This window comes from Virgibacillus proomii (assembly GCF_018916875.1).
In the GTDB taxonomy this organism is placed as follows: Bacteria; Bacillota; Bacilli; order Bacillales; family Amphibacillaceae; genus Virgibacillus; species Virgibacillus proomii_B.
Map to the genome: position 1 here is coordinate 1 of NZ_JAHLNO010000004.1, position 57671 is coordinate 57671.

Consider the following 57671-nt stretch of genomic DNA (forward strand, 5'->3'; position numbering starts at 1 on the left):
GGTTCGAGGTAGAAGCGTGGTGACACGTGAAGCTGACGAATACTAATCGATCGAGGACTTAACTAAATCAAAATGGGAAGATAGTCGTTGAATGATCTCTTATTTAGTTTTTAAGGTATAAAATCTTTTTTATTACGAATAATAAAATCACAATGTCTGGTAGTAATAGCGGAGAGGTCACACCTGTTTCCATACCGAACACAGAAGTTAAGCTCTCCAGCGCTGATGGTAGTTGGGGCTTTGCCCCTGCAAGAGTAAGACGCCGCCAGGCATACTAAGGAAAACTGACCTTTTTAAATGGTCAGTTTTTTTTGTGATAGAAGTGACTTATGCTGAATGTTATGCCCCCTGTCAAGTAATTAAACAAAATTATCCAGCCTGTGTCCTGAACTGATAGGACTTCAGGTTGTTTAATTTCTTTTAGAAACGTTGGTGATTATAGAATCGTATATATTTACTTACAGCGTCTTTTACTTCTTCAGCTGTTCGAAATGAATAAAGATGAAAACATTCTGATTTGAAGTAACTAAAAAAGTTTTCCCAACAGTTACCCTTTCTTGACATACTTATTTTCATCTGATATTTTTTTAGTAACTTATTATATTGGCGGGATGTATACTGGATACCCTGATCGCTATGCAGGAGGATTCCTTTTACATTCCGTTTTTTCTTTGTCTTTTTTAGGGTATCCATGACCAGTTATACGTCATTCCTTCGACTTACTTGGTAAGCTACATTTCGTTATTGTATAAGGCTTTTATGGCGGATAAATAAAGTCTTTGACCATTAAAAATTAAATAAGTAATATCCGTTACCCATTTTTGATTTGGCTTTTCAGCATTAAAGTTCCGATCTAAAATATTTGGTGGAATATTGCCAACCTTTCCTTTGTAAGAGCGATATTTCTTCATTCGAACTAGGCTTTTTAAACCTAATTCTTTCATGATGCGTTGGACTTTTTTATGGTTACCTTATGCCCTCGATTCCATAGCTCGTCCCGAATACGGCGGTATCCATAACGTCCTTGATGCTTATCATAGATAGCTTGAATTAGTTTTTTTAACTCCGCATCTTTATCTGGGCGGTCGAAATTACTTACTATATAGTAGTACGTGCTGCGCGGAATCTCTGCCAGCTGTAGAAGTGTCTTTACAGGGAATTCATGCCTTAGTTCATAGACTACTTGTGCTTTGTCCTGTTTGGTGATTTTTCCTTGTTTTGAACTAAGGCATTCAACTTTTTTAAATAGGCATTCTCCATGCGTAAACGATCTATTTCTGCTTGTAACGCTTCCGGAGTTCCTTCAGCCTGTTTTTGCGTTTTGAGTGTATGATCGGAACTTTCTTTCATCGATGGATGCCCCTTTTTCTTTGGTTTAAGGGCATCTATCCCTTCATCCTCCAGTTGCTTTTTCCATTTTGAAAGCGTGGAATGTGTAGAAATATTAAAGATCGCAGCTGTTTCTCGGATAGATATCCCTTGTTCGTCCATATAATTAAGTACATCTAGTTTATACTGCAATGTGTAAGATGTATAGCTTTTTACAAAAGCTTTTTCCCCGTGATATTCATATTGTCTAATCCAATTTAAGAGAACTGAATGGTCAACCCCTATGGATTTAGCTATAGACTTTACGCTTTCTACACCACTTTGAAAACGAATGACTGCTTGTATTTTTTCAACACTGGTGAATTTAGCCATAAAAAACTGCACCTCCAATTATTAGATTTGTGTCTAACAATTGGGTTGCATTTCAATCCAGGTGGTTTTTCAGGTAATTTCTTTGGAGACACGGAGAATAAGGTTATGGATTTTGAAAGTGATGTTGGGATTGAAACAACTGGGTTTGTTGATGCAAAACTTATGAAAGCAATACTAAATACAGATGGATTTGTATTAAGTCGTAGATCCGGAAGACACATATTAGAGAAATACAACAATCACTCAATAGAGAATATAGTAATTATTTTGATTATATTCGAACGAATGGGGTATATGAAAGAAAGACAAACAAAGCTTTAATATACGCTTTGCAGCATGAAGAAGGCATTGGTCATATAGCAAATGGTAATTTTGGACCTTCAACTATCGAAAATTGTCCTACACTAAGAAATGGGGATGCACCAGCCAATTTTACAAGGATTTTACAGTGGTCGCTTGCATGTAACAGTCCTTTATACGATCCGTACCCTTATGATGGCGATTTTGATTATCAAGTAGAAACGGCTGTAAATTTGTTTAAGGAGTTTATGATCCTACCTCAGTATGGGGGAGAGGATCAAAGAGAGAATAAATCCGAACATTATTGATAAATCAGCAATTAATATAAAAGGTATATCACTATTAGCATTATTCTAGATTTCCTATGGGATTTAGTGGTCTTTATAGCATTTTTTTGCTGAGCAATTAAAACTTTATCGGTTATACTGAATTTTGCAATCAAATACGCACCCCCTCCCTTTTTTCTTTGAAATTGTAGATAAACCTTCATATTTATAATTTTAACATAATATTTTTCACATGAAATGAAAAAATAAATTTTATATAAAAAATTATACATCCTCTAAAACAGAACTCACGTTCTATGGTAAGGCCTCACCTAGAGAATGTCCTGTAAAAACGATGTTGTTCGCTCCATATTTTTTTACAAAGGGTTCAGCTTCTGTGAATTGGTTTTTGTTGGTATACGTGAGGGTTTTATCTTTGGAGTTGAGCTTCACCTTCCCCGTTGTTAAAGCTGCGTCTTGAGATGGAGTTCCTAAATAAGGTGTTTTTCCATATTCTTTTTTGGTATAATCGGAATCACTAAGAATAATTCCGTAATGTCTTCTTTCTTTTTTGTCTCTGAAACACGTTGGGAGACAAGGGCTAGGAATTATGAAATTTACTCAGTTAAGAGAATATTTTTTGAAGTGTTCGGTATTGCAGTGATGACCGTTAGTGGAGTTGTCTCATACTTTTTACCAAAACCCATGTTTGAATTTAACATTTTCATAGTTTCCCTTTAAACCCGGCAATATCGTTTGCACTTACCAAAAGAGAGGAACGATGGAAACGTATATCAAAGAAGCGAAGGGTGGATTTCACCTGACCGCATAAGCAGCCATTACTTTCAGGCAAATGAAGCAAGAATGATGTTGAGTCTGCTCGCCTATAATCAGAAAAACTGGATGTGTACGCTTTGTTTTCCGTGGGAGAAACCATGCAAATTCAAACCATACGGACTAGAGTGATTAAAGTTGTTAACATTCTCGATTCCTGATTGCAATATTCTAAAATTCTACATTGCAAAATACATTCACTTTATTTTAAGTTGTCATCCAGTTTTGTCAATCAAGCTTTTTTCTGGAAAGCGCTTCAAAGAATACAAGCGTTAAAACTGGAATGAGGCATGTACAATTCACTAATCTAAATTTTTCAAGTCTCTTTTAAACTAAGGGAGAAGTATGTCCAAATCAAACTGGATTTAGAAGAAAATGTGGATTTTACAAAGTTGCACTTAGAGCATAGTTACGCCGTTTGGTCACTCCAAAAAACATCAGAACATTTTAAGCAAAATCAATCAACATATCCTCGCTCAAGTAGTTCTTGATACGATGCGTCTTAAGAGTTTTGCCGATGTTATCTGCTGGGTCGCCGACATAGTATACGGAGCCAACGGATTGGTTATAAAAAGTTCCAACGATTTTCGTCAGGATAAGTGTAAGAAATAATATTATCTTTAAATTCGCCATTTAAAGCACGTTCTTGATCTTCTTTGGACAAAAGATCAAATACATCAGCTGCAGCAAAAGTAACAGCGTTTCTTGAGTTCATTCAAGCGAGACTCGTCCAAATTGTTATCATAAGCGCCTTATTTTTGTATTGAAACCAAAAAAATGTTTCAAATGCTTCGGTTTGATATCAGTTTAAGCCTTAACTTGGAGGTACGAATAATTCAGGTTAAATATTGGCTAAAACTAGTAAAAGGAATAAAAGCTGTAAAAGTGTGGCTTTAGAATAAAGTCGTACCGTTTATAAAAAAGTTAAACCGTTTTCAGAATCCTATGTTATAATTAATTACTATTAAAATACCAAATTTTTAATTTAGGAGGTGACTTGTGATGAGAAAGAAAAGATTGGTAAGTCACTGAGTTATTAAGATATTTAACTTTTGTTGGTGCAGTTGCAGCTAGAAGTGATATTAGATTATCATTTGGTTCAACTAATGGTTCAACTAATGGTTCAACTAAATTGCCCTCATTGTCATATATAGTTACAGCTGGTTGAATTTCCTCCATATTTGAATTAGTTTCTTCAGCAGAAATACACTTGGGTCTCGAGTCCTGTAGACGTATCTGAATTTTATAATCTTCCATTGAGTGGCTCATCATATACACTTATTACAAAAAAGTATTTCTATTTTCTTGTAGATAATCCAAAGGCGGGACAAACATATAAGGTAACGGCAATCAAATAATTCCCAAGAAGTGTTAGAAAGGGGGTCCTTATGAAAAAACGTATTTTTATTATGCTAATTATGATAGCTAGTATAATTGGAACTTTTGCTTATTATTCAAATTCGAAAGAACCGATTGAGAAAACTATCGTAATTGACAAAAATGGGAAGGTAATAGAACCACTTAGTGGCGATAACGATAACTTTGGTCATTGATACAGGTTTAATTTTGGAATTAATAATAATTAGTAACCGTTGTGGGATAAGAGGTTTAGTTTGATATTTTAGGGCTGCCACTAAGGCAGTCCTTTTAATACAACAATTGTTATGCGTAGGTGCAAGACAAAAGGGATGAAAAAACTACTACTATCCCGGTTATAGGTAATAACAGTTTAAGAAGATCGGAAATGTGAAAGGCTAACTCTCAACAGTGTTAAATTCTTTCGGCTACAACCCTGTCTCAAATTCTGCCACAGCTTGCTTTACAACACTCACTAACCTCTTTCGTCTGTCTTGATCGCCGATCTCTCTTAAATGGAGTAAATCAGGCTCTATACTGAATGTGGTGGTGTCTTTTATTCCGACAAGGTTTATAAGCAAACAAAAAAATACACGCCTTCCCCTTTCTTTTGTTAACCTTAAGTTGCCGACAAAAGGTAAGGAGAGGGAAAGCGTGCAACATCATTTTATCATAGAGTTATTAGGGATTAAAGACAAACATGTGGACTTATGGAATATAGAAAAGGATTCTAATAAATGGTTGATTGAACTTCATACCAAAGTTAAAAAACAAAAATGCCCACTCTGTAAGGAACGAACCAAGCGGATTCATAGCTATCGAAAGCAGTCTATACAGGGGCCAATCTTAGCCAATACACCTGTAAAAATAATAGTAAAGAAAAGGCGATACTTGTGTACACATTGTCGTCATACCAACGATTACAAATGGTGGATCCCTACCAAAGATGTACGAATTCCGTAAAGACATCCGCTTTAAGTTATTCTGCAGTGGGTTCGTTTACGCTAGCAGCACGACTATCAGGAATCAGCACGAACCGATTAACCCGTCTATTTGACCGACATGCATTAGCAACAAATAGGATTCTACCACGCGCCATAGCTATTGATGAGTTTAAGGGGGATGTAGGTGGAGAAAAGTTTCAAACAATTATCGCAGATGTTGAAAATAAAAAAATTATCGACATATTGCCACATCGAAAAGTGGATACGATTAAGAACTATTAATAGTCCTGCGATACTGGACGTGTAGGGATGGTTGTGATGGATTTATCCAAATTCTTTAAACATACCGTACAACAAGCGTTGGGAAATCCATTGATCATAGCCGATCGATTTCACCATATCAGACAAGTATATGGGGTGCTAGACGAAGTGCGACGTGAAGTACAAAGGGACTTATATAAGTCAGCTCGTATAAAGATGAAAAGAAGTAAAAAGTTATGATGGAAATCCATCTATAAGTTAGATGAAGACGAGAAAGAAAAGGTGGGCAAGCCGCTCCCTATAGATCCTCGCTAGAAGAAGCCTACCAATTAAAGAATAAGCTAGATACATGGTTTAAAGAAAGTAACAAACATACCGTAAAAGCAGGTTTAGAAGGTTGTGTGGAAGCCATGTTGGAAGCTTTTCATGTGTAAGAAATTACATTTAGGCGCTGGAAAACAGAATATTACACTCCTTTAATTTAATAATGGCTTTATAGAAGGAGTAAATAACACCATAAAAGTGTTAAAGCGTATTCATTTGGAATGAAGAGTTTTGAGCGAATAAAAATATAAAAAAATCATCTAAAGGTCAAAAGAGATGGTAGAGTCGATTTTCCACCACCACATTTGACAGAGAACCCTTTTATCTCGACATTATCTGTGTACCGATATCACCAGACTCAGGTTGAATAAATAGTGGGACCGACCCTAAAACCACTTGTTAGCAGTCTCTAGGGTCAGCCCCTTGAATTCATTACAAAATACTTACTTCTTCTTTTGCAGTTCTTTTCCTTAACGTATCAGTAATTGAAGTAATAGCACCGTCTCCAGTTACATTACAAGCTGTACCAAGACTATCTTGTGCCAGATATAATGCAATCATAAGCGATACCATGGTAGCATCAAAGCCAAGCATGCTTTCCAATAGACCCACAGCAGCCATCACTGCTCCTCCCGGTACACCAGGTGCGGCAACCATAGTGAATCCTAATATTATAATAAAAGGGAGTATGGTACTAAATGATACAGCACCCCCTTGTAAGAAGATTACAGCTAGTGCACAACTAACAATTGTGATAGTACTTCCAGAAAGATGGATATTCGCTAATAGTGGTATTGTAAAGTCAGCAATGCTGTTTCGCACTTTTAGTTTTTTTGCATGTTTCAAGGTTACAGGGATAGTTGCAGCTGAAGACTGTGTCCCAAGCGCTGTGAAATATGCTGGTGCCATTGTTTGAATCATTTTGACAGGGTTTTGTTTGCTTATCATACCAGCAAAACTATATTGTAAAAATAAGTAGAGTAAATGCAGAACAATGATCATGACAAACACTTTAGCAAAAACCGATAAAATCGTGCTAACTTGACCAGCAGCAGTCATATTAGCAAAAATCCCGAAAATATGAAAAGGTAGTAATGGGATAATTACTTTTTCAATAACTAAATGAATGATATCACGAAAATCAAGTGATAATTTATAAAGTACATCTCCTTTAATCGCTGCGATTCCCAATCCAATTACAAACGAGAGTAATAATGCAGTCATCACTTCCATAGGGGGTGGCATTTCTATTTCAATAAACCCACTCCTTAATGCTTTGGAAGGATCGGAAAATGATTGTAGAGATTGCTGAGTTAACAAGCTTGGGTAAAGCAATTTCGCCGATATAAATGCTATGATACCAGCAATAATAGTCGATGTATAAGCGATTATTGCAGTTAAGCCCAATAGTTTACCTGCACCTTTACCTAATGATCCAATACCCGGAACAATGAAACCAATAATAATTAAAGGAATAATAAACCCTAAAAAGCTGCCAAAAATGTCATTAAAAGTAGCAAAAAAGCGAATGAACCAATTATTAACGAAAGAACCAATAGCAATACCTAGTATAATTGCTAAAAGTATTCGAAATAGTAAACCAAAGCTTTTCATATGGTATCCTCCCTTCAGATATAATAACATCTATTTTACACAAATTTAATAAATTCGTCTAATCTAATTAAAGATTTTTTGTAACAAAGAAATGATAAAAGAATTACAAATTTAAAAAGCGCACCATAATCGGTGCGCTTTATCTATTTAGCTCATACCATAAGGGCCTAATTGCTGGGACCCACCAGTATTAGCAGTATTAGAATTTACCATTTGCGATACAAATGGAATCATTTTTTGCATGGTTTGTCCAAATTTTTGATTGTTCTTTGTCATCGTGTAAAACGTTGCTGCACCAACACCTACAGAAGCAATAAGCGGTAACCAAATTCCGTTTCTTTGCACAATAACCAACCCTTTCTCTACCCTTATAGTGATAAATAGACATTATTTAGGTTAAGCATCTTTTCAAAAAACATTCAAGGTATCAACTACCAGCAGAGGATTCAATAACTATATAGTCGGGTGTATAAAAAAGATGTACAATAAATGAATGGGTATGGTGGTTAAAAACACTCTGGAATAACAAAGGAAATGGTCACCTTTGAAAAATTTTTTATGCAAAGGATGGTTTATAAATTTTTAACCATCCTTACTTTTATCACATTGAGTTACTGTCTGATTGTTGTCCGTTATTTGTTCCACCCTGTATGTTAGATGTCAATTGTTGCATACCTTGGTTATTTGTCATGTTATTTAAAGGTTGTATTAATTGTTGGACTTGTGGATTGTTTATTGCATTAGAAATGGTTTGTTGCCACCGTTGAAAAGTTCCGTTTTGTATACCTCTTGTAACACCATATATAACCGCACCAATTGCACCTACAGTAAATAAAGAAGTCATCATACCTCTATTGTTATTCATCAGAACTCACCACCTTTTTTTTATTATTTTGTTTTTTTAGTCCCAAAAATATTTACAAACAGTAATAGTTTTAATAAATTCATCAAAAAATATACTGAAACAGTCTTCCACTTTTTAACTTGTTGAGTAAAGTTAAAAAATTGGTTAGCCTAATTTATGATAAATTTGATAGCAAAATTTATGTGAGGAATAAAAAATATGGACTTGGACTTTTTTCAGCTATTGTGTCTATAGCTTTTTTATTTGGAGGTGATGGTCTAGACGAAAATGAGCCAGATCCAACAGAAAAGTCATCTGAACAACAACAAGAGAGGAAAAATGATGAAGATAATCTATTAGGGTACTTTTGAAATGGCGATTCATTATTTTACATGTTCCATTGTTAGCGTTTATAAAATTCACAAGAATAAGCCCCTCTTAGCTGAGGGGCTTCCAAGGTGGAAATCGGAAGTTATAAGCTTCCTGTCTTTTTAGTTTGTCCAGGATTTTATAAACTAAACCTCCTTTTAAAATTTTTTATATAATAAAATAAATGTTCTTGCTACTTGACGAACAACAGTAAGAAGAAATCAACCATAAAATTGTGGCTCACTCTAAAAAACGACTAAATGATTGAATTAAACTATTTATTGATGTTTGGATAGATTAAAAAGTCCCCTCTTATTCATAAATATTCTCTAACCTTGAATAGTTTTGCTAAATAAAAGCACACTAAATATTGATTCAATTTAAAATCAATTATTTAAGGAGTGAAGTTATGGGAATTTTAAGTGGGAATCCTACAGAAGAACCAATGCATTATGGAGAAGTTTATTTAACATGGTCGTATCTTTTAGCTAATAACGGGGTGCTTGATCTTTATCAAGGCTTCTACAATCATGCTGGGGATGAAGATTTAAAGGAACTTATCGAAGAGGCAATTCAAGGTATTAAAGGTGAAAATCAAGAGATTGAAAATTTATTAAAAGCTAACGGAATAGCTCTTCCTCCTACACCACCAGAACGACCAGGAGCTAATTTAGAAGAAATACCAGTTGGTGCACGTTTTAATGATTTAGAAATTGCAGCGGTTTTATCAACAGATGTAGGCAAAGGGCTTGTCGCTTGCAGTACCATTATGGGACAATCAATTCGTGAAGATATAGGAATGATGTTTGGACAATTCCACTTAAAAAAGGCTCAATTTGGAGTGAAAGTATTACATCTCAACAAGGAGAAAGGTTGGTTAGTACCTCCTCCATTACATTTAAAAGCGCAAGAAGAAAATTAATAAAGCCGGGTTTTATACCCGGTTTTTCATTTGGGAGTACTACTATTTCAGAGTCTTTTGCATCAAGTTTTCCATTCTAAATCCAAAAAATAGCCTTCGCATTATTTTTTTCCACGATAAAAACCACCATCCTATAACCATAATTGAAATTAGTTACGAGGAGGTGGCATAATTTTTTTAAAAAAACTAATGGTTCTATAGAAGGACTATTCATCAGATGGTCGGTATTTTTTCTAAGCTCTTCTCATTCTTTCTTCTTATCCAAGACAATACTTTTTAAAAATATTTTAGGTTGGTCTTTTATAGGTTGTAATGGTACAATTAAATTTGCAAATAAAAGTAAGCTAAGAAGGTTAAGGACCTGGATAATGCTTTTTGTAAACAGAAACTATAATTTATAATAGAGGTGCAGCTTAGTTCATTCTCTAACAAGACAAAATGGAATTGGTAAACCTCATATTTCAAATGCAGGGAATTTAGTACCAGCTAGTAAGAATGGTCTATATAAAGTTAGATAATTCACTGTTACAGAGCATATACTCGGAGGTTATAGAAAAAGGCCAAGTCTGACAATCCTTATACTAGTTTTACCAATACAAAAATATAATTGGTAATTATGGAGAACACGTTGTTGAATTAGATCTGCTTTAAGAAAAAATATAAGATTAGGAAAGGTAAAGGATGTTCTGTACTTTCTCCGAAACAAATAGAAAAGTTAATAGAAGGAGATAATTTTTGGAAGAAAAGACCCATAAATTGGACGAAAAGGAATAAAGAATATTTAATTAAAGGGGAAATTCCTGATCAATACTTTAAGTTTTTTTCGAAAATTGAAAATTCTGAAACTATATTTTCAAACGAATGTTGAGGAGAAGTTAAAAATATAAATGTTAAGGGTATGTGGGTAAATAGAAAGATAATACCTAATAAGAATATGGGAAAATTCAGGGATTTTTTGCTTCGATTGTTAACGAAGAAAATGAGTTAGTAGGAGAGAATTTTAATAAGAGTGGTTAGACGATTATAATTATACATCTCATTGTAGATGGCGTAAGCAGAGAAAAGGAATATTTATACCAGTAGTTTATCCTGAAGGGGATATTTACTGGAGATGATAGACGTAAGTATTATCGTAGATGTAGAATGAAGATTGGCCCATCATTTAAATGATGGGCTTTATAAATGGGTAAGAAACTATATATTAAATTAGTAGAGACTTGAACATACTAGCCTGCTATGTTAACGGGAGAACCTGTATAAGGAAGAGCCTTACCATCAACTGCAACAATAACAGATTTCGCTTGAATTTTATCACCATTTTGGAAGATAATTAAATGGTTAGGCTTTGAAATGAATTGTCTTTACGGGACCATTTAAACAAAATACTTATATGAAGTTCTTCCAAGTGGTTTAATAGGGCTTGTATTTCTGTTTTAGACTAATTTGATACAGGAAACATTCTACCGTGATCTTCCTCCTTAAGAGGGACATTTAGCTTTGTAGTGAACTCGATAATATCATAAATTATTAAATATAAAAAAGTACTGTACAGGAACTTGCTATTTCCAGGAATGTGTTTCATCACCTCATCTTGAGGTAGGCGATTCGTTACATTGCATCTACCTCCTCCTGAAATGGCTAGTTTTTCTCTGGTTCTTTCCTTTTTCGATTAATAATGTATTAGCTCCGGATTCAGCTGCAGTGATCGCAGCCATTATCCCAGAGGGACCGCCGCCGATAATAACAACATTACAATTTCCTTCAATTCCTTTCCGTATGGTATCGTTTATGGTCTTGATGATGTGACAATCCACTGGAATTTAGCTTTATAGACTTAGATTATGAAATTGTACAGATATTTTAAGCCCTTCTTGTATGAAAAAACATAGCAAGAGAAATTCTCTTTTACGTTTTTTGTAAAAGATGTCCCCATAAATTGATTAGCTTGAACGAAAAGTGTGATAAAATAGGTCATAAGCTAATTTAATGTCTACTAAAAATATATAGAAGCTTTTTAATTAAATGTTGGTAAATGCAGGTGAAATAATGTCAAATATTGTACGTGGAACTATGTTATTAACTGGAGCATCTTTTCTCTCCAAATTTCTCGGAATGATTTATGTCATTCCATTTAATTCGTTAGTTGGTGCAACTGGTGGTACCCTGTTTGCATATGCTTATACACCCTATAATATTTTTATTAGTTTGTCTACTGTAGGTGTACCGCTAGCTGTATCTAAATTTGTGGCAAAGTATAATGCTGTCGGAGATTATAAAACAGGGATGCGAATGTTCCGTACTGGCATGACGCTAATGATCGTAACAGGAGTATTAGCGTTCTTTGCGATGTTTTTAAGTGCGGATTGGTTGGCAGCACAAATGATTACAAGTCAAGATGCGAGAAGCATTACTTCTGCTGATGTGGCATTTGTAATTAAAATGGTTAGTTTTGCCCTTATTTTAATACCGGCGATGAGCATTGTAAGGGGATTTTTTCAAGGACATCATTCCATGGGCCCTACAGCAATATCGCAAATTATGGAACAAATTGTCCGTATTGCATTTATATTAGGTGGATCATTTGTTATTGTTTCGGTATTAAATGGTTCTGTTATAGCTGCAGTTGGATTTTCTACCTTTTCTGCGTTTTTAGGGGCGGTTGCTTCCTGTTTTGTTTTATGGGTATACTGGCATAAACGCCAGCCGTACATACATAAACAAATGCAACAGCAAATTTATACACATGATATTCGCACGCGCGACATGCTTGCTGAGTTGTTTCGTTATGCCGGTCCATTTATTTTAGTAGGTCTAGCTACACCCGTCTATCAATTGATTGATCAATTTACTTTTGAAAGAGCAATGGTAGCGAGTAATCAAGGAGATATTTGGGCATTTGCTTATTCAGCTATGAATTTTTATGGTCATAAGCTTGTAATTATTCCTGTTACACTTGCTACAGGTTTGTCGCTTGCGATTTTACCGGAGATGACAAAATCATTTACGCAGAAAAATAGAGTATTTTTAGAAAAACAGATTAACCAAGCGCTTCAAATAATTATGTTTCTTATCTTACCTGCTGCTGTAGGACTATCTATTTTGTCGAAAGAAGCATATGGTACATTATTTGGGATAGACAATATCCAGATATCTGGTCAGTTACTTGCATGGTATGCACCGGTAGCGCTAGTCTTTGGCTTGTTTACGGTGTCGTCATCTATTTTGCAAAGCATTAATCAACAGCGCTTTGCTGTTATTAGTTTGTCTGCTGGAGTCTTAGTAAAATTATTGTTCAATATTCAACTTATTTATGTGTTTGGTGCTAAAGGAGCGATTATTGGCACAGCTTTAGCAGCTGGAATAGCTATGATATTAAACCTTTGGCGAATAAGCACAACAATCCAATTTTCGTATAAGCAATTAATGAAACGAACGATCTTAATCGGTATATTTATTGCGATTATGTCTTTGTTTATCATTTTACTTCGATTTTTGTTGAATATGGTCGTACCAGAAGGCAGATTCGGCATGAGTATAGTTTTAACCGTATGTATCGTTGTGGGTGGAATGGTTTATTTAGGATTAGCCTACTATTCCACATTAATGGAAAGAGTATTAGGAAGGCGAATTGGCTTTTTAGATAAATTATTCCGACGATAGGAGCGAAGTAAATGCGGCTTGATAAATTATTAGCCAATGCTGGATTAGGTAGTCGCAAAGATGTAAAAGCATTACTCAAGAAAGGCTGTGTCACGGTGAATGGCGAAATAATAAAGAATGGAACAATGCATGTTGATGAGAATGCAGATATTATAAAAGTTAATGAAACAGCTATTCACTATCAAAAATATGTGTATATTATGATGCATAAACCTCCTGGAGTTATTTCAGCAACGGAGGATAAGCGGGAAAAAACAGTTATTGATCTTCTGCCATCTGATATAAAGAGATTTCGACCATTTCCGGTTGGACGGCTTGATAAAGATACAGAAGGACTATTACTTATCACAAATAATGGCGAGTTAGCTCATCAATTATTATCGCCAAAAAAGCAAGTGGATAAAACCTATTATGCAAAGGTAAAGGGACTAGTAACAGAAGAAGATTGTAATTATTTTGCAAGAGGGGTCCGTTTGAATGACGGGTATATTACAAAGCCAGCTTTATTAAGAATCATACAGCAAGGAGATGTGTCCGAGGTTGAGATTGTTATTTCAGAAGGGAAGTTTCATCAAGTGAAACGTATGTTTCTAGCAGTAGATAAAAAAGTAATTTATTTGAAACGTACGAAAATGGGAAAATTAAGCCTTGATAGCCAGCTGAATCTTGGAGAATACCGCGAACTTTCAAAGGATGAGCTTGAATTATTAACCAAGTCGTAAAGAGAACGAAGACTGGAGGTTAAACGATGTCAAATTTTCCACATTATTTTATTGCTATTTCTTTACCAAAACGATTACAACAATTTTTTGCCGACTGGCAATCTGAGTTGAAAACTATTTTACCCTATAAACAGTGGACGAACTTTCAAGATTTGCATATAACTTTAAAGTATTTAGGTCCGGTATCCGATATTAAATTAAAGGATTTAATAAAAAGGTTGCATGCTATTTCCTTTACCCCATTTCACATACAAGTGGGCAGTATTGGCATGTTTGGCGCTTCAGCAAAACCTAGAGTCCTTTATGTTGCCGTTGAATTATCAGAAGCGTTAGCTGATTTGAAGCAACAAGTTGAATCCGTTACAAGTCATGAAGGATTTGTGCCTGAAGAACGTCCATATACTCCTCACATTACATTGGCAAAAAAATGGAACGGATTGAATTCGCTGCCTGATAAAATAGAACATATTAAAAGAAACTTTACCGAGCAAATACGTTTATATGTAGATCAATTTTTAATATATCGGATTTTTCCAAAGGAGTCTCCAACATATCGAATGGAAGCTATTTTTACAGCAAAGGGAGGTGGAGGCACTGGCGCAATTAATTAAATTGCAGGATTATGTTTCGAGATATGAATGGAATGTATATCGGTATCCAAGTCAATTCATCCGCTTAAAAAATGAGAATTGGAACAAATTGATAGCTCTTTGGGAAGAACGTGAAGATTTATCTGAAGTCAAAATAAACGTGGAAACAACAGAAGAGCATCATCCACGCTGGAAGATTTGGAAACGAAAATCGAAATCAGTACATGATGAAGAAGACATAGAAGCTGATTTTTATGATCTTCCGGATACGAAAGAAGAATTAAAACAATATTTTCTTGATAAGCTATTGCAAATTCAACTTAAATGGGCAACTTCCACTGTTACAGATATATCATTTGTAGATAAACAATGGGTGGAAGACCCTGAAATCAGGTATTTTTTACAACGTTTCCCTGATACGTATCTTTTTATGTATTATCCTGTTTTTAATATTAAAAAAGCTCCCGTAGATGGTGAAATAGTTTTAATTACTCCAGTAGGTATTGAAATAATTAGCCAAATTAGAGCTGAAAAGGATGCAACTATTATAGCTCAGGATCAGCGAACATGGATAGTGAAAGAAAATGATGAAGAACGCAAGATGCTAAGCCCGCAAATTGCATTGAAGCGAACAGAACAAATTATTAAGAGCATATTAAAACACCATGAAGTACAGCTTCCGATTCAAAAAACAGTGCTTGCAAAAGAAAATCCAATTCATTTTCTAGAAGAACCCTACCAAATCAAACTCATTGGAATGCATCAATATGAATCTTGGTTTAGGCAAAGAAGAAATATTTCGTCACCACTTAAAAGTCATCAACTTAAGACGGCTGAAATACTATTAAAACATTGTCAAACAACTTCCGTTAAAAGGCCAGAGTGGGAAGAAGAACGGGACGAATTTGAATTTGTTTCTGATGAATTTTAATGGTTCTAACATTGATATTTGTATTTTTGACTGGATATCGATAAAATATATTATTGAACGCTAAATTTTGAAAGATGTGAGGAATATATGTTGAACTGGCTGAAGCGAGTTCTAGGCAGTGATTGGGAAGTAGTTCCAGCAGGTGGATTAACTGGAGATGCTTACTTAGCAACAAAGGATAATCAGCGGCTATTTTTAAAAAGAAATTCTTCACCATTTTTAGCCGTTCTGTCGGCTGAAAGGATCGTGCCAAAATTAATTTGGACAAAGCGAATGGAAAACGGCGATGTAATTACAGCACAGGAATGGCTTGAAGGTAGGGAATTAAAACCGGCAGAAATGCGGCATTTACGTGTTGCAGACTTGTTACGTAAAATTCATCAGTCGTCTGAATTACTATACATGCTAATGAGGTTAGGAAAAAAACCAATTACCTCGGATGATAGTTTTAGGATGATTAAGGAGCGCTTAACGCAAACGGACTTACTTCAATCACATGAACAGGTCAAAATTTCGTTAGACTATTTGGAAAAGCTGCTCCCTATTACAAGAAAACAAAAATTAGTTGTGTGTCACGGTGATTTAAATCATAATAATTTACTTTTAACGGATGAAGGCCATTTATATCTTATTGATTGGGATAATGCGTTAATAGCTGATCCGGTTATTGATTATGGAATGATCTTAAATTGGTACATTCCAAAAGAAAACTGGAAGGAATGGCTAAATAGTTATGGTATTGCTGAAGATGATCATTTAATAGGCCGGATGTATTGGTATTTATTGATCGATACACTATATTATTTGTGCTGGCATAAAGAACGTGATGAAAATAGTAAATTTGTCGAACGTTTAACTAATCTTCATGATTTAAATAACCAAATCAAGGTCTTAATTTAGATTAGTCTGATGAATTGCTTCCACCCATGTTGCCAATTGTTGGTTATTAGCTGTAATATGCGCTTCAATGTTTGATGAAGACTCACCATCTTTACCATATGCATATATTTCAGGGAGCAATTGTTGTAATTGCTGGTCGGTTAAGTCATTATTTTGCATTAATGACTTAACTAGTCTTGTAATTTGCTCGTACTCGGCTACATTGCCGCAACAATCGTTCCGCTGTTCATCTAATAAATCCATAAGTAAGGTTAGTTGATGGTTTATGTTTAATGTCATTAGAATCACCTCTAATCTTAGTATCGTTCATCATTTAAATTCTATACCTTCGTAACAGAAAGAGAGGATTCTAAATTGCGTCAACGTAATAAACCGTGGGCGGATGAATTTTTACGTCACCATACAGATATAGTTATTCCTAATCCTGAAAAAAATCGTAATTGCTGGCATACGCTTTTTGGCAATGATGCACCAATCCACTTGGAAATTGGTACGGGAAAAGGTCAATTTATTGTAGAAATGGCTAAGCAATACCCACATATCAATTTTATTGGACTCGAAGTAGCTAAAAGCATTATTGTGACTGCAGCACAAAAAGTCATTGATTCAGGATTACCTAATATTCGATTGTTGAATGAAGATGCTGCTTGCTTACCAGAATTTTTTTCGAGAAATGAATTATCTGTTATTTATTTGAATTTTTCAGATCCCTGGCCAAAAAACCGTCATGAAAAGCGAAGATTAACATATTTTACATTTTTAGAAAAATATAAAAATGTGTTACATCCAAACGGTGAAATCATTGTTAAAACAGATAATATGGGATTATTTGAGTATTCATTAGTAAGTTTTTCTAAAAATGGATGGGAGTTGGAGGAAGTTAACTTAGACCTTCACAGTCTGGATGACCCGACTAATTGTATGACAGAATATGAGGAGAAGTTCGCTGCCAAGGGTCAGCCTATATATCGCTGTCGTGTAAAATTAAAAAAAGGCAGTGAATGAAAATAGCCGAGCGAAATGGGAGAACATCGCTCGGCTATTTTCATTCAGCCAATTATAAAACTTGTTCATGGTCGATAATTTTTTATATTACATTTATCCATATCTGTTTCCGACGTGTAGCACTTCGAAAGCAGCTTTACTCACCTCAGTGTTAGCAAGTTTCACTGCTTGTCGCGGCTAACCAAGGAGCCGCGCATGTTTATGTCTAAATTTGCTATACGTTCAAGCTGTAGTAGGTTTTGATTCTTTTCCCTTTAATCGGTTAAATTTATCCCGCATGTAAGGTGCCGTAAGTTTCTCCCAATAAGAGTTGAAGGAACATGGAGAAGTGTAAGAAAACGGCACCTAAATGCCCGATTCGTTCAAGGGCCTTTAGGTTATATCCTTGCGGTACTAACATTTAGTAGGAGATGGAAGAAAACTCCTACTGAGTGAAGTTTCAATTTATACAAATATTTTGTTGCTGTGCCTGCCTTTAAAATGGTCGATTTGGATTATACCCATATCTATGTTTATTTGAGACCTTAGAACAGTTTTGATAAACTAAAAATATTAAAGTTAATCAAAAATGAAAACGTTTTTAAAACAGATGGGGGAAAATGATGGAACATCTTAACGTAGGGAGAGCAAAGTTAACTTGGTTAAGGGGTGGCGTTACTTTTTTAGATGGTGGTGCTATGTTTGGAGTAGTACCAAAGGTATTATGGGAGAAGAAATATCCAGTAAATGAAAAAAACCAAATAGAATTAAGAACAGATCCAATTTTAATGCAACTAGATGGGAAGAATTATTTAATTGATAGTGGTATAGGAAAAGGGAAGCTAACGCAAAAGCAGTTACGAAATTTTGGTGTTTTAGAAGAGACACAAATAGAAGAATCTCTTGCTCTGCTTGGATTATCGACAAACGATATTGATATAATTTTAATGACTCATCTTCATTTCGATCATGCTTGCGGTTTAACAAAACAGGTGGGCAACCATTTTGAGCCAGTATTTGAGCGGGCAATTATTTATACGTCGTCGATTGAATGGTATGAGATGAGAAATCCGAATATTCGATCAGTAAACACTTATTGGCATAGCAACTGGCAACCAATTGTTGATCGAGTTAAAACATTTACAGATAAAATAGAAATTACAAACGGTTTAAAAATGATCCATACAGGTGGTCATAGTGATGGGCATAGCCTAATTTTATTTGAAGATGGTGACGACCACTTCATTCATATGGCAGATATTATGCCCACGCATGCACATCAAAACAAATTGTGGGTGTTAGCATACGATGATTATCCCGTAACTTCTGTACATCAAAAGGAAAAGTGGATGCAGTATGGTTTTAAGAAACAGGCATGGTATACGTTTTATCATGACGCTTATTATCGAGCAATTAAATGGAATCAACATGGTGAGGTTATGAATACAGTAAAGCGGGAATACTAATTGGTTTGGGAAGCTTCATTATTCAAAGTGACTTGGTGTGATGAATTCGCTAGGGAAAGACTCAGACAAGTTGTGGCATTATAGGATAAAACAAGGATGACAACATGCATAAAGCCTAAGTTAAGCTGCTTATTCCAAGCAGCTTAACTTATGGAGCACTATGCTGTTTGAATAGAATCAATCACAGCTCCAGTATCCACATCGACATAGAATTCATATTGCTTATTTTCACCATCAAGATTACGTGTTACTCCTCCACGATAGGCATTATAAAGCAAACCATTCTTTTCTACTGCTTGAGGCTGCATATAGATCCATGAACCGCTAATCGGCCCCTGTTTTTTAAAGGTTTCTTTCGCTTGTTTTAACGCTTTCTCAGGGGTGATTTTTTTCACTTGATCTAGTTGCTGCTTAGCAAAGTAGCCAACTGCTATTCCGACTCCTAATGCAAGAACTGTCTTTTTCATACCCATTTTCATTCACCTCTTGCTTTCAATTTAAATAATCGATTATTTCTAAGTTCTTACATGATAGTATATCGTATTCGTAAAAAAATAGAAAATAAAAAAGTTTCCATAAGGTATATCCAACTCATGTTAAATGATTATAGAAAAGAGATAACTGGAAATTATTTGATTGATTCCGTTATAATTAATTTATTACATATAAGGCGAAGGTGGGGATTACAATATGAATCAAGAAACGTTATCGCTTTTTCAACAATTAACGGAGCTACAAGGTGCTCCAGGGGATGAAAAGCGAGTTCGTACTTTTATGAAGCAAGAACTTGCAAAGTATGCAGATGAGATCATTCAGGACAATTTAGGTGGCGTATTTGGGATGAAGCAGGGAACAGGTCCAAGAGTAATGGTAGCAGGTCATATGGATGAAGTAGGATTTATGGTTACCAAAATTACTAAAAATGGGATGATTTGCTTTCAACCATTGGGCGGTTGGTGGAATCAAGTATTGCTTGCACAACGAGTGCAAATTATGACTGATAATGGATCGGTTATAGGAGTTGTAGGTTCTATTCCACCTCATAACTTAACAGAAGAACAAAGAAAGAAACCAATGGAAATAAAAAATATGCTTATTGATATTGGTGCAGACGATAAAGAAGATGCTGAACGGATTGGTATTAGACCAGGTCAATCCATTGTTCCTTTAACACCTTTTACACCGATGGCAAATAAAAAGAAAATTATGGCTAAGGCTTGGGATAACCGCTATGGTTGCGGTTTAGCTATTGAGCTTTTAAAAGAATTACAAGATGTAACTTTACCAAACCAATTATTTTCTGGAGCAACGGTTCAAGAGGAAGTTGGCTTAAGAGGAGCACAAGTAGCTGCAAATATGATTAAACCAGATATCTTCTTTGCATTGGACGCTTCTCCTGCAAATGATGCTGCGGGTAAAAAGGACGAATTTGGTCAACTAGGTAAAGGTGCTTTGTTACGTATCTTTGATCGTTCCATGATTACACATCAAGGAATGAGGAATTTCATTTTAGACACTGCAGAAAGTAATCATATTCCATACCAATATTTTGTTTCACAAGGCGGTACGGACGCGGGGCGTGTTCATTTAACAAATAGTGGCGTTCCTTCTGCTGTTGTAGGTATTTGTTCCCGCTATATTCATACCTCTGCTTCCATTATTCATGTAGATGATTATGCGGCCGCAAAGGAATTACTTATTCAACTTGTAAAAATGCTCAATGAAACAACATTAAAACAAATTCAGCACTCTGTTTAATTAGATGTTACATCCAATTGTAGTAAAATACTTTTTTCAATAGAGATCCGAATATGCTGAGAGTCTGTCATTAATATTCCATATAGATAAAAGCTTTTCCCATGGAATGAAGTTTCATTATTAGAAAAACTTGGCTATCGCCAGTCCTTATGGCGTAAGCTATAGTTTTTCTTATACTATAAACCATAAAGTTATATTTTTCTATAGTATAAAAAAGGAAGTTAGTATATGAATATAATTATTGGTTCATTAAATCCAGCAAAAGTAAAAGCAGTACGGGAAGTATTTCCTGAAGCTTCCATTTCACAAGTAGATGTAGATTCGGGCGTCTCGCGACAACCATTTTCAGATGAGGAGACGAAAAGGGGAGCGATTAATCGTGCATTTTCCTGTATGAATATCACGCCATCACCCATTGCAATCGGATTAGAAGGAGGGGTAATGTTCGTTGGTAACCAGTTATTTTTATGTAATTGGGGTGCCTTAGTAACTGCTGAACAAAAGGTTTATGCAGCTAGTGGAGCACGGATTCTTCTTCCTTTAGAAATTACGGAACAATTGCTTCAAGGTAAAGAACTTGGTGATATAATGGATAATTATGTCAAACGGTATCTAGTTCGTAAAAAAGAAGGAGCAGTCGGCATTTTTACGAATGAACGTATTACAAGGCAAAAGATGTTTGCTCACGTAGTTGAATTGTTACGAGGGCAATGGGAGTATGAAAATCGCTGAGACGTATTTTGTTTATAGTGAGGTTGAAAGCGAGAGAAGCAATTTCGCTAATCTGTGTTACTAAAAAAATGGCCTGTAGTGTTTGGATACTACAGGCTTTTACATGTATTACTCATAAATATACTGAATAACATCTAATGCTTGCTCTATCGTCTCCACCGTAACATTTGCTTTTTCGGATAATTCTTTTAAGGGATGAATGAGTGATTCAGGGCGGATAATAATAGTTGGTTTATTTAATGCAATAGCTTGGCTTGCATCCATAGCAGTATTCCACTGTTTATAACTTTCTCCAAATAAGGTGATTACAATATCTGCTTTTTCCATTAACACTTGTGTTCTAAAATTATTGATTTTAGAAGCAGTTTCATCTTTATACAACGAATTTGGCTGTTTTCCTAAAATGGCTTCCCCAATATTATCAGAACGTTCATGATCAGTTTGAGGAGAAACAAAATGTAAAGGCAGCTTCCTTTCCTCTGCTAATCGCTTTAATTCATCGCGCCAGTTGTCATGAATTTGACCAGCCAGATAAACAGTTAATTCCATTTCAGCCCCTCCAGTTAACTTTTTACTTACATCTATCGTAAAACAAAAAAAGGAGGTTTGCAAAGTATTATCTGTTTTCTGTTTACGAAATTAATCCGAAATTATATCCGTTTCTGTATGTTAGATATCTTTTTTGAAAGTAGTTTTATCGTCTAACTTAAGAGATCAAGCGCTTGAGCTTTGTTCGTAAAGAAAGAACACTGAAACTAAACAGTCAGCTTGTAGTGAAACCCCTTGGTTTTCAACAAGTTTTTTTGTTGTCCACGTTTAGGTGACTACTAATGGCTTTTTCGCGGACGAACGACTGATCTTCCTCGTGGAAAGCCACAACTACGGAGTCACGGGTAGCTCGTTTTTCCGCAGCAGTCTCGCAGTATTCGCCTTTTCTTTATCTGAAAAAGACTCCCCCGTTATCCAACTCTGGATAGATGGGGGAGAGTCTTCATGTTCTTACAGGGAGCTGTCAATAATGCCTGCTCACATACGTTTTCTTTTCCGCACATACGACAATAACCGCCCCTTCAGTTCTTTTGAATCTGCGAAGCTACGTTCCACTTTTTCTTTTCTCATCCGATAGAGCCATTTCCCTTCATTCAATATCCTGTTCAAATAAACTTGTTCTTTTGTTTCTCATATATGGAGAATAATAGTTTTTTTGGAATTTCTTATTTTTGTACATTTCTCAAATAGTGGAAACGGTCTGGATACTTCGGCCTTTCATTTCTGTCATATCTGTTTATAACAATCTTATACGGTAAATAATTAGAGTAAATAAACGTAAAAGGTCTGTCGAGACTTTCTCGTTTAAACTAACACAGTATGAGTAAAGTCGTTTTAATTCATCGTCATTCATAGTATGATAGATCATGAAATAGCTTAGCTCTTCATGGTGATAAATCAGCCTACCTAAAAGAACTGCTCAGCGTTTTTTTGTACTATAGGAAAGTATAAAACTTTATGGTTGATAGTATAAGAAAAACTATAGCTTTCGCCATAAGAACTTGAATTAGTCGTTTTTGGAGCGAATACTGTAGAAGTGTTTTTAACTGTAAAGATCATATAGGTGTAGCGAAAAATCGTTTTATCTTCCTGCAAATGGTGCCTGAAAATAAGATGAAAATCAACCTCTTTCTCAAAAAAGATGAATCTCTAACAAAATAAAGGTTCATCAGCAATTTAACGTATCAAGCTGCAGAGCAGAAAAAAAGCACTAAACGTTATGTTGGGTAATGTTACAAAAGAAGGATTAGTCTTATGGAATGCAGATTTTATCGGAAGTTTTAAAGTAACAACATATGCCAAAAAAAGGTGATTAGCTAAGTATGTAAAAGTAAAATAGTTAAAAGAGAAAAATATGGTTAGGAGTGAATGGAAATGAAAAAATTAACTTCACATGATGAATTTACGAAAATGATGAAGGAAGATCAAGTAGTTTTCTACTTTACTGCCGGTTGGTGTCCAGATTGCACGGTTATAGAACCGGTATTACCAGAAATTGAAACAGAATTTCCATCTTATACTTTTGTCCAAGTGGACAGGGATGAATTTATTGATATTTGTCAGGATTTTTCCATATTCGGTATACCTAGCTTCGTTGCTTTTAACAATGGAGAAGAGGTTAGCAGATTCGTAAGTAAAGATCGTAAAACAAAAGAGGAAATTGTTGAATTTATGAATAACCTTCCGAGTTAATAGTATCCTGCATAATGTAAGGAGAGAGCAAAATGCAAATGACAAGCTTGAAGCTGAAAAAAATATTAGGTGAGCGCTTTAATCACCCGGAGTTACGAACTTCTTATAATCGGGATAAAGATTCTTTTCGTGTTGAATGGAGGTCGACAAAGAAAGGAATAACCATTACATTACCAAATGTAGTTGCTAAGTATAACCAAAAAGGGCAAGAAATCATTGATGAGCTAGAGGAACATGTTAAAGAAGCGCTACGAATTATGAATGAAGAGCAGCATTTAGCTGGAATGGAGAAGCATATTTATCCGGTGATTCGATCAACTTCTTTCCCAACTAAAACGAATTCTAATATAAATTTAGTATACAAAGATCACACAGCGGAAACCCGGGTTTTTTATGCAATTGACTTAGGAAAATCGTATCGGTTAGTTGATGAATCGTTATTAGCAGAGGAAAATTGGACAAAAGAACATATTGATGAGATTGCTACATTTAATTTACGTTCGTTATCGGTTGATTATAATCATGATCGAGTTGCAGATAATGACTTTTATTTTATCGCAACCCAAGATGGTTATGATGCAAGTAGGATTTTAAACGAAGCTTTTTTAGAAGCAATGAAAGCAAATAGCAAAGGCGAACTGGCCGTAGCTGTCCCGCATCAAGATGTTTTAATCGTTGCAGATGTACAAAATAATACCGGCTATGATGTTTTAGCCCAAATGACAATGAAGTTTTTTGCGGAAGGTAGAATTCCAATCACTTCTTTACCAATGATATATGAAAATAAAACACTAGAGCCAATCTTTATTCTAGCAAAAAATCGACCAGAAAAAAATGATTAATTAAGAGGGTGAATGACATGGATGTATTTTATAATTTAAATGGAATTGGAGATGTACTAATTATACCGATAACGGAAGGGGATCGTTACAGTATTAAGCATGAAAGAATAGGCGATATTGTACGAATTACGGATGAATCAAATCAGATAATAGGCTATAATATATTTCAGGTTTCAACACATTTTTCTTTTTTAACGAATGGGAAAATAACGTTAATGAAACCAATGTTATTGGAAATACAGGAGTTATTTAAGGAGCATCAATTACATGATGATTTGAACTTTGATCTTCGTCCTAAATTTGTTATCGGCTATGTCAAGGATAAGCAAAAACATCCAAATGCAGATAAATTAAGTGTTTGCCAAGTAGATGTTGGTGAGGAAATGTTGCAAATTGTTTGTGGTGCGCCGAATGTTGAAGCTGGTCAACGTGTCGTTGTAGCAAAAATTGGTGCCACTATGCCAAGCGGTATGCAAATAAAACCAACGGAATTAAGAGGAGTCCCTTCTAATGGAATGATTTGCTCTCAAAAGGAATTAGGCTTACCAAATGCTCCAAAAGAAAAAGGAATTTACGTACTGGATGATTCATACCGGGTTGGGACTGAATTTGTTATATAATATAGAGGCTGGGACATAAGCAAATACTAAATAGCAAAAACCGAACAATTCATTTATAATTGTTCGGTTTGTTTGTGTTAAAAAAATTCCTATCATCGCTACGTCAAACTATTTCGCTTTCCGCGGGCACGGCCTCAGCTTCCTCGGAAAGCAAAGATCGCTTTCCTGCGGGATCTTCAGCTCGAGCTATTCCCGCAGGAGTCTACATATTTTGACTACGCTAAAAACTTGCGTATACACAAGGACGATTTATTGTTCGTTTTTTAATCAGCTGTTTTAGTTTTGTCCCAGCCTCATGCTTGAGGCTTGCATGTTTTTTCCAAAGTTACACAACTGTGATATATTAGATTACTTTTCTTTTTGAAAAAAATTAGCTGGAATGGTAAGTTAGGTTTACATGGTTTTAATATTAAATATGCCTGCTAAAATAAAAGAGTAAGATAATGGAAAGAGTGAGTAAATATGTGGGATCATTGGAAGGAAATAATTAAACGTCTTTTTGCAGACAACGAGGAAGAACAGCATGAAAAGTACGAACAACATACAGAGAAATCTCATCTTGAGGCAAAAATGATGTATCAATATCCTGCAAAAAAACCGTTTCGTTTTCCTGTTATTCCGGATGTGAAAGAAGATAAAAACCAGTCGTCGGAACTATTGGATCGATCCAGTGTGAATCGTGATAGTTACGTAGATAAGAGAGATACACAGAAAAGGGAACTAGGTAACAGAGATAAGCCGGCGGCGTCAGCTTATCAAGAAAGCTTGTCTTATGATGCATCAGCTTTTCAAAGAAGAAGATTAACAGATTCAACATATGATCAACGACAGAGATTCAGTCACCGTGAAAACAAAGAAACAAAAGTGTATAAAAAGGATCCAGACACGCCGTTTCGACCAACGGAAGTTCCATCACCCATATATGGATTTGGTCCTCGGGATGATAAAAGGGACACAATAGAAAGGATTCCTGCTTATAAGAGAAAAAAAGAAACTACTGTTTACGATTCTAAAAAGACAGTCAGGGAAGAAAAGAAAGCTATAGAGCAGCTAGCAGTTACGGGCACAGTAGTAGATGATGTTGTACAAGACGAGAGTTTAAAAAACGAAACGCCTAAACCGTCTGAAAATATGGAAAGACTAACAGATGAGGATAACGACAATTCTTTTGTGGCAGATACAGAACAACAGAAAAGACTTGACAATCCAACAATCAATCAATCGTCAAAAAGAAAAGCTTCAAACCAAAGAGAGTTTCGTAAAAGCAGTGGAGGGTCTATTCCTTACAACGTAATGATGACACCAAGAGATAAGAAAAATTTATTTGAGAGAACAAGAAAGAATATAGATCATAAAAAGAAAGAAAAACAAGCAAATCCGGAAAATAACACCGCAAAAGAAGCTGTTTATCAACAGAGAAAAGCTATTCCCATTCATTTGTTAAATGATATGAATAAAGGTCGAACGGATGACACTCAGTGGATGCAAGAACAGCAACGACTACTTGAACAAACGTTAAAGTATTTTAATGTAAGGGCAAAAGTTGTAAATGTTACGCAAGGACCTTCTGTTACGAGATTTGAGGTTCATCCGGAACTAGGGGTTAAAGTAAGCAAAGTAAAGAATTTAAGTGATGACTTAAAATTGAATATGGCTGCAAAAGACATTCGTATCGAAGCACCAATTCCTGGGAAAAACACAATCGGTATTGAAATTCCTAATCGAAAAGCGCAAATGGTCGGATTACAGGAAGTTTTTGAAACAGCGGAATTTATACAAAGTTCCTCTCCATTGACAATTGCTTTGGGGTTAACTATAGAAGGAAAGCCGTTAATTACTAATATTCAGAAGATGCCACATGGATTAATAGCTGGAGCAACCGGTTCAGGAAAAAGTGTTTGCATTAATACAATATTAATCAGTTTATTATATAAAGCTCGTTACGACGAAGTGAAATTTTTGCTGATTGATCCGAAAATGGTTGAACTTGCTCCTTATAATGGTATTCCACATCTTGTGAGCCCTGTTATTACGGATGTGAAAGCTGCAACAGCAGCATTGAAGTGGGCTGTTGCAGAGATGGAAGAACGCTATGAAAAATTTGTTCATGAAGGAGTTCGAGATATTGAGCGCTATAATGAAAAAATGGAAGGACAAAATCAGCCACAAGATAAACTTCCATTTATCGTTATTGTTATCGATGAATTAGCTGATCTTATGATGATCTCTCCTCAAGATGTAGAAGATGCCATAAGTAGAATTGCTCAGAAAGCAAGAGCTTGCGGAATTCACTTAATATTAGCTACACAGCGTCCTTCTGTAGATGTAATTACAGGTTTGATCAAAGCGAATATCCCGACACGAATAGCCTTTAGTGTATCTTCTCAAGTAGATTCTCGTACCATTCTTGATACCAGTGGAGCAGAAAAGCTTTTAGGTAAAGGGGATATGTTGTTTATTGAAAATGGCACTGGAAAAAGTGTTCGCCTTCAAGGACCATTTGTATCAGATGAAGAAATTGATCGAGTTGCAAATTATGTAAGGGGGCTGGCAGAGCCAAACTATTTATTTGAGCAAGAGCAACTCTTAAAGCAAGTTGCTAGTGAAGAAGAAGAGGATGAACTTTTACAAGATGCTATTTTATTTGTCTTAGAACAAAATAGTGCAAGCACTTCTTTGTTGCAACGTCATTTCAAAATAGGGTACAATCGAGCTGCTAGATTAATTGATACACTGGAAGCTCGTGGCATTATTTCCGGACAAAATGGCAGTAAACCTCGGGAAGTTTTAGTTACTTTATCCCAAGTAGAAGATATGCTATAACTATTATGTTGATAATTAAAGGGTTAGATGTTCCTGTCTATTGTATTAGTAGCAGGGGAACAGGAAGGATGGAATTTCTCTATTTTAATTAAATATTTGTATGAAGGTAGAATAGTAATTCTTGTTTCCTATCAAAATTTTTTATATGATATGTTTAATGATCACATACTAAGGGAGAAAACAAACATTATGAAAGAAATTGAGCAAAAACTAAAGGGTAAGATTGATCGTTTAACGAATAGAACATTCAAATTCGATGAACGGATCAAAGAAGGCTGGTTTTCTGCTGTCTATTTTTTAAAAACGAAAGAAATAGCAGAGAAAAAGTTACCTGATAACCAGATCACCATGCAATTTTTTCAAAAGAATGATGCTGTTTTATGTGGAACAGATGAAGCAATTGCTTTACTACATACATTTGCAGATAACCCTGAAACATTGGAGATTTACTCGCTGAAGGATGGAGACAAAATTAGACCATATGAATCAGTTCTAACAGTATCTGGAGCATATCATCAGTTTGGCTATTTAGAGGGGATTATTGATGGAATCCTTTCGAGAAGAACATCTGTAGCTACGAATGTATACAATGTGGTAAAAGCTGCGCGAACTTCAGGGAAACAAAAGCCTGTTATTTTTATGGGAGATCGTGACGACCATTATACGCAACAAGCTGGTGATGGCTATGCGGCATTTATTGGCGGGTCGACTGCCCAAGCAACGCATGCAATGAATGAGTGGTGGGGAAAAGAAGGAATGGGAACGATGCCTCACGCTTTAATTCAAATGTTTCGTGGAGATGTTGTTGCTGCTTGTAAAGCATATCACGAATTGTTTCCTGAAGATGAGCTAACAGCACTTGTTGACTATAATAATGATGTTATTACTGATTCTTTGAAGGTCGCAAAAGCCTTTGGTAGTGAGTTGAAATCAGTGCGATTGGATACATCTCGCACGCTTGTCGATAAATATTTTTTAAGAAATCACCATTTAATGGGAACGTTTGATCCAAGAGGGGTAAATCCTGAACTTATTTTTGCATTAAGAAATGCATTAGATGAGGAAGGATATACACATGTAAAAATTATGGCTAGTGGCGGTTTTACAGAAGAACGTATCATTCAATTTGAAAAGCTAGGCGTACCAGTTGATATGTATGGTGTAGGTAGAAGCTTGCTTAAGCTTAATATTGGTTTTACTGGGGATAATGTTTTGTTAAATGGCACACCAGAAGCAAAAGAGGGAAGACGACATCGTCCAAATCCTCGCTTAGAACGAGTTCCGTATATTGATCAAAACAGAGATTAAGAAGGAATCTTTTTTTCCTTTGTAGATTTTATTTTAATCCGTATTTGTATTTGCTATAATAAGAAACAGCTATCAATGAGTATAGCTAAAAAGATATGTGAATCTTTTTTACGTCAATTTGGAGGTTCTTTTATGACAACTTACCATTTTATTGGTATAAAGGGAACGGGGATGAGTGCACTTGCACAAATTCTTTATGATTCAGGAGAAAAAGTGCAAGGTTCTGATATAGTAAAACGTTTTTTTACACAGGCTGCACTAGAAGAGAAAAATATTCCGATCTACCCTTTTTCAGAAAACAACATTAAGAAAGATTATACTGTTATAGCTGGAAATGCTTTTTCCGATGACCATATTGAAATCAAGGAAGCAAAAAGACTTGGTGTAACATTTTACAGATATCATGAATTTCTGGGAGAATGGTTAAAGCAGTACACGAGTATTGCAGTTACCGGAGCTCATGGGAAAACATCTACTACAGGTTTACTCAGCCATGTTTTAAGCAGTTCATTTCCAATTTCGTATTTAATAGGCGACGGTACAGGACAAGGGCATGTAGACAGCGAATATTTTGTGTTTGAAGCATGTGAATATCGTCGGCATTTTTTACAATATGAGCCAGATTACGCAATTATGACAAATATTGATTTTGATCATCCGGATTATTTTACAAGTATTGATGATGTGTTTGCAGCGTTCCAGTCGATGGCAGAACAAGTTAAAAAAGGAATTATAGCTTGTGGAGATGATGAACAATTACAACAGATTCAAGCTAAGGTTCCAGTCGTATACTATGGGTTTGCGAATACAAATGACTTTCAAGCGCAAAACATTAAAGAAACGAAGAATGGAACTACTTTTGATGTGTTTGTCCGTAATACGTATTATGAAACTTTTACGATTCCCATGTATGGAAACCACAATGTATTAAATGCTTTAGCGGTCATCGCTATTTGTCATTATGAAGGAATTGGTGCTGAACATATGAAGCATCTAGCTACTTTTACTGGAGTTAAGCGGAGATTTTCAGAAAAACAAATGAACAACCAAATACTTATCGATGATTATGCACATCATCCACGTGAAATAAATGCTACGATTGAATCAGCAAGAAAGAAATACCCAAATAAACCAATTGTAGCAATTTTTCAGCCGCATACATTTACAAGAACAAAAGCTTTCCTGCAGGAGTTTGCAGATAGCTTATCTCAAGCTGATCGTGTTTTTCTTTGTGATATTTTCGGTTCTGCAAGAGAAGAAACAGGTCAGCTTACCATTGATGATTTACAACAGTTAATTAATCAGAGCTCTATTTTAAAGCTGTCTCATACGGAAGAACTGAAGGAATTTACGGATAGTGTACTTATTTTTATGGGTGCTGGAGATATTCAGAAATTTCAACAGGCTTACGAAGAAACAGTTGCAATCAAATAGTAGCCTATAATTAATAGAGAGTCTGACGATAGGAAAGCAGGCTCTTTCATTTTATTGACAAAATACATATATTGTATTTGCACCACATTTTGGTTAGTAGTGGAAACTGTGATTTTCTTATTTCAATATGGCTTAAAGTTTTAGTTTTTAGTATAAGTAAGTGAATAAATATCATACTGCAAAATAACATTTAAGTACCAGGTGTTGACTCTAATTAATTTTGAGCGGACAGGCAGTGTTGTATATGTGTTAAGATACTATTCAGGTTAGCGCTGGAGTTGATTTGGTCTTCATAAGATTTAATGCTAGGATAAACTTAAACTGCGACAACCATCTGTTCAATAGGTTTAACGATAAATGAGTTCTCTTTTAGAAGTTATTTTTTCTTGTACTATAGAAAAGTATAAAACTTTATGGTTTATAGTATAAGAAAAACTATAGCTTTCGCCATAAAGACTTGGCGATAAGCCAAGTTTTTCTAATAGATAATAAAGGAATTTTGTAAATTTTGTCGAACTGTTATGTAAAGACTACTCCAACTATTTGTTCATTTATTTTGTTAGAGATGAGTAGTTTTAAAAGCCTGATTTATGGGTATGTATTAAAAACTGCTATATGACGAAAACTCAGAAAAAGTATCTAATAAAGTCTATTTTTTTATAAATTGCACAGGATAAGCTAAACAGCAGTTTTACGAAGGAGTTGTAAACAAATGGAAATACTTGGATATATCTCAGCAATTATAGCAGCAATCGCTTTTGTTGTTCTGGTGGTGTATATCGTTATTACATTAAAAGCTGCTAGGGAGACGTTACATAACGTAGCGGAAACATTATCCAGTTTAGATCAACAAATGCAGGGGATAACGGAAGAAACAAACCAATTGTTAAATAAAACAAATCAGCTTGCAGATGATATGAATCAAAAATCAAGTAAATTAAATGGTTTATTTGATGGTGCTAAAGGTATTGGTGAGACACTTCATAGCTTTAATCAATCCTTAAAGCAATTAACAAATAGTGTGGCACGAGCTGCAGATAAAGATCCCGAAAAAACATCTCAGACGATTAAATGGGGAACTGCATTAATGGAGTTGTGGAAGAAAATAAGCAAATGAATAATGATTAGGAGGAAACCATATGTCAGATAATCAATTCAATACGAAAGACTTTATTATCGGAACATTTATCGGGGCTACCGTTGGTGCTTTAGCTGCATTATTATTTGCTCCAAAGACAGGTAAAGAACTGCGTGAGGACATTAATAGTGGAGCCCAGCAAGCTAAACTTCGAGCGTATGAATGGAAAGATGCCGTACAGGAGAAGGGTTATAGTTGGAAAGATAAAGCATATACAACTGGCTCTGAACTTAAGAAAAAGGCTATGGACTCTACTTCCCAGATCACGAAGGCAGCATCAGAAAAAACAAAGGAACTGACGAAGAATGTTCAATCAAAGTTGCAAGATAAGCGCAAAAAAGAAGATGAAGCTTTAAAAGCTGCAGAGGAAGTTGCTGAAGCAATGGAAGAAGCAGCCGAAGAAATGGAAAAAAAGGGTAAATAATTTTTCTGAAATGATATCTGGACTGTCAAATGATTTATTTTTAGCCACATATTTCTACTTGTTCAAAATATCTATAGAAGCAATGATCCTTAACCATGAAAATGGGTACGAGATCATTGCTTTTCTTTTCATTAACTTTTTCCAACCAACTCCTTGTTATGACTTTCTGTACCTCAGTTTTTCACATGCATTTCTCTATCCGAGACCACTTCCCCTTCACAGGACATACAACTGGCGGCGCTTAACAGGACAAGGATCAGCAACGATATATCAAGGATTCTAAAAATGTGTTTCTTTTTGGAAGGACTTAGTGTGGTTTGATCACAATACATGCGATTTTTCAAGGACATCTTAACAGACCTCGGTTCTTTTCCCTCTTTATTTGAAAACACATTACTGGCAGTAGAAGAGTATAAGAATTTACCCAGACATGCTATCTAGACATTACCAGCTTGTTACGAGTGATGGTTACCAGACGATTTCCAACTCATCGCCGGTTTGAATCGGATCATGAAAGTTTGCCGGCTGTTTATTCTTAAGGACATCAAATTTCCCGCTTTTTTTAGAAAGCTCTAAATCAACATATTTAAACACATCTTGAAATATAAAATCCTTCTTTTGAATAGGGTGTAATTCAATTCTGTCATTTGAATATAATCGGGTATTTTCATCCACTATAGTCTCATTTCGTTTGATAATGTATAATGGATTTCTTAACTCAACTTGCTTTCCATTGAAAAACACGGTGATTGTTTGAAAGTATTCCTTGTTTTCTTGCTTGAAATAATCTATTACTTTAGGCTGATTTGCATGCTTAATTTGGATATGGTCACCAGTAAATAACTGTTGACTTAATTCTGCTGTTTGACCATTTACATATACTTGAGTTTCGCTGCTTTTTAGTTGTACGCTTTTTCCGTTAATATAAATAGTAAACGGCTTGAGTTCGCTTAGTTTCTCCGTTGAGAGCAGCTTTACTATTTCTTCTAGACGACTTGGTTGATACCATTGAATAACATCTTTATCTTTAACGATATAATCGTTTGACATTGGTTGTTGATTAACCATATATACTGGATGTACTTTATGTATATTGTCATTTAGATAGATCTTTAATGGAGATATTTCACCAAGCAATTCGTGAATACTTACATTTGCGGCTTGTCCATCTTCTCCCTTTGTGACCTCTAATTGATCTCCATTTTTTATATGGTCATTTACAGAAGCGGTGCTTCCATTTAAAGTAATTTTTGGTGGTTCACCAAATTCCCCGGGAATGGTAATTTGTTTTCCGTTTATAGTTACAATGGATGCCAATCCAGGCTTTCCATACCACTTTTGAATATTTATTCCAGCTTGAATGAGACAGTCACCTACAGTTAGGGTACGCATTTCAAATAGTCGTACTGTTTGTTCATTCACTTTTACACTAACATAGTGAACGGGCTTTTGTTTAGCTGCGATAGCGATTCCGATTGGTGTTACAAAATCAGGGCGACTAAGTAACTTTTCACTAGGATTTAGTTGCTTAATAGCCTCGATGCCACGAATAGCAACACGATTTTCCGGAAGCTGTAGCTTTCTTGCTATTGCCGTTGTGATGGTTGGGGTTAGGCTTCCACCGCCTACAAGCATAACTGCTTTAGGTGGATTCGCATTTAATGTTAAGATTTCTTCAGCTATTTGGGAAGCGAGATTATCAACAGCTGACGCAATGTCCTTTGCTAATGTTTCATAACTTATCGTTGTTTCAAATCCTAGAATATCAGTTACGTTGGCTTCTCTTGCATCAACAATTGCACGTTTAGCTGCTTCTGCCATAGGAAAGTCCAACAAGTAAGTATCGCTAATTGCTTCCGTAATTTCATCTCCAGCAATAGGAACCATTCCATAGGCTACTACTGTTCCATAATTGGTTATAGCAATATCACTAGTACCTGCACCAATATCAACTAAGGCAACATTTAATCTCCGCATAGATTCGGGAATAAGGACATGAATAGCAGCAATTGGTTCTAACGTTAAGGCTTCCATTTCTAGATTTGCTCTGGCTAAGGCGGCTAATAATGATTCAATAACGACTCGAGGTAAAAATGTAGCAATAATATCGACACTTGCTACATCTCCTTGCTGATCAATCAATGATCCGATTTTTTGCTGGTCGATATAATAATGCAGGATAGAGTAGCCAACACAATAGTAATTCGCTTTATTGTGAATTCCACTGACCTTTTCCAGTGCAGCTTGAACAGCACTTAGCTCTAAATGTTTCATCGCTTCTTCATTAGAAATAGGGGCATCTTTTAATTCAATCGATGCTGATGCTTCCATCGTAATTAATGCTCTTCCCGCAGCAGCGACACAAACCTTTTCTAACGGACCATAAGAAGCTTCAAGCTGTGATTTTACTTGCGCGATTGTTTCAGCTACAGCAACTACATTATGAATTTGTCCATCACGCATAGAACGGTCTTGATGTTCCAGCATACAATAATCAATGACCTCATAGTAATTATCAAGCTGTTTTAAAATAATACCTGTCACAGAACGCGTTCCAATATCTAAGGCAAATATGACGTCTTTCATATGCAAAATATCCTTTCATAGAAAATGATAGATAAATATATGTTATAGAAACGAAACATGGAACAATCGATTACACATTATATTATAAAACAATTGTCTATGAAATATTAACTCTATTAAGTTTATTATTCGTCAACCCAAAAAATAGCCTTTGACCTTCTTCTACTAAAAAAGAGACACCTCGCGAGTGTAGTTTCGCTTTATCCCGTCTCTATGCTGCCGTAAATTTTTCCGTAACAATGCTTTGTGTAATGTAAATACGAGTATACCAAACTGCCCTAGTGGTTCAGCTAGCATTGGCATGGAGAAAAGCACTTCCTTGTGTATATAGTTTCACTTTTGGGCAATTAGTTTAACAGTATTATAGCTTTAGGTTATGAATACGCATTATTATACATGAAATTGACATTTTTATCGACAAAGAAAAAATAATTAGCTATAATATTCACTAATTATTAAAAATCCTAGGCGTAGGGGGAATAGAAGATGAATAAGCTTGACCAAGTCAGGGATCGTTTGGATGAAGTTAACATACAGATCCTGGAATTAATTAATGAACGAGCTAAGTTAGTGCAGCAAATCGGGGACATCAAAACGAAGCAAAGTATGAAGCGATTTGACCCTGTGCGTGAGAGAGATATGCTCGATAAAATAACTTCAAGTAATGATGGTCCATTTGAAAATGCGACTATTGAACATATCTTTAAAGAAATTTTTAAAGCTAGCTTAGAATTACAAGAGGATGATCATCGTAAAGCACTACTCGTATCCAGAAAGAAAAAACCAGAAAATACGGTGATTCATATAAATGATGCCGTAGTTGGGGATGGGAATGTTCAGTTTGTAATGGGGCCTTGTGCGGTTGAAAGTTACGAGCAAGTAGCTGCAGTTGCAAAAGCGGTCAAGGAAAATGGAGTGAAATTACTACGTGGAGGTGCTTTTAAACCAAGAACATCACCGTATGATTTCCAAGGATTAGGTGTTGAGGGATTAGAAATATTAAAAAAAGCTGCAAAAGAACATGATTTAGCAGTGGTCAGTGAAATAGTAAATCCAGCTCATATTGAGTTAGCACTCGACTATGTAGATGTTATTCAAATCGGTGCACGAAACATGCAAAACTTTGAATTATTAAAAGCCGCTGGTGAGGTTGATAAACCTGTACTTTTGAAACGTGGATTGTCGGCAACGATTTCTGAATTTATCAATGCAGCAGAATATATTATTTCTAGAGGTAATCCAAATATTATATTGTGTGAACGAGGTATCAGAACATATGAACGGGCAACCAGAAATACGCTTGATATTTCCGCAGTTCCGATTTTAAAACAAGAAACCCATTTACCTGTAATGGTTGATGTAACTCATTCTACAGGAAGAAGAGATTTACTTTTACCAACTGCAAAGGCGGCAATTGCAATTGGAGCTGATGGAGTCATGGCAGAAGTGCATCCGGATCCTGCAGTTGCATTATCTGATTCAGCTCAGCAAATGGATATCCCAACCTTCCATCAGTTCATGGAACAGATGAAGGATATGACCGAGCGCATGAAATAAGCAGGTATTATAAATCTACAGAGAGAGAATTTTTACTACACAACCGTAATTACCGAAACATTCAGAATAGAAAAGCTAAGGCTCAATTATAAGTCTTGGCCTTTTTTGCTTTGAAAATTTTTTCATTGTAGAGTATTATATAGAAAATGGAGAACGATATCTATAACTACAATTTTTAGGAGGAAAATGTATGAATGTTACAATATATGATGTAGCAAGAGAGGCAAACGTGTCAATGGCTACGGTTTCCCGGGTAGTGAATGGGAATCCAAATGTGAAACCAACAACAAGAAAAAAGGTGTTAGCAACCATTGAAAGATTAGGCTATCGACCTAATGCTGTGGCTAGAGGGCTAGCCAGTAAGAAGACAACGACTGTCGGAGCAGTCATTCCAGATATCTCAAGTATCTTTTTTGCTGAGTTAGCAAGAGGTATAGAGGATATTGCGACGATGTATAAATACAATATGATCTTAAGTAATTCTGATCAAAATGAGGATAAAGAGATTCAATTGATTAACACAATGCTGGAAAAGCAAGTTGATGGTATTATTTTCATGGGCGGAAATATTACGGAACAGCATATTAAGCAATTTAAAAGCTCTTCTGTACCGGTTGTATTGGCAGCAACGTATGATGATAATCATGAAATGCCCTCAGTAAACATCGATTATGAACAAGCAGCATATGAGGCTACAAATTATTTAATTGAACAAGGAAATAAAGTTATCGCATTTGTTTCTGGGTTAGAAGAAACACATATTAATCAATTGAAATATAAAGGTTATGCTCGCGCATTAAGCGAAGCATCACTTACCGTTGATGAGTCACTGATTGTAAAAGGAGATTATTCGTATAATTCCGGAATTGAAGCAGTAAACCAATTAATAGACGAGAACAAAAAACCATCTGCTATTTTTGTTGCTTCTGATGAAATGGCATTAGGCGTTATTCATGGTTTACAGGACAAAGGCTATCGCATTCCTGATGATATAGAAGTATTTGGTTTTGATAATACACGCTTAGCAACAATGGTACGTCCAACATTAACGACAATTGTACAACCAATGTATGATATTGGTGCAGTTGCTATGCGATTGTTAACAAAGTATATGAATAAAGAAGAAGTTCAAGATAAAAAGGTTGTATTACCACATCGAATTGAAAAAAGAAACTCAACAAAATAAATTAGTTTGCCGATATAAAAGATAGAGATAAATTATTTCTATTCTTGAGGAGAGAGAGCCATGAGAAAACGCGATATATTAACTCCTTTCGGCATTACCATGGGTTTTATAATGATTATGCTTGCTATTCTAACAAATAGCAGCGCTTCGGACGCAGCAAATTTATTCTTGGATTTGTCATCGATTTTTATTGTTATTGGTGGCTTAATCGCTTCGATGCTAATAAACTTTAAATTTGAACAGATTAAGCTTACAAGAAAAGTACTAAGTGAAGCTTTTCATAAAAACGATCAGCAGCTACCGCAATTAATTGAGTTGTTTGTCCATTTGTCAGAACGTGCTAGACGTGAGGGGATACTCGCTTTAGAAAATGAATTGGAAGAAGTGGAAGATCCATTCATCAAAAAAGGTATTCTGCTTGCAGTAGATGGTATAGAACCTGAGGTTATCAAGGATATTCTGGAAGCAGAAATAATTGCGGTAGAGGATAGACATTATCGAGGTCGACAGTTGATTGAAAAAGCAGGCGAATATGCACCTTCTTGGGGAATGATAGGGACACTGGTAGGGCTTGTACTTATGCTCAATAACTTACAAGATCCAGCCAACCTAGGCCCAAGTATGGCAGTAGCCTTACTTACGACACTTTATGGTACGGTTCTTTCTAATCTAGTGTTTATTCCAATGGCGAGTAAATTAGAAAGTAAAACCGAAGAAGAGGTGTTTATTAAACAAGTTATTATTGAAGGTGTCATTGGAGTACAATCAGGACAAAACCCAAGAATATTAGAAGAAAAATTGAGTGCTTTCCTTTCTAATGAGGTAAAAGCAAAGCAAACCGTTGAACAACATGCTGAGTTTGTGGAGGAGAGCTTCCATGAGGCGTAGAGAAATTAGAAGATCTGAGAAAAAAGGTGCTCCTAAATGGATGGTCACCTACTCAGATATGGTTACACTTATTTTGGTTTTCTTCGTGTTGTTATTCTCTATGTCTCAAATCGATTTGGTAAAGTTTGAAGCTATTTCTGAATCATTTCGTAATCGGATGATTTTTGACTTCTATCCATCAGCCATACAAATGGATAATCCTACTGAGCATTCAAGCGATGAAGAAAGCGGGAAACTATCCAATGAATTTGAAACGCCAACACAGCTTGATGATAACACAGCTCGAGACGAGAAAGCTGATGGTGAAGTTTCTTCACTCGATCAATTGCTGCATGAAGTCGAAGCATATTTGGATGAAAATGAGTTGAATAATGTGATCACAGCAACTCGTACCGACCAAGGGGTAGAGCTTGTTTTACAGGATAGTATTTTATTTAATTCTGGAGATGCAACTATTTTAGAATCAGCTAAACCGTTCTTAAATAAAATAAGCTCTTTGTTACATAATATTCCTAATCCTGTTCACGTCGAAGGTCATACAGACAGTAGACCAATTTCCAACTATAGATATCCTTCTAATTGGGAGTTATCAGGAGCAAGAGCTGGTAGTGTAATCCGTTACTTATTAGAAAAGAATGACTTTGATAAATCACGGTTTTCTTCAGTCGGTTACGCCGATACACAGCCGGTAGCTCCTAATACTACTCCAGCCAATTGGAGTAAAAATCGCAGAGTGGAAATTATAATTTTGGAAGATAGTAAAGCAAATAATAAGAAAGACAGGGAGTAATAATAAAAGGATACTAATTGATAACGATGGTATCCTTTTTCGCGTCTTTTAAAACTTTGATATGTGACAGTAATCTGTTTTTGTTTGTAACGATAGAATTCATTATGTAGAAGTGGATACCGTTTCCTAGATAGCAAAAAATGCACCTTTAGATCTTTGAGTGTTTTTCAAAGATCTAGGTGCAACTGTAGTATAAGTTTGCTATTATTTATCAGCTGGAGTATTCAATGTCGTATATTTAAGCAACTGACGTAAGGAGATATCGTTTTTTTCGGATATTTCTTCTTTTCTTGGTATATAAGGTACAATGCTTGGATCATCTTCCCAATGAGTCGGTAAAGCAACAGGGCTTTTCTCCTTCCACTTGCTTATCCATTTTTCGGGTAATGGTCCACTTGCAGGTAGTCCCAGATGCATTACATTCCATACTTGTGCCCAAGCTCTCGGGGCAACTCTCCACATATCATAGCCGCCTCCGCCAAGTGCAATCCATTTTCCATTACAATATTGATGTGCCAATTGATGAGTTAACTGGGGAATTGTTTCATAGATAGTCATTGTACAGCATAAATGTGATAATGGATCATAGCAATGAGCATCTGCACCATTTTGGGAAACAATAATATCTGGTTTAAAAAATGCTGCAATTTCTTTTAATGCAGTGGTGAAAACACAAAGAAAAGATTCATCTTCTGTAAATGCGTCAACTGGGAGGTTAAATGAATATCCGTGCCCCTTTTTAATTCCCCGTTCATTAACATTGCCTGTTCCCGGAAATAAATATCTCCCTGTTTCATGGATCGAGAAAGTACAAACGTTAGGATCATCATAAAAAGCCCATTGAACGCCATCACCATGATGGGCATCAGTATCTACATATAAGACACGCAGGTTATATTTTTCCCGTATGTACCGTATCGCTATTGCCCCATCATTATAAATACAAAAACCCGAGGCTTTGCGTTTAAATCCATGATGAAGACCACCGCCAAGATTGGATACATGCTTAGCACGTCCACTTAAGACTTCATCCACAGCAGTTAACGTTCCTCCGACAAGGAAGGCTGATGCATGATGCATATCTGGAAATATGGGAGTATCCTCTGTTCCCAAGCCAAATTCAACAGCTTCTTGCTCTGGTAAAGACTGCTTACTAGCCCGCTTTACAGCTTCAACATAGGCGTGATCATGGAAAAGTTTAATTTCTTCATCGGTCGCTTTTCGCGGAGGTACAATATCGCTATCATTGAGCAGGCCGGCATATTGTAATAGCTCTGTTGTTAATAACACTCGTTTTTGATCAAAAGGGTGGTCTTTATGAAAGTGATAATGAAGCAAATCTTCAGAAAATATATATTTAGCTGTACATGTCATTGATTCAACCCCACCGTATTATTAGGGTAAAGGAGTGCATAACCGGCCTCTCGAAGATCTTGAATAACTGGAAGTGGATTCATTGTTTGAATACGGATGACCAATACCTTATAATCGGCGTCGCCTTTATACGGATAGACGAGTACAGAAACAATATTTGTTCTCCTTTTACCAAATATTGCTGTTACTGCTGGTAGAATTCCTGGACGATCTGGTACTTTAATTTCAATATGTGAGCTTTGGACATGAGTTCCTGTTAATTGAATCATCGTATACAGCATATCCTTTTCTGTAACGATACCCACTAACCTGTTTTTTTCTCTTACCACAGGTAAGCAGGCAATCTCTTTATCGTAAAAGATCCTGGCTATTTCCTCGACAAAATCTAAAGGATGAATCGTTACTACAGGGTGGCTCATAATTGTCTGAATTTCGTGTTCTAACTCAGCCGGATTAGAATCATCTGTTTCAAATATAGATGGACTAGCATCACGAACATCTCGATCCGAGACAATTCCTATTACTTGATGATGCTCATTTATAATAGGAATATGACGGATCTTATGCTTATTTAACAAGAACAATGCCTGTTTAATCGTTGCAGTAGGAGGTAGAGTAATTACCTCTGTTTTCATAATTTCTTCGACAAGCATATTAAAACCCCTCCTGCAAATTGCTATATTTATGTCGACCTAAGAAACGCAATGTATCAAAACGTTTTATCGACTCTTTTGAAACATTTTTACCAATTCGTACCATTAGGCAATTAGCCGGATGTGAAATAATTTCCGGATCATCCGTAGGTGCTGGAACTAAGCCACCAACAGCCATCATCTTTTCCATTACTTTTCGATACTCCCAAATGCTTAACTTTGTTCCATTTAAATCCCAATGCCAATAATATTCCGTTGAAATAATAATGTAGTTTTCCATAAATTCATCCATCATGGATACTTCTAATAAGCTAGAAGCAATATGTTCCCCGCGATATTCCGGTACAACTTCAATGGCTCCAAGTTCAATTAATTCTTCCATTTCGAATTCCGACCAGCGTTCCAACAAATCAGGATGTAAATATGTAACATACCCTATGATGGTGTCACTAGTCCTAGCTGCAATAATACGTCCTTCAGGGAATGTAGAGATATTAATAATAGCTTCGAATTGTTTTGGAGCTGGACGAAATGCTGTTAAATCTTTGTGAAAGTTATACTTTTTTAATTCCTCAGCCGCTAAAGGACCTTCAATAATAATAGTTCCTTTCTTTGTTTCTTTTTTAATTGAATGATACTTCTTTTCATGTTTCATCGGCCCACCACCTGTCATGTAATACGCTTACATTTAATTATACAACAACAAGGTCAGAATTTTTAGTAAGATCTGTGAAGTATTTCCAACAAATATTTCTAATTATCTTAATATCATTTAAACAGTTTAGATGTGGTTTGTTTTATACTATAGGAAAGCATAAAATTTTAGGGTTTATAGTATAAGAAAAACTACAGCTTTCGCTAAAGACTTGGCGACAAGCTAAGTTTTTCTAATTAAAAATATATAAGCTTGCGAATCCAATCGCAAGCTTATAGAAAATTAATTATTATTATTGGTTACATTATTTTCTTTATTTGCTTCTTCATTTGTATTGGAGTTTTTCTCGGTCTCTTTATTAGATTTTTCTTTAGATTGGTCTGTCTGGTTTTGCTCCTCTTGTTGTTTTTGTTCTTCTTGTTTTGACTCCTGTTGTTTTGGTTTTTCTTGTTCATTCGTTTGCTGTTTCTTTTTTTGAACATCTTTTTTAACAGGTTGATGCTGTTTATTCGGCGGATTCGTTATTTGCTTTTTTCTTTTGCTATGTTCAACCTTATTCTTGTTATCATAAGAAGCATTTGTTTTTCGACCAATTCTTTCCCATTTCTCTCTTTCTGTGCGCGGAAACAAAATGCTTAGATCACTTAATTTATCATAGCCTTTGCGCTTTAAAAATTCTGGATTAAAGGCAAACCCATAACTTGTTGAGATCAAGCTATCATCAACTTTGGTCGGCACATACTTGCTGTTAAATAGATCTGTTTTAACTAACCCTGCTTTTTCACAAAGTTTAGATGGAAGTAAGCCTGATATTGCACAATAGCTGCGTTGTACAATTCCTTCTGGGCGTTTAAATGGAGCAGATGGCGCTAATAATTTAGGGTCAACATCTGTTGCCCGATTGATTAACTCAGCCCATAATTTGATATTTCTTTGGCTATATGTTAAGGGCATATTTGCCTTGTTTAATGGGTAAGGAGTGTTATAACCTATCCACGTTCCAAACGTCACATTTGGGTTGGTTGCTATGAACCAAGCGTCATGATAATCTTCCGATGTACCGGTTTTACCAGCCCAATCGACACCACGGTACTTTAATTGGGAATTAGCATAAACAGCCGTTCCATTTGTAAGAACATCACGCATCATATCAACAGTTAAATAAGTCGTTTGTGGTGAAAACACGGTTACCGGCTTTGTTTTATGCTCGTAAATAACTTTACCATCTTTCGTGGTGATTTTTTCAATCAAATAGGCGTCAGCAAATTTTCCATTGTTACCAAATGTAGCAAAAGCATTGACATTCTCTTCAATGGTAGCGTTCATTGTCCCAATAGATAAGGAAGGATTTATATAATCATTTTCCGTTAATGTCGTAAATCCCATTTTTTCTAAATATTTTTTCGCTGGATTTAAATGGATGATTTTTGAATAGATTTCAGCAGCTGGAATATTATAGGAATACGCTAGCGCTGTTCTTGCCGAAACTAATCCATAGTTTCCTCCACCATAGTTGCTTGGTTTACCGGGTTGCCAACCAGGTAACGATTTTGGATAGTCTGCAAGCACACTTCCAGGCTGAATAATTCCTTCTTCCATTGCTGGAGCATAATCCAATAAAGGTTTAATGGTACTTCCATTCGAACGTGCTACTTGATTTGAAGCATAGTTAATCGAATTTTCTTCGGAATAGCCACGCCCGCCAACAAAACTGATAATTCTTCCAGTGCTATTTTCAATTAGCACACTTCCTGATTGTACTTTTTCTGTTACTTCTTTTGTTTCTCCGGTTTCCGGGTCCTTTTTTAAAAATGTTCGATCTGGACCATAGTATGGAAATTCTTTTGCTACTTTCTGCATCGCGTCATATATATCTTTATTAATTGTAGTGTGAATATGATACCCATTTATTCGCAAATCACGGTCAGCTTTTTCACGGTATTCTTTTTCTAAGTCGTCATTTTTCTGTAAATCCTTCATCGTATAGCCGTCTTTTTTTGCAAGCTGTTTCATAAGTATTTCAGACGCCCTTGCTTCAACTTCAAAGGTTAAATAAGGGTATTTTTCGATAGGAGATGCTGAACCTTTAGTAAAATCTTTTGTAATATCGTAGTTAATTGCTTCATCATATTCCTTTTTAGTTATATCGTTTGATTCATACATTCGTTTTAAAACGAATTTCATCCGCTTGATTCCTAATTGCAAATACTCTTTACTCTTTAAACTACCATCATTTTTAAACGGTGTATAGACGGATGGGCTCTGCGGCAACCCTGCTAAGTAAGCAGCTTGAGGAAGACTAAGTTCGTTTGCCGAAATACCAAATATTCCTTGGGACGCTGTCTCTACACCAGCAATATTATTTCCAGAGGCGTCTCTGCCATAGGGAACAATATTTAAATAAGCTTCTAATATTTCATCTTTTTCAAAAAAGCGTTCTAAACGCAACGCAAGTAGAATTTCCTTTGCTTTTCGTTCAAAAGATACTTCATCGGTTAAAATTTGGTTTTTAATAAGCTGTTGGGTTAATGTGCTCCCCCCTGTTTTTGTCTCTGTATTAAGCACTTCCTGTAAAATGGCCCGTAAAATTGCTTTAGGCACTACTCCATTATGCTCTTTGAAATATTCATCTTCCGTTGCAATTACCGCGTCAATTAAAGATGGTGAGATTTTATCCAGCTTTGTTTCTTCACGGTAAAGATCTGATTGTAAATTTCCGATATATGTGCCTCCAGCAAAATACAGTTTGGATGTTTCCTCGTAGTTGTAAATATCTTGCTTCATAGCGGCAAAAGATCGTACTGGTTCGTCCTTTACAAGAGAAGCAAAGTAACCAGTTCCGATACCAACTACAAAAAAACAGGCAATTAAACCTACAATTAGAAAAAATAAAATAATATTCCAAATAACGCTATAGGATATTCGTGAAACACGTTGGATTTTACCTGCTTTCCATAACTCTTGCCATTTTACAAGGAAAGATTGAAAGGACATATCTTCCACTTGCATACGGGGTTTCCATTTATTTATATACGTACGGAGTCTTTCTTTCCAATTCATATCTACCCTCCTAAATTCTTTCTTATTATAGCATAATCCATAATCGGTTCGAAATAAATTATTGTTTCATTATTGCTTTTACCAAAAAGATATGGTATAGATATATACTAATAGGACATTTACTGCTAAGAAGGAACGAAGTAGTTTTACAAATCCCTGTTTCAGAGAACTAGCGGGTGGTGCAAGCTATGTCATATTTGTAAAACGAATTACATTCTGGAGCATTTTCTGTTATCAAAGAAGTTATATTAAATGGAAGATGGCTATGGCGCTGTCTTTTGTATTAACCCCAACACTTCTTGGATAAAGAAACGGTGGAAACACCGTTATCAATACCGAGTGGCAATTCATATTGCAACAAGGGTGGTACCGCGTGTAAAAGTAAGCTCGTCCCTTTTTGAGGGGAGGAGTTTTTTTGTACTATAGGAAATTATAAAACTTTATGGTTTATAGTATAAGAAAAACTATAGCTTTCGCCATAAAGACTTGGCGACAAGCCAAGTTTTTCTAATTATGTATCAAGAGTACAATTTTTTGCGCAGAGGTTTATTTGAAGCATAATTGTTTTTTAAGTGTAACTAGCAGCTTGACTTCGCCAGAGGGTTGTGCCGCAAAGTTTTCTAATTTACAGACGTAGTTTTTTGATAGAGTTCTTAAAATGATAATTGAGTTAAAAAATTGTATATAACGGAGGCAGTAAAAATGGATATTTTACAGGACTTAGAAACGAGAGGTTTAATTAATCAAGTCACTGATCGTGAGGGCTTAGAAAAGCATCTTGCTGAAAATGAAGTAACATTATATTGTGGATTCGATCCGACAGCAGATAGCTTGCATATTGGGCATTTAGTACCAATTATTATGCTGAAACGCTTCCAAAAGGCTGGTCATAAACCGATTGCTCTTATTGGTGGAGGAACAGGTATGATAGGTGATCCAAGTGGAAGAAATACAGAACGCTCTTTAAATGAAAGCGAAGTTGTAAAAGGTTATAGTGAAAAGATTAAACAACAGATTGCCCGTATCCTTGAGTTTGACAAGGGAGAAAATCCAGTTGTTGCAAGAAATAACCATGATTGGTTGGCTAGTATGACGGTTATTGATTTTCTAAGAGAAGCTGGTAAACATTTCAGTATTAATTATATGCTGGCAAAGGAGTCAGTATCAGCACGGATTGAACAAGGTATTACCTACACAGAATTTAGTTACATGATTTTACAATCACTTGATTACATGAAGTTATATGAAGAAGAGGGCTGCACATTACAAATTGGTGGAAGTGACCAATGGGGTAATATTACTGCTGGCATGGAATTAATTCGTCGTACTCGAAAAGAAGGCGAGGAAATAAATGTATTTGGTTTAACTGTTCCTTTAATTACGAAAGCAGATGGAACCAAGTTCGGAAAAACTGCGGGAGGAGCAATTTGGCTTGATCCGGAAAAAACATCACCGTATGAATTCTATCAATTTTGGTTAAATACAGATGACCGAGATGTTATAAAGTTTCTCCGTTACTTTACGTTTATTTCAGAAAAAGAAATAGCTAAATTAGAAGATGAAATAAAAACACGTCCAGAAAAACGTGTTGCCCATCGTCGATTAGCAGAAGAGATGACACGAATAGTTCATAACGAAGAAGCTTTAAAACAAGCACAAAAAATATCAGCTTCTTTATTCAGCGGGGATATTAAAGAGCTATCTGCCAGTGATATTAAGCAAGGCTTTAAAGATGTTCCTACCTTTAAGGCTGAAACAAAAGATATCGGTTTAGTTGATTTACTGGTTCAGGCAAACATTTCTCCATCGAAAAGACAAGCGCGGGAAGATATTACAAATGGTGCGATCTACATTAATGGTGAGCGTCAACAGGATACACAATATACACTGCAAGCAGAGGATAGAATTGAGGAAACCTTTACAGTAATACGAAGAGGAAAGAAAAAGTATTTTCTAATCACGTTTTAAAACAGTGAAAAAGTGTAGGGGAGCTGGAATGCTTCCCTGTGCTTTTTATAGTTTAGGAAATTATATTCTGTATTCTGTTTTACATAGGGGATATTTTTAGCATCTTCTAGATTCAGCGCTCCCAATCCTACATCCGTACAAACTTCGATCATATACTTACGGTTCGAACCTAAAGGAAGGCCGACTAAAAGCGGGCTTGTCGCTTAGGTGTCGGCAGGGGCATGTTTTCTTTATCCAGCATGAAGGGGTACTTCAAAAGTTAAAGTTATGGAGGATAGAAGTAAATGGGAGCTAAAAGGGATCTAAACGCTTAATTTGTTTGGGAGACAGAACAAGGAAAGCTACTTAATAGACATCGCACGCAGAAAAAGTGTTCTTCTTTTTTAAGAACGAGAAAGACTTCTTGATGTACATAGAAAAAACTCTGGCAACGACACATCGAGACAAGGAGGTTGCGAACTCAGCCTTTGATCTACTGATTCAAAGAGAAAAGCACTCCTTAAATGAAGCCTTCACTTATATCCCGCATGTAAGGTGCCGTAAGACTCCCACTTCAAGACCTGAGTTGATATAAAAGGGTCTAAGTGGGAGAAAACGGCACCTAAATGCCCGATTCGTTCAAGGGCCTTTAGGTCATACCATTAAGGTACTAACATTCAGTAGGAGATGGAAGAAAGCTCCTACTGAATGAAGTTTCACTTTATCTTGTTAGAAGTTCTTCAGTTTGTTCGTGATTTTGTTCTAATCTTACAATATTGACAAGATATATAAATAGGTACTATTTATGAGTTTTTTTTTACTAAAGCAAAAAGAGGAAATGTACATGAAGAAATATGATCTCGAATGTTTTTGTTTATGTTAGTAATTTGTTTAGCAATTATTGCTATATCCATCATAACTTTTACAGGTTTAGTAAAGAACGAACTTGCTGATAAGCTGCCCCTTTTTTGTCTAAAACAAATATTTTTGTTTAAATTAATGAACAAGGAAAGCCAACTTGATACAGGAGATTATGAATACAGTTTAATTGGCTATGATAAAGCGAGAAAAAAGCATGAAATTACATTTACAGCCAGTAAGCAGCTTGAAGAAGGATGCGTATTTAAAGGTTTTGGGAAGAAGTACAATATGATGAATTGCTAAATAAGGTTAAAGAGCGTGTTCAAAAAGGAACTAAAAAGAATCGGGAAGTCCAAGGTGGCGTAACTTCGAGCAGCAGAGTGATACATTTGAACATGATTAGTTTGATTCTTTCATGAAACTCCATCCCATGCCAGTGGAAATCCGATATGTTATTTCTTCTGGGGCTTTTTGAACATCCTCTTAAAGAAAGGTTTTTAAATACTATGCTTTGAAGTAGAATTAATTATCATACGGATTCCCAACTACGTAATAAAGGGAAGTAACCAAATTAAGATGCTTACTTCCCGTAGCTTATAAATGTAGTACTTGCTTAATATATAGCAAGACTATTCATGCTCATAAGCAAAAATTACGCTACCATTTGCTTCTCTTTACGCACGAGGGCTATGATACCTGCAATTAAATAGGCAGCACCGGCAAAAAGTCCATAAAACGCCGTTAGAACAGTACCTAATACTGCGGTAATAAGCAGTATGATCCCAGCAATTTTGGGATTTTTATTTCCTATCAGTAAAAAGATAGAAATTCCTCCTAAAACAATGCCAACAATTGATACAATTAATAAAGTCGTAGCTCCACTTTCAAGAGCGGCAGTGACCTCTTCAGCACTTAAGTCAGTTTCTGGCGTTTTTTGCATGACTTCTTCTATTAGCTGTTCTACTGTAGCATTATCAGCGAATAGAAAGCTGGCCGCTCCCAAGACCATTAAACCAAAGATTACCATCCCAATAACCGTAAAGATTATTTCACCAGTACGTTTCATTTTAATACCTCCAATTAAAAAATTGTACATTCGCCTACTTGAATAAAGAACATTTAAAATAATTACAAAATAACTGATTCCCTTTAAAACTTATGTAGAGTATAGGCAAATATGTTATTAATTTATCATATTCTTGTATGTAAGGCTAGAAAAATTTAGTAAATTTTTCTATTTCTAATTAAATATATAGTTCACTATAGAAATAAAGTCTCCACCTCCAAGTTAATAATATTTTCTCACATATACCTTATTTACGAATAAAAAATTACCTGGTTTCAAGAAATAGATTGCAAGATGGGAAAAATTTTAGGTTTTAATTAATAATCAAACCGGCTGGTCTATTAAAGGCCCATACAATTGTCATTTCAACATGTCTGGTGCTTTCAAACTTAATATTTAATTATGGATAATGAAGCGTTCGCTTGTTACCCATTTATTTGACAAGGTACGAGCATTTAAGTTTATCCCGTATGTAAGGCGCCGGAAGACTTCCACTTCAAGAGCCTGAGTTGGTACAAAAGGGTCTAAGTGGGAGAAAACGGCACCTAAATGCCCGATTCGTTCAAGGGCCTTTAGGTCATACCATTAAGGTACTAACATTCAGTAGGACATGGAAGAAAACTCCTACTGAATGAAGTTTCACTTTATTTTGTAAAACTTCTTTTCGTCGTGTAGTATCAATGGGACTATTCTATCGTCATACTGAGCTAATGAATAGGGATGGTATCTCCTTAATGTGTTTACGTGTTAAATGAAAAATAAAACTTTTAATTCTTGGTAACACCTAGGTACTAAAAAAGTTAGTGGTTAGATCAATATTTTTATTTTAAAAAAATAAATAAAAAATATTAATTTTGTTTATCTTGGAATACTAAGTTATGGCTTGTGGCAAAGACATGTAGCTACTATGATTTTTTTGAGCTTTAACTAAATAATAGAGTTGACTATATAGATAATATTTGTTATTTTTTAAATTGTATTACAATTTTATCTATTTATTGTAATTTAACCTATAATGAACTACTAATCTAATATCAAAGCAGCTGTGGTGAATGATACATTTCTACGGAATTTCGTGAAAAACGGAGGGGTTGCGATGAAACATACAGGGTTTATTTGTGATGAAAGTTATTTTTGGCATCAAACTGGAAACGGAGCATTAAATCTGAGTGCCGGTGGTTGGATTCAAGAGGATACACATGCTGAAAATCCAGAAACGAAACGACGTGTTAAAAATTTACTTGAGCGCTCGAAATTTATCAAACAGCTTCAGCAGATCGAACCTAGATCAGCTACACTACGGGAAATCGAAATGAATCATGAACAAGCATATATTGAACAGATCAAGCAACTAAGTGAAACAGGTGGTGGAGATGCAGGAGTACGTGCACTTGTTGGTCCAAATTCATACGAAATTGCCTTATTGTCAGCAGGGGGCGCACTAACTGCCGTTGACGCAGTAATGACAGAAGAAGTGAAAAATGTATATGCTCTCACTCGTCCTCCGGGTCATCATGCTGAATTCGAAAAAGGAATGGGTTTTTGCTTGTTTAACAATGTTGCAATTGGTGCAAAATATTTGCGCAAAAAGTATGGTACAAACCGAATTTTAATTTTAGATTGGGACGTACATCATGGGAACGGAACAGAAAGTGCTTTCCGTACGGATCCTAACGTGCTTTTTATTTCTATTCATCAGGAGAATACTTTTCCGAAAAACCGTGGAGGAATTACGTATACAGGTGAAGGAGAAGGAGAGGGTTTTAACGTTAATATTGAATTACCAGCGGGAACAGGTAATGAAGGATATCAATACACATTTGAACATGTTGTTGAGCCAATAATAGATCAGTTTCAGCCGGAATTTATTTTCATATCAGCAGGTCAGGATCCGAGCCGTTTCGATCCTTTGGGACGTATGCTTGTAACTGCATCAGGCTTTTACGATATGGCACTAAGCATAAAACGACTGGCAGAAAAGCATTGTAACGGAAGGTTAGTTGCTTGTCATGAAGGCGGGTACAGCACTGCATATGTTCCATTTTGTACACTTAGGATTTTAGAAGCCTTCTCTGGAAAAGCTAGTGGAATAGACGATCCATTTGATTTGGGTTATCATGAAGGGTCACTATATCCAAATCAAATGGAAGCTGTCGATAAAGTAGTAAATATCCAGAGAAAATATTGGGATTTATGAAGAAACTAAACTGTTAGTATCTATAAAAATAGTTGTGGAATATATTGTTGTAAATATGTTTATATGAAATAAAAGGAAAGCAGCTTCAAGCATTATCCCAACAGGTATCCTTTCTTGATATACTTATTTTCATCTGATATTTTTTTACACTATAGGAAAGTATAAAATTTTTATGGTTTATAGTATAAGAAAAACTACGGCTTTCGCTAAGGACTTGGCGATAAGCCAAGTTTTTCTAAGTAACTTGTTATATTAGCGGGATGTATACTGGATACCCTGATCGCTATGCAGGAGGATTCCTTTTACATTCCGTTTTTTCTTTGTCTTTTTTAGGGTATCCATGACCAGTTTTAGGTCATTCCTTCGACTTACTTGGTAAGCCACAATTTCGTTATTGTATAAGTCTTTTGTGGCGGATAAATACAGTCTTTGACCATTAAAAATTAAATAAGTAATATCCGTTACCCATTTTTCATTTGGCTTGGAAGCTACAAAATCTTTGTTAAGATGGTTGTCTGAAACAATGTATGATTCCTTCTTCCCATAATAGGGTTTCTTTTTTCTTATGACTGCCTGAATCTCCAATTACCCATTAAACGTTGTACACATTTATGATTCATATGGAGTCCGTATGTTTTTTCTGATCAAGTTTTTATTCGTGTCGTTACATGGGGCGACAAGTTGCCGAAAATGTAGCTTCATATTGTGGAAAAGGGAGTTTAATATCCGTTGTTGGAGGGCTTCAAACAAGGCGGTATGAAAAGGACGGCCAATCCGTTTATGTCACAGAAGTGGTAGCGAATTGGATACAAAACCGATTGGATTGGTTGTACAATAGGGAGAATCAACAGATACAGAAATGACAGATTTTTCTAATGATAATCTACCGTTTTAATCAGTGAAAAGGACTCAGGTAATTAGTCTTAGGCTGTTGAGAAACCCTCGAAAGCTTAATCACGGCAAATCCATTCACCTTTTGGGATTTGCTTGTCTTTTTTGGGGTTTACTAGCGACTTTTTCCATTTACCATCCCCTTTTTTGATTTATTCACAGCTTCTGGGAATTACCATCCATTTTCTCTATAAGCTTAGTGGAGGTAAAATCTCCACTAAGCTTGGCTATATGGTTTAAACAATTGTCATATCAACGTTTGTGATAGTATTACTTAAGGTTCTACTTAATCATAATCCCACCATATTTCGTTTTGGCTGAAAGCATATTCGTGCCATCACCAATCATATGTGTTTTTTTATCATATTTTGGCAATGTCACCTCAATATCTTCACCTTCTGTTATGAATTGAAGTGAAATTGGGGCTTTTTGATAGTGAATGTCAATATCACCTGAAACGCTTTTTACATGTAGATTCGACTGTTCTATTGCCTCTGTCATTTTGATTTGCCCTTCAACCGTTTGTATCGTATGCGCTGAGCCTGTGCTTTCTTTCATGGCAACATCACCTGCACTTGATGTAATATTTAAGTCTTCTATAGCGCTTTTAGCGATTGTCACATTGCCATCATTCGTATGAAGTTCAGCATTTGAAATAGACAGATTTTTTAAATAAGCCATGCCCGCAGATGTTTCTACTTGTACTGTATCCAGTGCTAAATCTTCAATGGTGACATCTCCATATGCACCTTTAAGTGTTAGTGATTTACTTTGGGATTTGGGGAGTTGCACGATGATGGTTGGTAATGAATGAAAACGGATATTTTCTTTCCAATTTTTCTTGCGTTGTTGCTCCTTCATGACGAATCTATTGTTTTCTTCATTGAGTGTCAGCATATGCTTTTTTAATTTATGTCCTTGCATTTGAACATGTATTTTATCATCAGGTGAGTTGGAAATACCGATATTTAACTCTTCAAGTGTCACATCGATATGTGCAAGCGCGTCATATTCACCAATTGTGATTGTCTTAGCCGGTTCCGGTTGTTTCATAAAAAGAATGATGGTCACAGTGATGATTCCAAGCAATAGTACAAACAACATTTTTCGGATCATTTATGCCACATCCTTTACATCAATGTTGCAGAATGATAAATAGGCAATGCCAATTCCAAGCAGTGCTAATACAATTGGAATGATGACGACATTCGCTAAGCTGAACGTGTCAACGCCATCTGAAACCGTTGAGTTAATCAAAAAGGCGATTATGACAGCAGATGTGATCGTGGCAGCGGTGGATTTTTTTCGCATGCCGAAAAATAACGGAATTAAAGCGATTGCGCCCATCATGAACGCGTTCGTCACTGTATTTGGTAATATCGCCCATATATCTTGTGGTGTTACTGTGCCTTCAAATAACTCGAGTGAAGGCTGTAAAAAGTATGTGATGATTTGCATGAGCAAAATGCCAACAAGTAAACTTCCTGTCGTAAACAAGTAAGCGAGCGTTAATTTGGCAAATAAAAGTTTTTTACGCTTTATAGGGTAAGGTAAACAATACTTGCATCGTTTTCGAACGAAATTCGGAAATGATCAAGCGAGATAAAATAACACTGCCCAAAACCATAAATGTAATATTCGATAAAATATTTAAAAGTGTCATAAATTCTTGAAATGAACCCATAGCCCCGTCAACATCATTTTTTGAAGCTAATGAAATGAATGCCACAAAGCCATAAATACCTATAACACAGAAGAAAAAGCTGTTAAAGTAACGTGACATATGATGCTTGCGCCATTCTAATTTTATTAAATTAAGCATATCGATTTCCTCCATTAATAAGTTTGACAAAGTATTCTTCTAACGATTGATGTTTAGTTTCGACTGCATCTACATCAACCCCATGCTGTATTAAATACTTTGTTAATGTTGATGACTTCTCATGTACCTGTTGGATACTTAGTGTTGTAGCATTCAAGATTTGCACCTTAGCGTTGAAATTTACCTCTATTAGTCGTTTAGCTTTTCTTGCATTACTCACGACTATATCAAGTGTTGATTGGTATTTTCCACGCATGGAATGCATCGAAATCTCCTCAATTAATTCACCGTGTTTTAACACGCCAATCGTATCTGCAATGGATTCGATTTCTGAGACGATATGGCTTGAAATTAAAATGGTCATTCCATATCGCTGTTTTAGCATGACAAGCAACTCTCTCACTTCCTTAATGCCGATGGGATTCAGCCCGTTAATAGGCTCATCTAAAATTAAAATTTTCGGTTTGGCAACAATGGCGCGCCCAATTGCCAGACGTTGACGCATACCGAGAGAAAATTCTTTTACCTTTTTCCTGTCGATTTGTTGTAAAGCTACAATGTCTAACACTTTCTTTATATGGTTTCGGCCTTTATAACCCATATAAGCACAGTGCATTTGTAAATTTTCTTGTGCGGTTAGTTCCTCATAAAAAATCGGATATTCAATGAGGCTGCCGATGTTTTTTAAATATTTATAAGAAGTTGGTTTAATGGGTTGATTTTGAATGAAAATTTCCCCAGATGTCGGTTTCACTAAATTTAATAACATTTTCATTACTGTCGTTTTTCCAGCACCGTTTGGACCGAGAAAACCATAAATTTCGCCTTCTTTAATATTCATACTTACTTGGTTAAAGTATAGAAAAATTTGATTTTGAGAGTTGGGACGATCTGCTCATTAAAACCCTAATCGTCCGCTAAACTGCTCCTTTCGTATTATGAACTATGCCTTCATCTTTGAACCTATCTTTTATATTACATTTAAAAATAACTGTAACCCCATATAGACAGCTATTCCCCAAATAATAAGAGCAGAAATTTGATTTAACCGTTTTAACAGTATTCCGTTTCTGTCGATTTGACCAATCTTTTTTCCGGTAATGGCAAGAGCAAAGAACCAGATCCAAGAAACCCCAATACAGGCTAATGTAAATATCCACTTCTCATGTCCTGTATAAACCAACGAGTTTGTTCCGATAACTCCTATTGTGTCCAAAATAGCATGTGGATTTAACAAGGAAACAGAAGCAGTAAATAAAATCTGTCGTTTCGTGGAAAAAGGATTAGCTTCTTGGTGATTCTTTATTTCCGGTGTATCACTCCACATTAGCCATCCCATGTAAACTAGAAAAATAAATCCTACTAAAAATATAAAAGTTCGAAGCCATTCAACACTTAAAATGATAATCGATACACCAGCCACAGCTAATGAAATGAGTATCGTATCACAGACCCCTGCCGTTATAACTGCTGGTAAGGCATTAGTGAACTTTTTATGAGTTGCCCCTTGATTAAACACAAAAACATTTTGTATGCCTAAAGGTAGAATTAACCCAAAACCAAGCATGATTCCATGAACTAATGCTTCCACTATTTTTCCCTCCTATTCGTATATAGAATAAAGGAGGAAATTCTATTTGTCTCCAACCAATTGGATGGAAATAAAACCAACCATTTTGTTACAATAAAAGAAAAGAGTGAGGTAGGAAAATGTCTGAAATAGAATGGAAACCACAAAAATGTTCATCATTACCTTTGCATCTACAAATCTATGATTATATGAAAAAGAAAATATTAAATGGGGAATGGACAATCGGCACTAAAATACCTTCACAGAGAACTTTAGCCAAACAATTTGCAGTCAATCGAAGTACGATTGTAACTGCTTTTGAGGAATTGGCCGCAGCTGGGTTGATTGAATCAAAAGTAGGAAGTGGCACAAGAGTGATAAATAATACTTGGGGTTTGCTTGCTTCAACACCGCCACCTGATTGGATTACTTATGTCCGTTCTGGTATTCATGAGCCTAATATGAACATCATTCAAAAAATTAATGAGGCAGAAGCCGATTCAGCTATCATTCGACTGGGTACTGGGGAACTTTCACCCGAACTGCTACCCAATAAACAGATGGCAAATTTATTGCAAATTGATATAGAGGATACTCTATCTCTAGGATATGAAGAGCCAAAAGGAAACCTAGATTTGAGGAAAACAATTAGCCTTTCCTTAAAAAGGAAAGGTATTGAAGCTTCGCCTCCTTCCATATTAATTGTTTCTGGGGGTCTTCAAGCACTGCAATTGATTTCGATTAGTTTATTAAAACGTGGTTCGGTTATCTTTCACGAATCACCTTCATACCTAAATTCAGTTCATGTCTTTCAATCTGCTGGCATGAATTTATTTGGAATCCCATTAGATAAAGAGGGGATCAAACACGAATCCATTGGTAATTTAAAACGACAGCACCATGCAACGTTACTTTATACGATTCCATCATACCATAATCCAACAGGTACGTTAATGTCTGACAGAAGGAGAAAATCAGTATTAGAGGTTGCGAAAAATGAAGCTCTTCCCATTATTGAGGATGGTGTATATGATGAATTATGGTTTGATAACCCACCACCAAATCCAATAAAAGCAAATGATAATCAAGGGAATGTGCTTTACATTGGAAGTGTCTCTAAGTCATTAAGTCCAGGACTGCGAATTGGATGGATTGTCGGACCTGAACCAGTTATTGACCGACTTGCCGATATAAAAATGCAAACGGATTACGGGTCAAGTTCTATATCGCAATATGTTGTAAATAAATGGATAAAAAGCGGATGGTACGAAGATTATATAAATCAAATAAGAGTAAAACTGAAATATAGAAGAGACTTGACAATTAACATTTTAAATACATATTTCTCTGATATAGCAACATGGAATATTCCAAGTGGGGGATTTTATATATGGCTTCAATTACAAACAGGTATTTCCACACGAAAATTATTTGAAGCAGCTCTCCAAGAAGGTATTTTATTAAATCCGGGAAGTGTCTACGATAAAAATGATCAAGAGCATTTGCGTTTGTCGTATTCCTATGCATCATTAGAAGAACTTGAAAAAGGGTTTAAACGGCTTTCAGAACTTATAAAAGAGAATAAGTAAAGTAATAATTTCTTTATCATTAAAAAAGTTGGTTATGATGGAATAAACATTTTAGTTCTTAAGAAACTATAATGAGGTGAAAATGATGAAAAAATTCGTAGTAAATCCTTATGACTGATGATGTTTTACTAGTTAATACGTGTGGGTCTTCTATTGGACATATTTTTGCTCCGTTTAGTTATGATTGGTTTTAAGTAGCCTTTGTTGGATGTAGAAGATGCTATTGAAGAGGTTGAGAATAGAAAACATAATGGAAAGTGTTTTTAATATAGACTAATTATGAATTAGTAATCCTGTATTCAAATTTTATAATTTACACTCTACATCTTATTTACTTTATTCAATTAACATTCCATGTAAGTAGTGTTTTTTATTTCTTTCCATTCTTTTACCCATGCTAGTATTTTTTGGCCCCAAATTAGTGCATTACCTTGCTTTATTTTGCAAAATAAATAAAAACGAAAAAACCCCTGAAACGTTGATTTAACAACATTTCAAGGGTTTCGATTGCGTTAAAATGCATAAAGCTAATATTAACGTGAGTAGAATTCAACGATTAAGGATTCGTTAATTTCTGCAGGAAGTTCTTCACGTTCTGCGTAACGAGTGAATGTTCCTTCTAGTTTATTTTCATCTAGTGTTAAATAGTCAGGAACAAAATTATTCACTTC

The 57671-nt window shown here is 35.6% G+C and carries 56 protein-coding genes, 1 rRNA gene, 4 pseudogenes and 1 other annotated feature (1 of these 62 running past the window's edge); of the genes and pseudogenes, 36 read left to right on the forward strand and 25 right to left on the reverse strand.

Going from position 1 to position 57671, the window contains the following annotated elements; all coding sequences use genetic code 11:
• The first annotated feature begins 155 nt into the window (after window positions 1-155).
• Window positions 156-271, forward strand: a 5S ribosomal RNA gene (gene rrf / locus KQI21_RS01210).
• Window positions 272-420: 149 nt separating this feature from the next.
• Here rrf and KQI21_RS01215 read toward each other — a convergent pair.
• Window positions 421-1701, reverse strand: a pseudogene (locus tag KQI21_RS01215) (IS3 family transposase).
• A 105-nt stretch (window positions 1702-1806) separates the two neighbouring features.
• Between KQI21_RS01215 and KQI21_RS01220 the strand changes: the two are divergent.
• From KQI21_RS01220 to KQI21_RS01230, 3 genes and pseudogenes are all read left to right on the forward strand, one after another.
• Entirely contained in the window at window positions 1807-2022 is a 216-nt protein-coding gene (locus KQI21_RS01220; RefSeq protein WP_216482198.1) for a hypothetical protein, read from the forward strand.
• Window positions 1977-2309: a hypothetical protein gene (locus tag KQI21_RS01225; protein WP_507236660.1), complete on the forward strand. Its 333-nt coding sequence runs from the start codon at window positions 1977-1979 to the stop codon at window positions 2307-2309. The genes KQI21_RS01220 and KQI21_RS01225 overlap by 46 nt, the downstream gene beginning before the upstream one ends.
• Before the next feature lie 694 nt (window positions 2310-3003).
• Window positions 3004-3388, forward strand: a pseudogene (locus KQI21_RS01230) (transposase); the annotation flags it as partial.
• Window positions 3389-3666: 278 nt separating this feature from the next.
• On the opposite strand, the gene KQI21_RS01235 reads toward KQI21_RS01230, so the two are convergent.
• The gene (locus tag KQI21_RS01235; protein WP_216482200.1) at window positions 3667-3816 is read right to left on the reverse strand and encodes a hypothetical protein; all 150 of its coding nucleotides are present in this window, start codon (window positions 3814-3816) and stop codon (window positions 3667-3669) included.
• A 239-nt stretch (window positions 3817-4055) separates the two neighbouring features.
• Window positions 4056-4358: a hypothetical protein gene (locus tag KQI21_RS01240; protein ID WP_216482201.1), complete on the reverse strand. Its 303-nt coding sequence runs from the start codon at window positions 4356-4358 to the stop codon at window positions 4056-4058.
• Between the two features lie 131 nt (window positions 4359-4489).
• Between KQI21_RS01240 and KQI21_RS01245 the strand changes: the two genes are divergently transcribed.
• The 4 genes from KQI21_RS01245 to KQI21_RS15930 all read left to right on the forward strand — a co-directional run bounded on the left by KQI21_RS01245 (window position 4490) and on the right by KQI21_RS15930 (window position 5902).
• Window positions 4490-4654, forward strand: coding sequence for a hypothetical protein (locus KQI21_RS01245; protein WP_216482202.1), 165 nt, complete (start codon window positions 4490-4492; stop codon window positions 4652-4654).
• A gap of 457 nt (window positions 4655-5111) precedes the next feature.
• Window positions 5112-5420, forward strand: a complete 309-nt coding sequence (locus KQI21_RS15920; RefSeq protein WP_309245488.1) for a transposase family protein — start codon at window positions 5112-5114, stop codon at window positions 5418-5420.
• A gap of 26 nt (window positions 5421-5446) precedes the next feature.
• Window positions 5447-5683, forward strand: a complete 237-nt coding sequence (locus KQI21_RS15925) for a hypothetical protein (protein ID WP_507236659.1) — start codon at window positions 5447-5449, stop codon at window positions 5681-5683.
• A gap of 36 nt (window positions 5684-5719) precedes the next feature.
• On the forward strand, window positions 5720-5902 hold the full coding sequence (locus KQI21_RS15930) for a transposase (RefSeq protein ID WP_253291236.1): 183 nt from the start codon (window positions 5720-5722) through the stop codon (window positions 5900-5902).
• Window positions 5903-6418: 516 nt separating this feature from the next.
• Here KQI21_RS15930 and KQI21_RS01255 read toward each other — a convergent pair.
• The 3 genes from KQI21_RS01255 to KQI21_RS01265 form a co-directional block, all read right to left on the reverse strand.
• Window positions 6419-7600 (reverse strand): dicarboxylate/amino acid:cation symporter, encoded by a 1182-nt coding sequence (locus tag KQI21_RS01255; protein WP_216482203.1) that lies wholly within the window; start codon window positions 7598-7600, stop codon window positions 6419-6421.
• A 147-nt stretch (window positions 7601-7747) separates the two neighbouring features.
• On the reverse strand, window positions 7748-7945 hold the full coding sequence (locus KQI21_RS01260; RefSeq protein ID WP_216482204.1) for a hypothetical protein: 198 nt from the start codon (window positions 7943-7945) through the stop codon (window positions 7748-7750).
• A 256-nt stretch (window positions 7946-8201) separates the two neighbouring features.
• Window positions 8202-8465, reverse strand: a complete 264-nt coding sequence (locus tag KQI21_RS01265; RefSeq protein ID WP_216482205.1) for a hypothetical protein — start codon at window positions 8463-8465, stop codon at window positions 8202-8204.
• 182 nt (window positions 8466-8647) lie between these two features.
• Between KQI21_RS01265 and KQI21_RS01270 the strand changes: the two genes are divergently transcribed.
• Both KQI21_RS01270 and KQI21_RS01275 read left to right on the forward strand, forming a co-directional pair.
• Window positions 8648-8815, forward strand: coding sequence for a hypothetical protein (locus KQI21_RS01270; protein ID WP_216482206.1), 168 nt, complete (start codon window positions 8648-8650; stop codon window positions 8813-8815).
• 407 nt (window positions 8816-9222) lie between these two features.
• Complete coding sequence (locus KQI21_RS01275; protein ID WP_216482207.1) at window positions 9223-9735, forward strand: DUF3231 family protein; 513 nt, start codon at window positions 9223-9225, stop codon at window positions 9733-9735.
• 1438 nt (window positions 9736-11173) lie between these two features.
• On the opposite strand, the gene KQI21_RS16595 is transcribed toward KQI21_RS01275, so the two are convergent.
• Entirely contained in the window at window positions 11174-11371 is a 198-nt protein-coding gene (locus KQI21_RS16595) for an NAD(P)/FAD-dependent oxidoreductase (RefSeq protein WP_216482665.1), read from the reverse strand.
• Complete coding sequence (locus tag KQI21_RS17010) at window positions 11355-11450, reverse strand: hypothetical protein (RefSeq protein ID WP_444972191.1); 96 nt, start codon at window positions 11448-11450, stop codon at window positions 11355-11357. The genes KQI21_RS16595 and KQI21_RS17010 overlap by 17 nt, the downstream gene beginning before the upstream one ends.
• Window positions 11451-11781: 331 nt before the next feature.
• Here KQI21_RS17010 and KQI21_RS01290 point away from each other — a divergent pair, with 331 nt between their 5' ends.
• The 5 genes from KQI21_RS01290 (at window position 11782) to KQI21_RS01310 (ending at window position 16538) form a co-directional block, all read left to right on the forward strand.
• A complete protein-coding gene (locus KQI21_RS01290; RefSeq protein WP_216482208.1) occupies window positions 11782-13395 on the forward strand; it encodes a putative polysaccharide biosynthesis protein in 1614 nt (537 codons plus the stop codon).
• A gap of 11 nt (window positions 13396-13406) precedes the next feature.
• Window positions 13407-14117: a pseudouridine synthase gene (locus tag KQI21_RS01295; protein WP_216482209.1), complete on the forward strand. Its 711-nt coding sequence runs from the start codon at window positions 13407-13409 to the stop codon at window positions 14115-14117.
• 26 nt (window positions 14118-14143) lie between these two features.
• The gene (gene thpR / locus KQI21_RS01300) at window positions 14144-14728 is read left to right on the forward strand and encodes an RNA 2',3'-cyclic phosphodiesterase (RefSeq protein ID WP_216482210.1); all 585 of its coding nucleotides are present in this window, start codon (window positions 14144-14146) and stop codon (window positions 14726-14728) included.
• A gap of 88 nt (window positions 14729-14816) precedes the next feature.
• Complete coding sequence (locus KQI21_RS01305) at window positions 14817-15638, forward strand: NERD domain-containing protein (RefSeq protein WP_253291237.1); 822 nt, start codon at window positions 14817-14819, stop codon at window positions 15636-15638.
• 87 nt (window positions 15639-15725) lie between these two features.
• Entirely contained in the window at window positions 15726-16538 is an 813-nt protein-coding gene (locus KQI21_RS01310) for a phosphotransferase family protein (protein WP_216482212.1), read from the forward strand.
• On the opposite strand, the gene KQI21_RS01315 is transcribed toward KQI21_RS01310, so the two are convergent.
• Window positions 16530-16817 carry a YtzH-like family protein gene (locus tag KQI21_RS01315; protein ID WP_077321403.1) on the reverse strand — a complete coding sequence of 96 codons (288 nt, stop codon included), beginning with the start codon at window positions 16815-16817 and terminating at the stop codon, window positions 16530-16532. The genes KQI21_RS01310 and KQI21_RS01315 overlap by 9 nt on opposite strands.
• A 75-nt stretch (window positions 16818-16892) precedes the next feature.
• On the opposite strand from KQI21_RS01315, the gene trmB reads away from it, so the two are divergent.
• Both trmB and KQI21_RS01325 read left to right on the forward strand, forming a co-directional pair.
• Window positions 16893-17543, forward strand: a complete 651-nt coding sequence (gene trmB / locus KQI21_RS01320) for a tRNA (guanosine(46)-N7)-methyltransferase TrmB (protein ID WP_216482213.1) — start codon at window positions 16893-16895, stop codon at window positions 17541-17543.
• 602 nt (window positions 17544-18145) lie between these two features.
• Window positions 18146-18988 (forward strand): YtnP family quorum-quenching lactonase, encoded by an 843-nt coding sequence (locus KQI21_RS01325; RefSeq protein WP_216482214.1) that lies wholly within the window; start codon window positions 18146-18148, stop codon window positions 18986-18988.
• 158 nt (window positions 18989-19146) lie between these two features.
• Here the strand turns inward: KQI21_RS01325 and KQI21_RS01330 are convergent, their stop codons facing one another.
• Window positions 19147-19461, reverse strand: a complete 315-nt coding sequence (locus tag KQI21_RS01330; protein WP_216482215.1) for a PepSY domain-containing protein — start codon at window positions 19459-19461, stop codon at window positions 19147-19149.
• Between the two features lie 217 nt (window positions 19462-19678).
• Between KQI21_RS01330 and KQI21_RS01335 the strand changes: the two genes are divergently transcribed.
• Complete coding sequence (locus KQI21_RS01335) at window positions 19679-20746, forward strand: M42 family metallopeptidase (protein ID WP_216482216.1); 1068 nt, start codon at window positions 19679-19681, stop codon at window positions 20744-20746.
• Between the two features lie 228 nt (window positions 20747-20974).
• Window positions 20975-21478: a DUF84 family protein gene (locus KQI21_RS01340; RefSeq protein WP_216482217.1), complete on the forward strand. Its 504-nt coding sequence runs from the start codon at window positions 20975-20977 to the stop codon at window positions 21476-21478.
• A 108-nt stretch (window positions 21479-21586) separates the two neighbouring features.
• Here the strand turns inward: KQI21_RS01340 and KQI21_RS01345 are convergent, their stop codons facing one another.
• Both KQI21_RS01345 and KQI21_RS16605 read right to left on the reverse strand, forming a co-directional pair.
• Window positions 21587-22027, reverse strand: a complete 441-nt coding sequence (locus tag KQI21_RS01345) for a YtoQ family protein (RefSeq protein WP_216482218.1) — start codon at window positions 22025-22027, stop codon at window positions 21587-21589.
• 434 nt (window positions 22028-22461) lie between these two features.
• Window positions 22462-22615: pseudogene (locus KQI21_RS16605) on the reverse strand (transposase); the annotation flags it as partial.
• A gap of 786 nt (window positions 22616-23401) precedes the next feature.
• On the opposite strand from KQI21_RS16605, the gene KQI21_RS01350 reads away from it, so the two are divergent.
• The 8 genes from KQI21_RS01350 to KQI21_RS01385 all read left to right on the forward strand — a co-directional run bounded on the left by KQI21_RS01350 (window position 23402) and on the right by KQI21_RS01385 (window position 32308).
• The gene (locus tag KQI21_RS01350) at window positions 23402-23719 is read left to right on the forward strand and encodes a thioredoxin family protein (RefSeq protein WP_216482219.1); all 318 of its coding nucleotides are present in this window, start codon (window positions 23402-23404) and stop codon (window positions 23717-23719) included.
• Window positions 23720-23751: 32 nt separating this feature from the next.
• On the forward strand, window positions 23752-24561 hold the full coding sequence (locus KQI21_RS01355; protein ID WP_216482220.1) for a DUF1444 domain-containing protein: 810 nt from the start codon (window positions 23752-23754) through the stop codon (window positions 24559-24561).
• Window positions 24562-24578: 17 nt separating this feature from the next.
• Window positions 24579-25181, forward strand: coding sequence for a YtpR family tRNA-binding protein (ytpR, locus tag KQI21_RS01360; RefSeq protein WP_216482221.1), 603 nt, complete (start codon window positions 24579-24581; stop codon window positions 25179-25181).
• A gap of 462 nt (window positions 25182-25643) precedes the next feature.
• Window positions 25644-28004 (forward strand): DNA translocase FtsK, encoded by a 2361-nt coding sequence (locus KQI21_RS01365; RefSeq protein WP_216482222.1) that lies wholly within the window; start codon window positions 25644-25646, stop codon window positions 28002-28004.
• A gap of 189 nt (window positions 28005-28193) precedes the next feature.
• Complete coding sequence (locus KQI21_RS01370; RefSeq protein WP_216482223.1) at window positions 28194-29312, forward strand: nicotinate phosphoribosyltransferase; 1119 nt, start codon at window positions 28194-28196, stop codon at window positions 29310-29312.
• A 132-nt stretch (window positions 29313-29444) separates the two neighbouring features.
• Window positions 29445-30746 (forward strand): UDP-N-acetylmuramate--L-alanine ligase, encoded by a 1302-nt coding sequence (gene murC, locus KQI21_RS01375; protein ID WP_216482224.1) that lies wholly within the window; start codon window positions 29445-29447, stop codon window positions 30744-30746.
• Window positions 30747-31458: 712 nt separating this feature from the next.
• Window positions 31459-31863, forward strand: a complete 405-nt coding sequence (locus KQI21_RS01380) for a DUF948 domain-containing protein (protein ID WP_216482225.1) — start codon at window positions 31459-31461, stop codon at window positions 31861-31863.
• A gap of 22 nt (window positions 31864-31885) precedes the next feature.
• Window positions 31886-32308, forward strand: a complete 423-nt coding sequence (locus tag KQI21_RS01385) for a YtxH domain-containing protein (RefSeq protein ID WP_216482226.1) — start codon at window positions 31886-31888, stop codon at window positions 32306-32308.
• 468 nt (window positions 32309-32776) lie between these two features.
• On the opposite strand, the gene pilM is transcribed toward KQI21_RS01385, so the two are convergent.
• Window positions 32777-34894: a pilus assembly protein PilM gene (gene pilM / locus KQI21_RS01390; protein ID WP_216482227.1), complete on the reverse strand. Its 2118-nt coding sequence runs from the start codon at window positions 34892-34894 to the stop codon at window positions 32777-32779.
• A 486-nt stretch (window positions 34895-35380) separates the two neighbouring features.
• Between pilM and KQI21_RS01395 the strand changes: the two genes are divergently transcribed.
• From KQI21_RS01395 to motS, 4 genes are all read left to right on the forward strand, one after another.
• Window positions 35381-36451: a bifunctional 3-deoxy-7-phosphoheptulonate synthase/chorismate mutase gene (locus KQI21_RS01395; protein ID WP_216482228.1), complete on the forward strand. Its 1071-nt coding sequence runs from the start codon at window positions 35381-35383 to the stop codon at window positions 36449-36451.
• Window positions 36452-36641: 190 nt separating this feature from the next.
• Window positions 36642-37637 (forward strand): catabolite control protein A, encoded by a 996-nt coding sequence (gene ccpA / locus KQI21_RS01400; RefSeq protein WP_216482229.1) that lies wholly within the window; start codon window positions 36642-36644, stop codon window positions 37635-37637.
• Window positions 37638-37697: 60 nt separating this feature from the next.
• Entirely contained in the window at window positions 37698-38525 is an 828-nt protein-coding gene (gene motP, locus KQI21_RS01405; protein WP_216482230.1) for a flagellar motor protein MotP, read from the forward strand.
• A complete protein-coding gene (gene motS, locus KQI21_RS01410) occupies window positions 38515-39315 on the forward strand; it encodes a flagellar motor protein MotS (protein WP_216482231.1) in 801 nt (266 codons plus the stop codon). Before motP ends, motS begins: the two co-directional genes overlap by 11 nt.
• Window positions 39316-39519: 204 nt before the next feature.
• Here the strand turns inward: motS and KQI21_RS01415 are convergent, their stop codons facing one another.
• The 4 genes from KQI21_RS01415 to KQI21_RS01430 all read right to left on the reverse strand — a co-directional run bounded on the left by KQI21_RS01415 (window position 39520) and on the right by KQI21_RS01430 (window position 44991).
• Complete coding sequence (locus tag KQI21_RS01415; RefSeq protein ID WP_216482232.1) at window positions 39520-40689, reverse strand: acetoin utilization protein AcuC; 1170 nt, start codon at window positions 40687-40689, stop codon at window positions 39520-39522.
• Entirely contained in the window at window positions 40686-41342 is a 657-nt protein-coding gene (locus KQI21_RS01420; protein WP_216482233.1) for an acetoin utilization AcuB family protein, read from the reverse strand. Before KQI21_RS01420 ends, KQI21_RS01415 begins: the two co-directional genes overlap by 4 nt.
• A gap of 1 nt (window position 41343) precedes the next feature.
• The gene (locus tag KQI21_RS01425) at window positions 41344-41997 is read right to left on the reverse strand and encodes a GNAT family N-acetyltransferase (protein WP_216482234.1); all 654 of its coding nucleotides are present in this window, start codon (window positions 41995-41997) and stop codon (window positions 41344-41346) included.
• A gap of 282 nt (window positions 41998-42279) precedes the next feature.
• Window positions 42280-44991 (reverse strand): transglycosylase domain-containing protein, encoded by a 2712-nt coding sequence (locus tag KQI21_RS01430; protein ID WP_253291263.1) that lies wholly within the window; start codon window positions 44989-44991, stop codon window positions 42280-42282.
• Window positions 44992-45175: 184 nt separating this feature from the next.
• Window positions 45176-45455, forward strand: a binding site (T-box leader).
• Between the two features lie 304 nt (window positions 45456-45759).
• Here KQI21_RS01430 and tyrS point away from each other — a divergent pair.
• Complete coding sequence (tyrS, locus tag KQI21_RS01435) at window positions 45760-47025, forward strand: tyrosine--tRNA ligase (protein WP_216482235.1); 1266 nt, start codon at window positions 45760-45762, stop codon at window positions 47023-47025.
• Between the two features lie 855 nt (window positions 47026-47880).
• Entirely contained in the window at window positions 47881-48168 is a 288-nt protein-coding gene (locus tag KQI21_RS01440) for a YxeA family protein (RefSeq protein WP_216482236.1), read from the forward strand.
• 349 nt (window positions 48169-48517) lie between these two features.
• Here KQI21_RS01440 and KQI21_RS01445 read toward each other — a convergent pair whose 3' ends face one another.
• On the reverse strand, window positions 48518-48931 hold the full coding sequence (locus KQI21_RS01445; protein WP_216482237.1) for a DUF4064 domain-containing protein: 414 nt from the start codon (window positions 48929-48931) through the stop codon (window positions 48518-48520).
• Window positions 48932-50027: 1096 nt separating this feature from the next.
• On the opposite strand from KQI21_RS01445, the gene KQI21_RS01450 reads away from it, so the two are divergent.
• On the forward strand, window positions 50028-51128 hold the full coding sequence (locus KQI21_RS01450; RefSeq protein WP_216482238.1) for a histone deacetylase-like amidohydrolase: 1101 nt from the start codon (window positions 50028-50030) through the stop codon (window positions 51126-51128).
• 252 nt (window positions 51129-51380) lie between these two features.
• Here KQI21_RS01450 and KQI21_RS16610 read toward each other — a convergent pair whose 3' ends face one another.
• A complete protein-coding gene (locus KQI21_RS16610; RefSeq protein WP_216482239.1) occupies window positions 51381-51713 on the reverse strand; it encodes a DDE-type integrase/transposase/recombinase in 333 nt (110 codons plus the stop codon).
• 74 nt (window positions 51714-51787) lie between these two features.
• Between KQI21_RS16610 and KQI21_RS16330 the strand changes: the two are divergent.
• Window positions 51788-51991, forward strand: a pseudogene (locus KQI21_RS16330) (single-stranded DNA-binding protein); the annotation flags it as partial.
• 310 nt (window positions 51992-52301) lie between these two features.
• Here KQI21_RS16330 and KQI21_RS01465 read toward each other — a convergent pair.
• From KQI21_RS01465 to KQI21_RS01485, 5 genes are all read right to left on the reverse strand, one after another.
• A complete protein-coding gene (locus KQI21_RS01465) occupies window positions 52302-53135 on the reverse strand; it encodes a DUF4097 family beta strand repeat-containing protein (RefSeq protein WP_216482241.1) in 834 nt (277 codons plus the stop codon).
• On the reverse strand, window positions 53136-53561 hold the full coding sequence (locus KQI21_RS01470) for a hypothetical protein (RefSeq protein WP_216482667.1): 426 nt from the start codon (window positions 53559-53561) through the stop codon (window positions 53136-53138). It lies immediately after the preceding gene.
• A complete protein-coding gene (locus KQI21_RS01475) occupies window positions 53551-53841 on the reverse strand; it encodes an ABC transporter permease (protein WP_216482242.1) in 291 nt (96 codons plus the stop codon). Before KQI21_RS01475 ends, KQI21_RS01470 begins: the two co-directional genes overlap by 11 nt.
• Window positions 53834-54682, reverse strand: a complete 849-nt coding sequence (locus KQI21_RS01480; protein WP_216482243.1) for an ATP-binding cassette domain-containing protein — start codon at window positions 54680-54682, stop codon at window positions 53834-53836. The genes KQI21_RS01475 and KQI21_RS01480 overlap by 8 nt, the downstream gene beginning before the upstream one ends.
• 129 nt (window positions 54683-54811) lie before the next feature.
• Window positions 54812-55432 carry a LysE/ArgO family amino acid transporter gene (locus KQI21_RS01485; RefSeq protein WP_216482244.1) on the reverse strand — a complete coding sequence of 207 codons (621 nt, stop codon included), beginning with the start codon at window positions 55430-55432 and terminating at the stop codon, window positions 54812-54814.
• Window positions 55433-55551: 119 nt separating this feature from the next.
• Here KQI21_RS01485 and pdxR point away from each other — a divergent pair, with 119 nt between their 5' ends.
• Entirely contained in the window at window positions 55552-57000 is a 1449-nt protein-coding gene (gene pdxR / locus KQI21_RS01490) for a MocR-like pyridoxine biosynthesis transcription factor PdxR (RefSeq protein WP_216482245.1), read from the forward strand.
• A 533-nt stretch (window positions 57001-57533) separates the two neighbouring features.
• Here the strand turns inward: pdxR and rpsD are convergent.
• A protein-coding gene (rpsD, locus tag KQI21_RS01495) for a 30S ribosomal protein S4 (protein WP_077321373.1) crosses the window boundary here: on the reverse strand, window positions 57534-57671 show its final stretch. The gene runs 465 nt beyond the window's last position; the window shows 138 of its 603 coding nt (coding positions 466-603); its start codon lies off the right edge, out of view — the gene reads right to left on this strand; it ends in the stop codon at window positions 57534-57536.

Coding starts and splice junctions, on each gene's coding strand:
- KQI21_RS01420 (WP_216482233.1), bottom strand. CDS start 41,342: ATGCTTGTCGAAGAAATTATGAAAACAGAGGTAATTACTCTACCTCCT.
- pdxR (WP_216482245.1), top strand. CDS start 55,552: ATGTCTGAAATAGAATGGAAACCACAAAAATGTTCATCATTACCTTTG.
- KQI21_RS01255 (WP_216482203.1), bottom strand. CDS start 7,600: ATGAAAAGCTTTGGTTTACTATTTCGAATACTTTTAGCAATTATACTA.
- KQI21_RS01235 (WP_216482200.1), bottom strand. CDS start 3,816: ATGAACTCAAGAAACGCTGTTACTTTTGCTGCAGCTGATGTATTTGAT.
- pilM (WP_216482227.1), bottom strand. CDS start 34,894: ATGAAAGACGTCATATTTGCCTTAGATATTGGAACGCGTTCTGTGACA.
- KQI21_RS01295 (WP_216482209.1), top strand. CDS start 13,407: ATGCGGCTTGATAAATTATTAGCCAATGCTGGATTAGGTAGTCGCAAA.
- KQI21_RS01385 (WP_216482226.1), top strand. CDS start 31,886: ATGTCAGATAATCAATTCAATACGAAAGACTTTATTATCGGAACATTT.
- KQI21_RS01425 (WP_216482234.1), bottom strand. CDS start 41,997: ATGAAACATGAAAAGAAGTATCATTCAATTAAAAAAGAAACAAAGAAA.
- KQI21_RS01325 (WP_216482214.1), top strand. CDS start 18,146: ATGGAACATCTTAACGTAGGGAGAGCAAAGTTAACTTGGTTAAGGGGT.
- KQI21_RS01450 (WP_216482238.1), top strand. CDS start 50,028: ATGAAACATACAGGGTTTATTTGTGATGAAAGTTATTTTTGGCATCAA.
- KQI21_RS01380 (WP_216482225.1), top strand. CDS start 31,459: ATGGAAATACTTGGATATATCTCAGCAATTATAGCAGCAATCGCTTTT.
- KQI21_RS01370 (WP_216482223.1), top strand. CDS start 28,194: ATGAAAGAAATTGAGCAAAAACTAAAGGGTAAGATTGATCGTTTAACG.
- KQI21_RS01395 (WP_216482228.1), top strand. CDS start 35,381: ATGAATAAGCTTGACCAAGTCAGGGATCGTTTGGATGAAGTTAACATA.
- KQI21_RS01445 (WP_216482237.1), bottom strand. CDS start 48,931: ATGAAACGTACTGGTGAAATAATCTTTACGGTTATTGGGATGGTAATC.
- KQI21_RS01340 (WP_216482217.1), top strand. CDS start 20,975: ATGAATATAATTATTGGTTCATTAAATCCAGCAAAAGTAAAAGCAGTA.
- KQI21_RS01430 (WP_253291263.1), bottom strand. CDS start 44,991: ATGTCCTTTCAATCTTTCCTTGTAAAATGGCAAGAGTTATGGAAAGCA.
- KQI21_RS01275 (WP_216482207.1), top strand. CDS start 9,223: ATGGGAATTTTAAGTGGGAATCCTACAGAAGAACCAATGCATTATGGA.
- KQI21_RS01480 (WP_216482243.1), bottom strand. CDS start 54,682: ATGAATATTAAAGAAGGCGAAATTTATGGTTTTCTCGGTCCAAACGGT.
- KQI21_RS01440 (WP_216482236.1), top strand. CDS start 47,881: ATGTTAGTAATTTGTTTAGCAATTATTGCTATATCCATCATAACTTTT.
- ccpA (WP_216482229.1), top strand. CDS start 36,642: ATGAATGTTACAATATATGATGTAGCAAGAGAGGCAAACGTGTCAATG.
- KQI21_RS15930 (WP_253291236.1), top strand. CDS start 5,720: ATGGATTTATCCAAATTCTTTAAACATACCGTACAACAAGCGTTGGGA.
- KQI21_RS01475 (WP_216482242.1), bottom strand. CDS start 53,841: ATGCTTAATTTAATAAAATTAGAATGGCGCAAGCATCATATGTCACGT.
- KQI21_RS01290 (WP_216482208.1), top strand. CDS start 11,782: ATGTCAAATATTGTACGTGGAACTATGTTATTAACTGGAGCATCTTTT.
- KQI21_RS01265 (WP_216482205.1), bottom strand. CDS start 8,465: ATGAATAACAATAGAGGTATGATGACTTCTTTATTTACTGTAGGTGCA.
- KQI21_RS01310 (WP_216482212.1), top strand. CDS start 15,726: ATGTTGAACTGGCTGAAGCGAGTTCTAGGCAGTGATTGGGAAGTAGTT.
- KQI21_RS01330 (WP_216482215.1), bottom strand. CDS start 19,461: ATGGGTATGAAAAAGACAGTTCTTGCATTAGGAGTCGGAATAGCAGTT.
- thpR (WP_216482210.1), top strand. CDS start 14,144: ATGTCAAATTTTCCACATTATTTTATTGCTATTTCTTTACCAAAACGA.
- KQI21_RS01315 (WP_077321403.1), bottom strand. CDS start 16,817: ATGACATTAAACATAAACCATCAACTAACCTTACTTATGGATTTATTA.
- KQI21_RS17010 (WP_444972191.1), bottom strand. CDS start 11,450: ATGGCTGCGATCACTGCAGCTGAATCCGGAGCTAATACATTATTAATC.
- KQI21_RS01335 (WP_216482216.1), top strand. CDS start 19,679: ATGAATCAAGAAACGTTATCGCTTTTTCAACAATTAACGGAGCTACAA.
- tyrS (WP_216482235.1), top strand. CDS start 45,760: ATGGATATTTTACAGGACTTAGAAACGAGAGGTTTAATTAATCAAGTC.
- KQI21_RS01415 (WP_216482232.1), bottom strand. CDS start 40,689: ATGACATGTACAGCTAAATATATATTTTCTGAAGATTTGCTTCATTAT.
- motS (WP_216482231.1), top strand. CDS start 38,515: ATGAGGCGTAGAGAAATTAGAAGATCTGAGAAAAAAGGTGCTCCTAAA.
- ytpR (WP_216482221.1), top strand. CDS start 24,579: ATGGATGTATTTTATAATTTAAATGGAATTGGAGATGTACTAATTATA.
- murC (WP_216482224.1), top strand. CDS start 29,445: ATGACAACTTACCATTTTATTGGTATAAAGGGAACGGGGATGAGTGCA.
- motP (WP_216482230.1), top strand. CDS start 37,698: ATGAGAAAACGCGATATATTAACTCCTTTCGGCATTACCATGGGTTTT.
- KQI21_RS01465 (WP_216482241.1), bottom strand. CDS start 53,135: ATGATCCGAAAAATGTTGTTTGTACTATTGCTTGGAATCATCACTGTG.
- KQI21_RS01355 (WP_216482220.1), top strand. CDS start 23,752: ATGCAAATGACAAGCTTGAAGCTGAAAAAAATATTAGGTGAGCGCTTT.
- KQI21_RS01345 (WP_216482218.1), bottom strand. CDS start 22,027: ATGGAATTAACTGTTTATCTGGCTGGTCAAATTCATGACAACTGGCGC.
- KQI21_RS01365 (WP_216482222.1), top strand. CDS start 25,644: ATGTGGGATCATTGGAAGGAAATAATTAAACGTCTTTTTGCAGACAAC.
- KQI21_RS01245 (WP_216482202.1), top strand. CDS start 4,490: ATGAAAAAACGTATTTTTATTATGCTAATTATGATAGCTAGTATAATT.
- KQI21_RS01240 (WP_216482201.1), bottom strand. CDS start 4,358: ATGGAAGATTATAAAATTCAGATACGTCTACAGGACTCGAGACCCAAG.
- KQI21_RS01350 (WP_216482219.1), top strand. CDS start 23,402: ATGAAAAAATTAACTTCACATGATGAATTTACGAAAATGATGAAGGAA.
- KQI21_RS01220 (WP_216482198.1), top strand. CDS start 1,807: ATGGATTTTGAAAGTGATGTTGGGATTGAAACAACTGGGTTTGTTGAT.